49 protein-coding genes, 1 tRNA gene and 2 pseudogenes are annotated in these 47,020 nt (G+C 61.4%); 19 read left to right on the top strand and 33 right to left on the bottom strand.

The annotated features are described in order from the left end of the window. Both AADA04_RS03105 and AADA04_RS03100 read right to left on the bottom strand, forming a co-directional pair. Window positions 1-438: GFA family protein (locus AADA04_RS03105; RefSeq protein ID WP_340691771.1), on the bottom strand; the 438-nt coding region annotated here is incomplete at its 3' end. A 45-nt stretch (window positions 439-483) separates the two neighbouring features. After that, a complete protein-coding gene (locus AADA04_RS03100) occupies window positions 484-855 on the bottom strand; it encodes a group 1 truncated hemoglobin (protein ID WP_340691770.1) in 372 nt (123 codons plus the stop codon). Between the two features lie 167 nt (window positions 856-1,022). On the opposite strand from AADA04_RS03100, the gene AADA04_RS03095 reads away from it, so the two are divergent. Next, complete coding sequence (locus AADA04_RS03095) at window positions 1,023-1,895, top strand: LysR family transcriptional regulator (protein WP_340691769.1); 873 nt, start codon at window positions 1,023-1,025, stop codon at window positions 1,893-1,895. A gap of 46 nt (window positions 1,896-1,941) precedes the next feature. Further along, window positions 1,942-2,082, top strand: a complete 141-nt coding sequence (locus AADA04_RS03090) for a hypothetical protein (protein WP_340691768.1) — start codon at window positions 1,942-1,944, stop codon at window positions 2,080-2,082. Window positions 2,083-2,427: 345 nt separating this feature from the next. Here the strand turns inward: AADA04_RS03090 and AADA04_RS03085 are convergent, their stop codons facing one another. The 7 genes from AADA04_RS03085 to AADA04_RS03055 form a co-directional block, all read right to left on the bottom strand. Further along, on the bottom strand, window positions 2,428-2,964 hold the full coding sequence (locus AADA04_RS03085) for an ABC transporter substrate-binding protein (protein ID WP_340691767.1): 537 nt from the start codon (window positions 2,962-2,964) through the stop codon (window positions 2,428-2,430). Between the two features lie 195 nt (window positions 2,965-3,159). Further along, window positions 3,160-3,246: transfer RNA gene (locus tag AADA04_RS03080), tRNA-Leu, on the bottom strand. A gap of 53 nt (window positions 3,247-3,299) precedes the next feature. After that, window positions 3,300-4,511 (bottom strand): acetyl-CoA C-acetyltransferase, encoded by a 1,212-nt coding sequence (locus tag AADA04_RS03075; protein ID WP_340691766.1) that lies wholly within the window; start codon window positions 4,509-4,511, stop codon window positions 3,300-3,302. A 17-nt stretch (window positions 4,512-4,528) separates the two neighbouring features. Then, window positions 4,529-5,302, bottom strand: coding sequence for an enoyl-CoA hydratase (locus tag AADA04_RS03070; RefSeq protein WP_340691765.1), 774 nt, complete (start codon window positions 5,300-5,302; stop codon window positions 4,529-4,531). A gap of 47 nt (window positions 5,303-5,349) precedes the next feature. After that, the gene (locus AADA04_RS03065; protein ID WP_340691764.1) at window positions 5,350-5,838 is read right to left on the bottom strand and encodes a hypothetical protein; all 489 of its coding nucleotides are present in this window, start codon (window positions 5,836-5,838) and stop codon (window positions 5,350-5,352) included. After that, complete coding sequence (locus AADA04_RS03060) at window positions 5,835-6,608, bottom strand: molybdopterin-binding protein (protein ID WP_340691763.1); 774 nt, start codon at window positions 6,606-6,608, stop codon at window positions 5,835-5,837. The genes AADA04_RS03065 and AADA04_RS03060 overlap by 4 nt, the downstream gene beginning before the upstream one ends. 24 nt (window positions 6,609-6,632) lie before the next feature. Further along, window positions 6,633-7,958: a serine hydrolase domain-containing protein gene (locus tag AADA04_RS03055; protein ID WP_340691762.1), complete on the bottom strand. Its 1,326-nt coding sequence runs from the start codon at window positions 7,956-7,958 to the stop codon at window positions 6,633-6,635. Window positions 7,959-8,136: 178 nt separating this feature from the next. Between AADA04_RS03055 and map the strand changes: the two genes are divergently transcribed. The 7 genes from map (at window position 8,137) to rnhA (ending at window position 14,861) form a co-directional block, all read left to right on the top strand. Continuing rightward, window positions 8,137-8,958 (top strand): type I methionyl aminopeptidase, encoded by an 822-nt coding sequence (gene map / locus AADA04_RS03050; protein WP_340691761.1) that lies wholly within the window; start codon window positions 8,137-8,139, stop codon window positions 8,956-8,958. A gap of 3 nt (window positions 8,959-8,961) precedes the next feature. Further along, on the top strand, window positions 8,962-9,663 hold the full coding sequence (gene radC, locus AADA04_RS03045; RefSeq protein WP_340691760.1) for a DNA repair protein RadC: 702 nt from the start codon (window positions 8,962-8,964) through the stop codon (window positions 9,661-9,663). Window positions 9,664-9,767: 104 nt separating this feature from the next. Continuing rightward, complete coding sequence (locus tag AADA04_RS03040) at window positions 9,768-11,273, top strand: MFS transporter (RefSeq protein WP_340691759.1); 1,506 nt, start codon at window positions 9,768-9,770, stop codon at window positions 11,271-11,273. A 45-nt stretch (window positions 11,274-11,318) separates the two neighbouring features. Continuing rightward, window positions 11,319-12,800 (top strand): MFS transporter, encoded by a 1,482-nt coding sequence (locus tag AADA04_RS03035; protein WP_340691758.1) that lies wholly within the window; start codon window positions 11,319-11,321, stop codon window positions 12,798-12,800. Between the two features lie 9 nt (window positions 12,801-12,809). After that, window positions 12,810-13,796: a homoserine kinase gene (locus tag AADA04_RS03030; protein WP_340691757.1), complete on the top strand. Its 987-nt coding sequence runs from the start codon at window positions 12,810-12,812 to the stop codon at window positions 13,794-13,796. Window positions 13,797-13,815: 19 nt separating this feature from the next. After that, window positions 13,816-14,376 (top strand): hypothetical protein, encoded by a 561-nt coding sequence (locus AADA04_RS03025; RefSeq protein ID WP_340691756.1) that lies wholly within the window; start codon window positions 13,816-13,818, stop codon window positions 14,374-14,376. 41 nt (window positions 14,377-14,417) lie between these two features. Continuing rightward, window positions 14,418-14,861, top strand: a complete 444-nt coding sequence (gene rnhA / locus AADA04_RS03020) for a ribonuclease HI (protein WP_340691755.1) — start codon at window positions 14,418-14,420, stop codon at window positions 14,859-14,861. Here the strand turns inward: rnhA and mnmH are convergent. Continuing rightward, entirely contained in the window at window positions 14,858-15,910 is a 1,053-nt protein-coding gene (gene mnmH / locus AADA04_RS03015) for a tRNA 2-selenouridine(34) synthase MnmH (RefSeq protein ID WP_340691754.1), read from the bottom strand. The two genes, rnhA and mnmH, sit on opposite strands and share 4 nt — an antisense overlap. Before the next feature lie 78 nt (window positions 15,911-15,988). Between mnmH and selD the strand changes: the two genes are divergently transcribed. Then, window positions 15,989-17,041, top strand: coding sequence for a selenide, water dikinase SelD (gene selD, locus AADA04_RS03010; protein WP_340691753.1), 1,053 nt, complete (start codon window positions 15,989-15,991; stop codon window positions 17,039-17,041). 3 nt (window positions 17,042-17,044) lie between these two features. Here the strand turns inward: selD and AADA04_RS03005 are convergent, their stop codons facing one another. The 15 genes from AADA04_RS03005 to AADA04_RS02935 all read right to left on the bottom strand — a co-directional run bounded on the left by AADA04_RS03005 (window position 17,045) and on the right by AADA04_RS02935 (window position 27,732). Continuing rightward, window positions 17,045-18,286, bottom strand: coding sequence for a patatin-like phospholipase family protein (locus AADA04_RS03005; RefSeq protein WP_340691752.1), 1,242 nt, complete (start codon window positions 18,284-18,286; stop codon window positions 17,045-17,047). Window positions 18,287-18,477: 191 nt separating this feature from the next. Continuing rightward, window positions 18,478-19,188 (bottom strand): response regulator transcription factor, encoded by a 711-nt coding sequence (locus AADA04_RS03000; RefSeq protein WP_340691751.1) that lies wholly within the window; start codon window positions 19,186-19,188, stop codon window positions 18,478-18,480. Between the two features lie 135 nt (window positions 19,189-19,323). Continuing rightward, a complete protein-coding gene (locus AADA04_RS02995; RefSeq protein ID WP_340691750.1) occupies window positions 19,324-20,163 on the bottom strand; it encodes an AAA family ATPase in 840 nt (279 codons plus the stop codon). Between the two features lie 4 nt (window positions 20,164-20,167). Continuing rightward, window positions 20,168-21,178, bottom strand: a complete 1,011-nt coding sequence (locus AADA04_RS02990) for a flagellar biosynthesis protein FlhF-like protein (RefSeq protein ID WP_340691749.1) — start codon at window positions 21,176-21,178, stop codon at window positions 20,168-20,170. Between the two features lie 208 nt (window positions 21,179-21,386). After that, the gene (fliN, locus tag AADA04_RS02985; protein ID WP_340691748.1) at window positions 21,387-21,650 is read right to left on the bottom strand and encodes a flagellar motor switch protein FliN; all 264 of its coding nucleotides are present in this window, start codon (window positions 21,648-21,650) and stop codon (window positions 21,387-21,389) included. A gap of 62 nt (window positions 21,651-21,712) precedes the next feature. Continuing rightward, window positions 21,713-22,090, bottom strand: a complete 378-nt coding sequence (locus AADA04_RS02980; protein WP_340691747.1) for a hypothetical protein — start codon at window positions 22,088-22,090, stop codon at window positions 21,713-21,715. Beyond that, window positions 22,087-23,010, bottom strand: coding sequence for a FliG C-terminal domain-containing protein (locus tag AADA04_RS02975; protein WP_340691746.1), 924 nt, complete (start codon window positions 23,008-23,010; stop codon window positions 22,087-22,089). Before AADA04_RS02975 ends, AADA04_RS02980 begins: the two co-directional genes overlap by 4 nt. Then, window positions 23,007-23,681, bottom strand: a complete 675-nt coding sequence (locus AADA04_RS02970; protein WP_340691745.1) for a hypothetical protein — start codon at window positions 23,679-23,681, stop codon at window positions 23,007-23,009. The genes AADA04_RS02975 and AADA04_RS02970 overlap by 4 nt, the downstream gene beginning before the upstream one ends. Before the next feature lie 109 nt (window positions 23,682-23,790). Next, window positions 23,791-24,063 carry a DUF1153 domain-containing protein gene (locus AADA04_RS02965; protein ID WP_340691744.1) on the bottom strand — a complete coding sequence of 91 codons (273 nt, stop codon included), beginning with the start codon at window positions 24,061-24,063 and terminating at the stop codon, window positions 23,791-23,793. A gap of 206 nt (window positions 24,064-24,269) precedes the next feature. Beyond that, window positions 24,270-25,082: a phosphotransferase gene (locus AADA04_RS02960; RefSeq protein ID WP_340691743.1), complete on the bottom strand. Its 813-nt coding sequence runs from the start codon at window positions 25,080-25,082 to the stop codon at window positions 24,270-24,272. A 9-nt stretch (window positions 25,083-25,091) separates the two neighbouring features. Next, window positions 25,092-25,352: a hypothetical protein gene (locus AADA04_RS02955; protein WP_340691742.1), complete on the bottom strand. Its 261-nt coding sequence runs from the start codon at window positions 25,350-25,352 to the stop codon at window positions 25,092-25,094. 5 nt (window positions 25,353-25,357) lie between these two features. Then, window positions 25,358-26,002: a hypothetical protein gene (locus tag AADA04_RS02950; protein WP_340691741.1), complete on the bottom strand. Its 645-nt coding sequence runs from the start codon at window positions 26,000-26,002 to the stop codon at window positions 25,358-25,360. A 13-nt stretch (window positions 26,003-26,015) separates the two neighbouring features. Then, entirely contained in the window at window positions 26,016-26,822 is an 807-nt protein-coding gene (gene proC, locus AADA04_RS02945) for a pyrroline-5-carboxylate reductase (protein WP_340691740.1), read from the bottom strand. A gap of 25 nt (window positions 26,823-26,847) precedes the next feature. Further along, on the bottom strand, window positions 26,848-27,351 hold the full coding sequence (locus tag AADA04_RS02940; protein WP_340691739.1) for a YbjN domain-containing protein: 504 nt from the start codon (window positions 27,349-27,351) through the stop codon (window positions 26,848-26,850). 111 nt (window positions 27,352-27,462) lie between these two features. Next, entirely contained in the window at window positions 27,463-27,732 is a 270-nt protein-coding gene (locus tag AADA04_RS02935) for an accessory factor UbiK family protein (RefSeq protein ID WP_340691738.1), read from the bottom strand. An 89-nt stretch (window positions 27,733-27,821) separates the two neighbouring features. Here AADA04_RS02935 and lgt point away from each other — a divergent pair, with 89 nt between their 5' ends. After that, complete coding sequence (gene lgt / locus AADA04_RS02930) at window positions 27,822-28,781, top strand: prolipoprotein diacylglyceryl transferase (protein ID WP_340691737.1); 960 nt, start codon at window positions 27,822-27,824, stop codon at window positions 28,779-28,781. A gap of 6 nt (window positions 28,782-28,787) precedes the next feature. Beyond that, the gene (locus AADA04_RS02925; RefSeq protein WP_340691736.1) at window positions 28,788-29,843 is read left to right on the top strand and encodes an SAM-dependent methyltransferase; all 1,056 of its coding nucleotides are present in this window, start codon (window positions 28,788-28,790) and stop codon (window positions 29,841-29,843) included. Here the strand turns inward: AADA04_RS02925 and AADA04_RS02920 are convergent. Together AADA04_RS02920 and panD are read right to left on the bottom strand one after the other, a co-directional pair. Beyond that, a complete protein-coding gene (locus tag AADA04_RS02920) occupies window positions 29,840-31,798 on the bottom strand; it encodes a S9 family peptidase (RefSeq protein ID WP_340691735.1) in 1,959 nt (652 codons plus the stop codon). The genes AADA04_RS02925 and AADA04_RS02920 overlap by 4 nt on opposite strands. A gap of 97 nt (window positions 31,799-31,895) precedes the next feature. After that, window positions 31,896-32,252 carry an aspartate 1-decarboxylase gene (panD, locus tag AADA04_RS02915; protein ID WP_340691734.1) on the bottom strand — a complete coding sequence of 119 codons (357 nt, stop codon included), beginning with the start codon at window positions 32,250-32,252 and terminating at the stop codon, window positions 31,896-31,898. A gap of 274 nt (window positions 32,253-32,526) precedes the next feature. Between panD and AADA04_RS02910 the strand changes: the two genes are divergently transcribed. Continuing rightward, window positions 32,527-33,966 (top strand): hypothetical protein, encoded by a 1,440-nt coding sequence (locus tag AADA04_RS02910; protein WP_340691733.1) that lies wholly within the window; start codon window positions 32,527-32,529, stop codon window positions 33,964-33,966. A gap of 144 nt (window positions 33,967-34,110) precedes the next feature. Beyond that, on the top strand, window positions 34,111-34,653 hold the full coding sequence (locus AADA04_RS02905; RefSeq protein ID WP_340691732.1) for a GIY-YIG nuclease family protein: 543 nt from the start codon (window positions 34,111-34,113) through the stop codon (window positions 34,651-34,653). 167 nt (window positions 34,654-34,820) lie between these two features. On the opposite strand, the gene rpoD is transcribed toward AADA04_RS02905, so the two are convergent. From rpoD to AADA04_RS02885, 4 genes are all read right to left on the bottom strand, one after another. Then, window positions 34,821-36,785 carry an RNA polymerase sigma factor RpoD gene (gene rpoD / locus AADA04_RS02900; protein ID WP_340691731.1) on the bottom strand — a complete coding sequence of 655 codons (1,965 nt, stop codon included), beginning with the start codon at window positions 36,783-36,785 and terminating at the stop codon, window positions 34,821-34,823. A 67-nt stretch (window positions 36,786-36,852) separates the two neighbouring features. Continuing rightward, entirely contained in the window at window positions 36,853-38,715 is a 1,863-nt protein-coding gene (dnaG, locus tag AADA04_RS02895; protein ID WP_340691730.1) for a DNA primase, read from the bottom strand. A gap of 127 nt (window positions 38,716-38,842) precedes the next feature. Beyond that, window positions 38,843-39,604 (bottom strand): PRC-barrel domain-containing protein, encoded by a 762-nt coding sequence (locus AADA04_RS02890; RefSeq protein WP_340691729.1) that lies wholly within the window; start codon window positions 39,602-39,604, stop codon window positions 38,843-38,845. A 144-nt stretch (window positions 39,605-39,748) separates the two neighbouring features. Then, window positions 39,749-40,243, bottom strand: a complete 495-nt coding sequence (locus tag AADA04_RS02885; protein WP_340691728.1) for a GatB/YqeY domain-containing protein — start codon at window positions 40,241-40,243, stop codon at window positions 39,749-39,751. A 130-nt stretch (window positions 40,244-40,373) separates the two neighbouring features. On the opposite strand from AADA04_RS02885, the gene carA reads away from it, so the two are divergent. Beyond that, window positions 40,374-41,555, top strand: a complete 1,182-nt coding sequence (carA, locus tag AADA04_RS02880; RefSeq protein WP_340691727.1) for a glutamine-hydrolyzing carbamoyl-phosphate synthase small subunit — start codon at window positions 40,374-40,376, stop codon at window positions 41,553-41,555. Further along, window positions 41,552-42,259, top strand: a complete 708-nt coding sequence (locus AADA04_RS02875) for a 2OG-Fe(II) oxygenase (protein ID WP_340691726.1) — start codon at window positions 41,552-41,554, stop codon at window positions 42,257-42,259. The genes carA and AADA04_RS02875 overlap by 4 nt, the downstream gene beginning before the upstream one ends. Here AADA04_RS02875 and AADA04_RS02870 read toward each other — a convergent pair. After that, window positions 42,256-42,846 (bottom strand): TetR/AcrR family transcriptional regulator, encoded by a 591-nt coding sequence (locus AADA04_RS02870; protein ID WP_340691725.1) that lies wholly within the window; start codon window positions 42,844-42,846, stop codon window positions 42,256-42,258. The genes AADA04_RS02875 and AADA04_RS02870 overlap by 4 nt on opposite strands. A 237-nt stretch (window positions 42,847-43,083) precedes the next feature. After that, window positions 43,084-43,989: a M48 family metallopeptidase gene (locus tag AADA04_RS02865; RefSeq protein WP_340691724.1), complete on the bottom strand. Its 906-nt coding sequence runs from the start codon at window positions 43,987-43,989 to the stop codon at window positions 43,084-43,086. Between the two features lie 164 nt (window positions 43,990-44,153). Here AADA04_RS02865 and AADA04_RS02860 point away from each other — a divergent pair. The 3 genes and pseudogenes from AADA04_RS02860 to AADA04_RS02850 form a co-directional block, all read left to right on the top strand. Beyond that, window positions 44,154-44,888 (top strand): annotated as a pseudogene (locus AADA04_RS02860) (MBL fold metallo-hydrolase). Between the two features lie 103 nt (window positions 44,889-44,991). Next, window positions 44,992-45,330 carry a YMGG-like glycine zipper-containing protein gene (locus AADA04_RS02855; RefSeq protein ID WP_340691723.1) on the top strand — a complete coding sequence of 113 codons (339 nt, stop codon included), beginning with the start codon at window positions 44,992-44,994 and terminating at the stop codon, window positions 45,328-45,330. A gap of 155 nt (window positions 45,331-45,485) precedes the next feature. Next, window positions 45,486-47,020, top strand: a pseudogene (locus AADA04_RS02850) (carbamoyl phosphate synthase large subunit); the annotation flags it as partial.

Below are 47,020 nucleotides of genomic sequence, written 5' to 3'. Positions count from 1 at the left end.
TGCCTCATACTCATAGTAAATGTCGACGACGCGAGAACCTTCGGGAAGCTGCACCCATGGCTGTTTGGTCGTGGTAAAGATGTGCACATCGGGTGGCATAAGGTCAGGATTGTCCAGTGTTCCGACACGAATAAAGCGAATGCGCTCTCTCAAGCCCGACATGTTATAATGGCTCCACACAGCGACGCGGCACTCGGGGCAGCGGGCGATGATCTGCCCCTTTCCGCTTGGTGTATCGACGGTGAGTTCTTCGACATCGCCTCGCACCAGTCGCACACGGTCGGCCTCAATCAGCGCGTTCATCGCGAAGGCTGTCCCGGTCTGCCTCTGGCAATAGCGGCAATGACAGCAATGCACGACCAGGGGGGCCGACAATACCTGGTAGCGGACATGGCCGCATGTGCAGCCGCCCTCGCGCGTGTGAGATTCTTCGGTCATCGCCTGCCTTTCCATTTTGACGCGTCACCCTGAACAGTCTGGACATTAGCCTGCGGTAACGATGTCGCCCTTGAGGCCATCCAGGAATGCCAGAACTTCTGCGCCTTCCAATTCGCCGACGCCGAGTTCACCCGCGACCTGAATCACAATCTCGATGAACCGCGCCCAGTCAATGTCGGTAATGCCCATGCCGGCATGGGTCAGCGCCATGTCGCGCCCCGTATAGTACATTTGTCCGCCGGTCTCGCGGACGAGATAGTCGATCAGCATCTGTAAATCCCGGGCATTCCGGTCGTCGGCGCGATGGCCCCAGAAGCGGCCAAGCAGGCTGTCGGACTGGGCGCCGCTGATAAGTCTTCCGGCGAATTCCCCGATGGCATCATATCCACCCAGGCGATCATAAAGCGAAACAACCATTTCGAGGCCCCCGTTTTCTTTCAGTTTTCAACGCCTTCGGCCAATTCTGTCAGCGCAGCCAGCGTCGTCATTTGAGTTGCCATCTGGGTCGCATTCCCGCACGTTCTTGGGAATTTGGTAAAAATCGACACCGGTTTTGCAAAAATGCACGATGGAGGAGAGACCGGATGCAGTGGGATGATGCGCGGATGTTTCTGGCCTTCGCCCGCGCTGGCTCGTTCAGCGCCGCCGCCAAGCGGTTGGGCGTTCAGCACTCCACCATCTCGCGACGAATTCATGCGCTGGAAAAGGATCTGGCGACGCCCTTGCTGGAACGCAGCACGTCCGGCTACGTGCTGACCGATGCAGGCGAAGAGCTGAGGGAGTCAGCCGCCCGGATTGAACGGGAATTGCTGTCATTCGAGGCCACCAGTGCCGGCCAGAGCGATGACCCCTCGGGAGAGCTGCGTGTCACCGCAATCGCCAATATGGCCTCGTCAGTACTCATGCCCCTGTTTGCCCGGTTCGCTACCGCCTACCCCAATATCGATCTGCGTGTTGAGGTGACCAATGATTCTGTCCGTTTGGCGGAGCGTGACGCCGATGTTGCGCTCAGGCAGACAAATACGCCCGGCGAGACGCTCATCGGCACACGGCTGACAACCGTCGCCTCCGCCGTATACGGTTCAATTGACTATTGTGCTGCGCTTGCAGCCGGGCACGCCCCGGAAAAGTGGATTGGCGTCGACTGCTGCGACTACCACAGGACTTGGACCAAACAGGCCAGGCCGCAACTTGATCATTCGTTCTGTGTCGATGATACGGCGCTCACCGCTGCTGCCCTGAAGGAAGGGCTAGGGGTCGGATACCTGCCCTGTTTCATGGGTGACAGCGAGCCGGCACTCGTCCGGTTTCGTGAGCCTGAAAAGCAGCACGAATTGGGATTGTGGCTTCTCTATCATCGCGATTTGCGAAGTACGAAACGCGTGATCCTTTTCCGGCAGCATATGCAACGCGAGATCGAGAAAATCAGCACCCTGTTCGAAGGCACGGTGGCATAGGCACCTTCTTGTCCACCCCCTGCCGCAACAGACGTACAATGCGGCGATGTCACCCTTTTCCCTCCTCGTGCCCATGCCGGGCCTGCCCTGGTACCTGCTGCCGCTCTGGCCGCTGGTCTTCTGGCGCATCCAGCGCCTCAAGAAGTGGTTCCGCGCGGCTGGCGGTCCGGGCAGCGAAATGCTCTAGGGCGTGATGTGGAATGGCCGCGTCGTGATCATCCGGCTGTCGGATGATCTGTCCGGGCATCATCCGTGTACTTTTCGTGCACCCGTTTCGGGAAAGCTGAACAGCGCATTGATCGGGGAACTGCCCGCCTCCAATCCGTGTCCCCGGCGTATGCCGGGGCCTCAGGCCATCCTGTCCGGACGCGCCGCACGAGATCCCGGCCTTCGCCGGGAATTCGGAGTCAAGATTCCGGACACCTGAGCCAGACTTACAACCCCCAAAACCCATCCCCCGAACGCAAGCGCCCCCACAGGCGTCAAACCTGCAGGGGCGCTCGAATATGAAAGAAACAAACCTGGCTGAGAATCAGGAGATCAGCGCGGCGATGGCGTCATCAATCGTGGCGCGGGGCTTGTCGAGGATGGCGGCGATCTGCGCGCGCTGTTCGATGGCGAGCCAGAGGCCCAGCACTTCGACATCCACCACGCGCCATTCGCCATTCCGCTCCATCACGCGCCAGCGCACAATCGTCGGGTCTTCGCCCTTCTGCGTCACACGCGTTTCAACAACCGAGTCCTTCTCGTTCCGGTCCACAGAGCCGATCACGTCGACCTTCGCGTTTTTCAGCTTGTTCTTCTGGTTCTCGAACGTGCTGACAAGGAAAGCCTCGAAGGCGGCCGTAAAGCGCGCCTGTTCGTCGTCGCTCAAACGGCGCGAATGCTTGCCCAGCGTGAACCGGGCAATGGCCTGGATGTCCACGGCCTCTGTGAGCGGTCCCGCCCCAGTCTGGGTATTGGAAATCTGGGTGGCGGTTCCGGCGATCAGGGCCTCGGCTTCGGGGCTGGCCTGAGCGGAAAGCGCCATGATGGCGAAACTGGTCGATACGATAAGCGTGCGCAACATTGTGTCTTGTCCTTCAAGTCAGATTTTTCTGATCTGCCTTGTAGATATGGTTGGCCGCCCCCTTTTGTTCCCTCGGTCTTCATATAGGTGCCATTCCGGACTTGCATGAGGCCGCCATTAAGATTTTGGAAAGCATCCGCACGGAATCCGCAAAGTGTGACTTTTGCGCTACATTTTTCGCGATCTGGTGGAGAATGGTGCGGACGGCCGGGCTTGAACCGGCAAGGCCTTGCGGCCGACAGATTTTAAGTCTGCTGCGTTTACCAATTTCGCCACGCCCGCATTGGCTTGCCTGAGTATGCGCGCCCGCCTGCCTTGGCAAGCGGGCGCCCGGCTCAACTCACCCGTTCGAAGACAGCCGCCAGTCCCTGCCCGCCGCCGATGCACATGGTTTCAAGGCCATAGCGCGACTCCCGCCGCTCCATCTCGCGCAGCATCGTGGTCAGGATCCGCACGCCGGTCGCGCCGACCGGGTGGCCGAGCGAAATGCCCGAGCCATTGACGTTCAGCCGGTCCATATCGTCCTCGCCGAGGCCCAGCGCCTTGGTACAGGCGAGCACTTGCGAGGCGAACGCCTCATTGAGTTCGATCAGGTCGAGGTCCTTGAGTTCCAGCCCGGCCTTTTCCAGCGCCTTCTGGCTCGATGGCACCGGCCCGATACCCATGACCGACGGTCCGACACCCGCCACTGACCAGGAGACCAGCCGCCCCAGCGGCTTCAGGCCATATTTCTCCGCCATCTCGCGCGTACAGACGATACAGGCGGCGGCACCATCATTCTGGCCCGAGGCATTGCCCGCCGTGACCGTCGCTTCGGGGTCTGTCCGACCTTGGATAGCCCGCAGCGAGGACAGTTTCTCCAGCGTGGAATCCGCGCGGATATGCTCGTCTTCCGACACCACGGTGTCGCTCTTGCGGCCTTTCACTGTGAATGGGACGATCTCGTCGGCAAACTTGCCGCTTTTCTGGGCGGCGGCGGCTTTCATGTGGGAATTGAACGCAAATTCATCCTGCGCGGCCCGGCTGATCTGATAGTCGCGGCGCAGGTTTTCGGCGGTCTCGATCATGCCGCCGGGCACGGGATGGAACTTGCCGCCCGCCGTATAGCGACCGCGTGAGAGGCCATCATGCAGCATCAGGCCTTCGCCCTTGATATCCCAGCGCATATCGATGGAAAAGAAGGGCGCGTTCGACATGCTTTCGGCCCCGCCCGCGATGACCAGATCATTCGCGCCGGTTGCCACCTGCATCACGCCGTTGATCACGGCCTGAAGGCCGGAGCCGCAGCGCCGGTCAATCTGGTAGCCGCCGGTCGATGTTGTCAGGCCCGCGTCGAGCGCCACCATCCGGCCGAAAGCGGGAGCCTCCATGGTCGGATAGCATTGCGCGAAGATACAGTCCTCGACGACTTCCGCCGGCAATTTGGTGCGCGCCATCAATTCGCGAATGACATGGCTCGCCATATCGTGCGCATGGACCGTCTTGAACGCCCCGCCAAAGCCGCCGACTGCCGTGCGAAGCGGCTCACAGATTACAACATCTCTCATGGGATATCCCTCTTGGACTAGTTCAGGCCGCGGCCGCGTTCGGTGACTTGCTTGCGCGCCGCTTCCACGCTTTCGGCGGTGACATTTGCGGCGTGGGCGGCGGACCGGCGGATCTCTTCCTTCAACGCTTCGCCGAATGGCATGGCAAAGCCGTCATCGATCATCTTCTTGTAGCCGCGCAGAAGGACCGGATCGCAGCTGGTCATTTCGTGCGCCAGCTTGCGGGCGGCGGGCAGCAGGTCGTCGGCCTTGTAGACGCGATTGACGAGGCCCCAGCGTTCAGCGGTTTCCGCATCAAGGAAGTTGCCGCTGAACGAGAGTTCCTTGGCGCGGCTGATGCCGATCAGGCGCGAGAGTTTCTGCGACAGGCCCCAGCCAGGCATGATCCCGACGCGGGCATGCGTGTCGGCGAATTTGGCGTTCTCGGACGCCAGAAGCACATCGCACATCAGGGCCAGCTCGAAGCCGCCGGTGATCGCAAATCCGTTGATCGCGCCAATGACCGGCCACGGATAGGCATTGATCGCCTTGGCGATATCGATCTCGCCGCCGTCAGCGCCAAGGGCAAAGCCCGTCTCGCCAGCTTCCTTGAGGTCGACACCCGCCGTGAAGGCCCGGCCCGCGCCGGTCAGGACAACCGCGCGAATGTCCTTATCCGCCGCCAGCGCCGTGAACGTGCGCGAGATTTCTGCGCGCAGGGCCCGGCTCAGCGCATTCAGCGCGTCGGGCCGGTTCAGGGTGACAATCGCAACCGCTTCGTCGCGTTCAACAGTGATGATATTCTCGGCCATGCAGGCATTCCTTCCAGACTTCGTTTTGTGTGTGCAGCGGTGACCCGTCAGGCCTTCCGTTTGCGGAAAATATTCACGACGGCAATGACCAGCGCGATGAGGGCGATGGCCGCAGCCAGAAAAAACAGGCCGAACTTCAGCGGGGTCAACCAGTCCTTCGCGTCGAGTGCATCAGCGGCGCCAGACAATGCAAGCGCCTGGACCGTGTTCTCGGTCAGGTCGACTATCGCCGTCGTCAGCGCAGGCAGTGCCGCGATCCGTCCGTACTTGCCGAAGAAGCGCAGCGCCATTGCGGCGAAGAATCCGCCATAGGCCAGCGGATAGGCGGTATCGAGAAATACGGTCACCCACAAGTGCGCCGATCTTTGCGCCTCGCTCAGGCTCGCGACCAGCGAACGGCTGTGTTCTCCATTGGTAATCGTATCGAGATAGGTGCCCCCGACCGCTTCATTGAACAGGCCGAACCCGGCTCCGATCAGGATCGTGGCGATCAACAGGCCCCAGATGACAGGCGTTCGCGTCAGGAAAGCCGTCACTTGGTGTCCTCCAGGATGCGTTCGGGCTTGACCCCCGTAGCCGCGATGATGTCCTCAAGGCGCTGCGTCACCTCAGAAATCAGGTCTTCACGGATCGTGCTTGCGACGAGATGAACACCATTGTCGCCAACAGACCGGAACCAGGGATAGGAGCCGAAGGCCACTTCCGGAATTTCCTTCGCCAGTGCGCCGAGCGGCTCGGCGATATCGCCTTCGCGCAGGCCAAGCCCCCGGATCGTGACCTTGTGCACGACCGCGCCGGTGCGCAGGCGCGGGCCGATATCTTCCAGCATGGCCCGGGCCACCTGCGGCACACCGGCCAGCGTGAAGACATTCTCCATCTGGAAGCCGGGTGCGCCGGACACAGGATTGGCCACCAGGCTTGCGCCATGCGGAACACGCGCCATGCGGCGCCGCGCGGGCGTGAACTCGGTCTTCATCTCGGCATAGCGCTCTGCCAGCATGGCGATGACTTCGGGATGTTCGCCGATCCCGACGCCAAAGGCCGCTGCAATCGCGTCCGCCGTGATGTCATCATGCGTCGGGCCAATGCCGCCGGTCGTGAAGACGTAAGTATAGGCCGCGCGCAGCTCGTTCACGGCCTTCACGATGCTTGCCTGAACATCAGACACGGTGCGCGATTCATGCACCTGGATGCCCAAAGGCGCGAGATACTTCGCGATCTGCTGCAAGTTGATATCCCGGGTGCGCCCGGACAGGAGTTCATCGCCGATCAGCAGTACGGCAGCAGTGGGTGAAGGCAGGGTCATCTCACTCCCATCGCGCAGAGCAGTCTATTCCGCAAGCGCGTCATAAACCAGGCTCGCTGAATTCCGGCGAAAATCCACTTCCGGCCCGTTCCAGCTAAAGCGCTGGATCATTCCGATGAAGAAAAGATCGTTCTCCGGGTCGATCCAGAACCATGTGCCTGCTGCCCCGCCCCAGAAATATGAACCGGCGCCTTGCGCCATCTCAGATGCTTCAGGGTCGAGGACCAAACCGACATTGAGCCCAAACCCGAGACCATCGGTCTTGAGGTTTTGCTGGGCACCATCGGAGAACAGCTTGGCACCGTCTGGCAACATATTGGTGCGCATCAGATCCACCGTCTCGGGCTTCAGAATACGCACGCCGTCCAGTTCACCGCCGTTCAGCAGCATCTGGCAGAACCGCGTATAGTCATCCATCGTGCCGACGAGGCCGCCGCCGCCGGACTCCATCCCGATCGTTTCCTTGCGGAACTGCACCGTCGGCCGGTCATATTTCACGAGACCGAGTTCAGGTTTGTCCGGAACATAGCCGAAGGCATCGCTGAAGCGGTCAAGGTCGTCGGCCGGGACGTAAAAGCCCGTATCCGTCATGCCGAGCGGTGAAAGCAGGCGCGTGTCGAGGAACTCGCCGAACCGCATGCCCGAGATTCTCTGGATGACATAGCCCTGCACATCGACCGATGCGCTGTAGGACCATTTTGTTCCAGGCTGGAACAGCAGCGGCACGTCCGCCACCTTGTCGATGAACGTATCGAGATCCGGTGACTGCATGATCGCCTGGTCCCGGAACATGCTGTTCGCCACGTCGTCTCCGAACAGGCCATAGGCAAATCCGGCGGTATGCGTCATCACTTCCCGCATCGTGGGAATATGGTCCGGATCGGTCAGGAGCGGCGCGCCCGCGTCGTCGACACCGGTCATCACTTTCAGGTTGGTGAATTCAGGCACGAACTTCGTCACGGGATCGTCCAGCGTGAACGCGCCTTCCTCGTACAGCATCAACAGCGCGACGCCGGTAATCGGCTTCGACATGGAATAGATGCGATAGATCGTGTCCTCGGCGATGGGTGCACTGTCCTCGACGCGGCGCACGCCCGCCTGCATATCGCTGACGATTTCACCATGCTGCACAAGGCGCGTGGCAATGCCTTTGACATGGCCAAGCGTAACTTCATTCGCCATCGCGGCTTCCAGCGCAGCGATTCCTTCCGGTGTGAAACCGCTGGGTGCGGTCAGGGATGATGCGCTGGCGGGCTCGACCGCCGGTGCGCTGGTACAGGCCCCGAGACTGAGAAGCCCGGCAAAACCGAGGCTGAGCGCAGCCGATACAAAACGTGTTGCCAAGGTCATGACTTTCTCTCCCGCACTGATTTTGCGCGTATGGTTAGTGAGATGACGCCCGCCTGCAAGCCAAACCTCGGGTAAGGCTTCTCTGATTTGACCGCGATCAGACTGAAACCGCCATGAAAGGTGGAAATTTCGGTCACAATCTGCCACATAAGGAAACAGATATCTGAAAGCACGATCCATGAACGATACAACAGCTCTCCTGCCCATGCGCACTGGCGAAATCCGCATCCACGATGCGGAAGGTTTTGAAGGCATGCGCAAGGCGGGGCGTCTGGTGGCCGAATGCCTCGATATGCTGGTCGGCGAGGTCAAACCGGGCGTCACCACGAAGCATCTCGACGATCTCGTGCGCGAGTTCGTCCTCGATCACGGCGCCGAGTCGGCAACGATCGGCTATCGCGGCTACCGCCACGCCTCCTGCATCTCTGTGAACCATGTGATCTGCCACGGCATTCCTGGCGCGAAACCGCTGAAGGAAGGCGACATCGCCAATATCGATGTGACCTGCATTCTCGATGGCTGGCATGGTGACCATTCGCGCATGTATACCGCCGGCGGTGTGAAGCGGAAAGCCGAACGCCTGATGGACGTTACCTACGAAGCCATGATGGCTGGCATCAACGCCGTGAAGCCCGGCGCGCGTTTCGGCGACATTGGGGGTGCCATCTCCGAAATCGCCCATCTCAACCGGATGTCGGTCGTTGAGGATTTCTGCGGGCACGGCCTGGGCCGCCTTTTCCATGACGAGCCGAATGTTGTTCATTCGTCCGCCTATGGCACGGGCCCGGAACTGAAGCCCGGCATGTTCTTCACCGTCGAACCGATGCTGAATATCGGCCGCAAGGATGCGGCCATCCTGCCGGATGGCTGGACTGCCGTGACACGGGACCGTCAATTGTCGGCCCAGTTCGAGCACTCGATTGGCGTGACGGAGACCGGGTTCGAGATATTCACCCAGTCGCCCAAGGGCCTGCACACACCCCACACGGTCAAGCAATAGGCCATGCCGGGGGGCGACAGCCAGCCGGATCCCAAACCCCATTGGCAAGGCCATCGCGAACGCCTGCGAGGCAAATTGCTCAAACGCGGCGCCGGCGCGCTGGAAGATTATGAGGTGATGGAAGTCATCCTCATGGCCTTCATTCCCCGCCGAGACGTCAAGCCCATCGCCAAAGCGCTGATGACACGGTTCGGCAGCCTGTCGGGCGTGCTGGCCGCGCCATCAGCTGATCTCGTGAAAGTCGACGGCATCGGTGAAACGGTCGCCGCCTATCTCAAGGCAATTGCCGAATTGCAGTCGCGCGCATCCCGTGAGGAGATAAGGAAACGCCCCGCCATCTCATCCTGGTCGGCGCTCATGTCCTATGTCCGCACGGAATTGCAGCATGAAGGCCGGGAACAGTTCCGGGTCTTGTTCCTCGACCGCAAGAACCAACTCATCGCTGACGAAGTGCTGGGGCACGGCACGGTTGACCATGCGCCTGTCTATCCGCGCGAGATCGCTCGGCGCGCCCTTGAGCTCCAGGCATCCAGCCTGATCCTGGTCCACAATCATCCCTCCGGCGACACGACGCCCTCGCGCGCAGATATCGACATGACCCGCGAGATCATCAATGTACTCGACCCTTTGGAGATCACGGTTCACGACCATCTGATCGCCGGAACCGGCGGTGTGACGAGCTTCCGGACGGCGGGCCTGATCTGATGGTTACGTTGCGATAAGACTTGCGGATGGTCGGCAGGCCGCTACCGTGTCGAAATCGAAAACGCGCCGTCAGAGTGCGACACTTTCAGGGAGGCTGACAGCGCATGACCGACACCACTGCGGGTAACACCGTTGCGAACGGACAAATCACTGGTTTTGGGACCAAGGGCTACCGTTCGTACGTATTGATCGCGCTCATGCTGATCTACACGCTGAACTTCATCGACCGTACGCTCATTTCCGTCGTTGCCCAGCCGATCATCAACTCATTCAGCCTGACTGACACCCAATGGGGCCTCCTGTCGGGTCCGCCATTTGCCCTGTTCTACGCCCTGATGGGCATCCCGATCGCGATGTGGGCTGACCGCAGCAACCGCGTGATGGTGATCGCCGTCTGCGTTATCATCTGGTCGATCATGACCGCCCTTTGCGGCATGGCGACGGCCTTTGTCTGGCTCCTCATATTCCGGGTCGGTGTTGCGATTGGCGAGGCTGGCTGCACGCCGCCCGCCAACTCCATCATCACCGACTATTACCCACCCAAAAGCCGCGCCAATGCCATCGGCATCTATTCCATGGGCGTGACGCTCGGCGGCGTTCTGGCCCAGCTGTTCGGCGGCACGATTGCGTCGATCCAGGGCGCAGACTTTGGCGCATGGATCGATTCCATCGGTCTCGGATTCCTGTTCTCGGGCATGGACTGGACCACGGTCGAAGGCTGGCGCATCGCCTTTGTCGTCATCGGCGCACCGGGTGCCATCATCGCGCTGGTCCTCTGGCTCACCATCAAGGAACCCCCACGCGGCTATTCCGATCCGCCAGACGCTGATCCGACCCGCAAGTCACCCTTCTTCGAAGCGTTCAAGGAATTCGGGGTCAAGCCAACCTTTTGGTGGCTTGGCATGGGCGCCGCGCTGGTTGCATTCGTCGGGTATGGCCTGATCAGCTTCCAGGCCCCCTTCCTCCAGCGTGTGCACGGGATCGACGTGCGCGAAGCCGCCATCATGTACGGCGCACCGCTTGCGGCCTTCGCGGCCTTTGGGACGTTCATCGGCGGCTTCATGTCGGAGAAACTCTCCGGTCGGTTTCCAGCTGTTGTGGCCTGGCTGCCGGCAGTGGGACTGCTGCTCGCCATCCCGGCCTATATTCTTGCCTTCTTCAGCTCGTCACTCACCATAGTCTTCGTGCTCTGGGCAATCGCCGCCGTTGGCCACTATGCTTATCTCGGCGCGCAATACTCTGTCGGCACCGGCATTGTCAGCCCGCGTTCGCGCGCAACGACTATCGCTGTCCTTCTGCTGATCATCAGCCTGATCGGTAACGGCATCGGCCCCCTCTTTGTGGGTGCCATGAGCGACTTCTTCATGGCACGCGAAATCGGCCTGTCTGGTTACGGCGATCTTGCGGCAACCTTCGATCCGAAACTGTGTGGCGCCAAGGTGCTCGAACTCGGCGAGGCTGGCCCCGCCCTGTGCAAGGCCTATGGTGATGGCCTACGCCAGTCCATGGCCGCCACGGTCCTCGTGTTCTTCGCCGCTGCAGGTTGTTACTACATGGCGAGCCGGACCTACATGCGCGACCGGTACAATCCAACACAAGCCACGTCCTGAAGACCTCCGGACGTCGAACCAAATCGTATGAGAGAGTGACCCTGAATGAGCCATTCGCCCCCCGCCGCAAACATCGTCGCGCCCAATTCCGGCTATGGCACAAAGGGCTATCGCTCCTTCGTTCTTGGCGCGCTGCTGATCGTCTATGTTTTCAACTTCATCGACCGTACGATCATCAATATTCTGACCGAGCCGATCAAGGCATCGTTCGGCCTTGAAGACTGGCAGATGGGCCTTCTGGGCGGCCCGGCCTTCGCCGTCCTCTACACGTTCCTCGGCATTCCGATTGCGCGTTTCTCCGAGCGCCACAATCGCGTCTGGATCATTGCAGGCGCCGTGTTCCTTTGGAGCCTGATGACGGCGCTCTGTGGCTTTGCGACTTCGTTCCTAATGCTGTTCCTGTTCCGTGTCGGTGTCAGCATTGGTGAAGCCGGCTGCACACCGCCCGCCAATTCCCTGATCGCTGACTATTATGATCCTCGCAACCGCTCCACTGCCGTATCCATCTATGCGCTTGGCGTGCCACTCGGTGGCATGTTCGCCGCGATCTTTGGTGGCTTCATTGCGGGCAATATCACCGGCGACAATGCCGAGGCACTGTTCCGCGCATGGGGCTGGACCTTCGCGGTCAACGCCGTGGACTGGAGCCAGATCGAAGGCTGGCGCATCGCCTTTGTCATGGTCGGCCTTCCCGGCTTGCTGATTGCCCTGGTCGTCAAACTGGCGGTCAAGGAACCGGCGCGCGGCCATTCCGATCCGGTCGCCCTGCAAGGCATGGCGATGGCAGGTTTTACTGAGGCTTTCAAAGTTCTTCTGAGCAAGCCCACCTATTGGCACATCACGATCGGTGCGACGATCGCCTCCTTTGTCGGCTATGGTGTCGGCCAGTTCACCACATCCTTCCTGATCCGAACGCACGGCCTGACAATTCAACAGGCGGCCCTGTTGTTCGGCATTATTCTCGGACTGATGGCGGCCGTCGGCGTGTTCACCTCCGGCTTCCTGGCCGACAAGGTGGCCAAGCGTCACCCGACGGCATTGTCGTGGATTCCTGCGCTGGGCATGTTGTTCGCGGTGCCATTCTACCTGATCGGCTACTCGGTCGACAGCCTGTGGGTGGCCATGCCGCCGCTGATGATCGCCGCAATGATCCACTATTTCTACCTCGGCCCGATGTACGCCGTTGCCGGCGGTGTCGTCGACAGCCGGATGCGCGCGACATCCGTGGCGATCACGCTGTTCGTGGTCAACCTGCTCGGCTATGGCCTCGGCCCCCCCGTCATCGGCATCCTGTCGTCTTTCCTCAAGACGGTCGCCCTGTCCGGGGCGGATCTCGGCCTGACGCTGGATGCGTGCAAGGCGGTTGCGGAACTGAACGCCGAAGAACTGGCCGCCTGCTCCAGCGCCAACGCCAAAGGCCTGCAGTGGTCCATCCTGATCTTCAGCTGCGGCTATGCATGGGCAGCGCTTCACTACCTGCTGGCCGGCAAGACCTTGGTGCGTGACATGCTCGCCAAGGCCAGCTAATCCGGCCTCATGGCTGTTTATACGCAGGTTTCCGACGAGGCGCTGGCTGCGTTCCTCGCAGAGTACGATCTCGGCAAGCCCCTGGCGTTCAAGGGCATTGCCGAGGGCGTGGAGAACTCGAACTATTACCTCGAGACTACGACGGGCCGCTACATCCTGACCCTGTTCGAGAAGCGGGTGAAGGCAGACGACCTGCCCTATTTCATCGGCCTGAAACAGCACTTGGCCGCCAAGGGCTATCCCTGCCCCGAGCCGATCATGGGCAAGGACGCCACCGCCCTGCGCATGCTGGAAGGCCGACCGGCGGTCATCATTTCCTTTCTTGAGGGCTTGTCACCCCGTCGCCCCAATATCGTCCAGTGCCGCGGTCTAGGCGAAGGCCTCGGCCGAATGCACCTGGCCCTCTCCGACTTCCCGATGACGCGCGAAAATGCGCTGGGTCCGGCATCATGGCCGCGCCTCTGGACGGGCCGTGAGGCGGGCGCAGACGCGTTGCAGGACGGGCTGGCCGCGCTCATCGCCGCGGACCTTGAAGATATCGCGCAGGCGGATCCTGACGCCCTTCCGCTCCCCCGCGGGACCATCCATGCGGACCTGTTCCCGGACAATGCCTTCTTTCTGGGCGACGAATTTTCGGGTGCTATCGACTTCTATTTCGCCTGCACGGACGCGCTCGTCTACGACATCGCCGTCTGCCTCAATGCCTGGGCCTTCGAGGACGGCATGGCGACCGACTCCTCCGGCCTGCAATACAATTTCTCCAAAGGCGCGGCCCTCATCGCCGGTTATGAAAGCGTGCGTCCACTGGAAACCGCCGAACGCGACGCCCTGCCCGTTCTGGCGCGTGGCGCGGCCCTCCGCTTTTTCCTCACCCGCCTCGTCGACTGGACCGACACGCCCGAAAGCGCTCTCGTAAAGCCCAAGAATCCCCTCGAATATGCCGGACGCCTCGCCTTTCATCGCAAGGTGACCAGCGCCGCCGGATATGGTGCCTAAGAGCGAAGCAGGGCCGAGCATGACACAAGAGCCCACAGCCCCGATGACACCCGCCTATGCAGATCCCGTGCGGCGGACGCATATCAAGCGGATCAAGCTCGCCCTGTTCCTGAGCGCGCTCGCCGCCTGCCTTGGCGTCTCCCTGATCGGCGGGATCGGTCTTGCGCTCTTTTTTCTGGTACAAAGTTTCATCGGATTTGACCGGGTCAGCGTGTTTGATTCCAGTTTTGCGGGCGGCGTTATGACGGGCCTGCAATTGTCGGCCATGAACTTCTTCCTCTTCCTGATCACGGTGCCGGCGGCCTGGGCGGCGCTTGGCCTGTCGATCGGACGTATGCCGCATCGCGGAATCGCGGCGCGCCGCCCCTATCTGCGCTGGGGAGCGATTTGGGGTGCCATTCTGGTTGGTGTCACAACCGGCTTTTTTAGCTTCATGGGCGGCGGATTGGCGATGTGTCTGGGCGCGCTCCTGGCCGGGGCAAGTGTCGGCGCGCTGGCCGGCATCGGTTGTGGATTCCTGTTCTATGCGATCGTTCGTCCTGCCGAGCAGCTGCGCGATGTCGACATCAGCGTATTCTGACCTGTCTTGACGCATCCAGCGAAGCCTATCACCTGACACCCATGACTGATCTGATCGAAATCTGGACGGATGGCGCCTGCAGCGGCAATCCCGGGCCCGGCGGCTGGGGCGCGCTCCTCATCGCGGGTGACAATCGCAAGGAATTGTTCGGCGGCGACAAGCAGACGACCAATAACCGCATGGAAATGATGGCGGCCATCGAGGCCCTCAACGCAATCAAGCAGCCATCGAAAATCACGCTCCATGTCGACTCCACCTATGTGAAGGATGGCCTGACCAAATGGATCAAGGGCTGGAAGCGCAACGGCTGGAAGACCGCCGCCAAGAAGCCGGTCAAGAATCAGGACCTGTGGCAGGCACTCGACGAAGCCTGCCAGCGCCATGACATCACTTGGAAATGGGTCAAGGGACACGACGGCGACCCCGGTAACGAGCGCGCCGACGAACTCGCACGGATGGGCACGGACCAGGCGCGCGGGCGCTAGGCCCTTTCGAGAATGGCTTTCGCGGCGCCGGTAATGTCACCCGGCAACAATCCTTCAAGCGGGACCACCAGAACCGGCTTATCCTCGCGCCGCTTGCGGCTGCGCGCATACAGCGGGTCGTAGTGTTCCAGCATCAGGACCTCGGCGAGTTTGCGGTGGTCGCCCGCATCTGCCAGCGCCTGCCACTCGGCCAGCGTCTCTTTCGAATGGAACGGCTTGAGCAGGTCCAGCGACCGGGCAACACTGTCGCGATCACTGACGGCGTCGCCATAGGCCGACACGAGGAACGCGCTGCGAACCGACGCGGGCACGTGGATCTCAATGCGCGGCGCAGCCAGCATCTCGTGCCACAGTCGGCGGGGCACACGACGAACGCCCACACGCGCGGATTCGGCCTCGACATAGACCGAACGCGACAGGTCAAACTGGCGCAGCTGGTCCCATATCTGGGTCTCGAACAGGCGCTGGGCCGGCTGTGGCAGGTTATCAAATCCGCCAAAGGCCGAGCCGCGATGATTGGCAAGGCCTTCAAGGTCGATCACCTGCCCACCTTGCTCCGCGATCGCGTGCAGGATGGCGGTCTTGGCGCTGCCTGTCGGACCGTCGATCAGTACAATGGGCAAGGGGGCCGTGTCCAAGTCGAGCCCCTGAACCACTTCGCGCCGCCAGGTCTTGTAACCGCCTTTGACCAGACCGACCGGCCAGCCCACCGATGACAGGATCGTCGCCATCGCGTTCGACCGCATGCCACCGCGCCAGCAATACACCAGCGGTCGCCACCCACGCGGCATATCGGCCAGTGCGGTTTCGAGATGGCCGGCAATGTTTCGTGCGACGATGGCTCCGCCGACCCGATTGGCCCGAAACGGGCTCTCCTGCTTGTAGATCGTGCCGACTACCGCCCGTTCGGCATTGCTCAGTACGGGCAGGTTGATCGCACCCGGCATGTGGTCGTCCGCGAATTCTGCGGGCGAGCGCACGTCGATGATGGCATCGAAGCGCGACAGGGTTTCGGGGCCAAGGTCAATAACGGTCTCAAGGTAGGGCATTGCATGCACGCTTAGCAGGTTTTCATTGCCTCGCCAGAGGGGGGCGCGCTAAGCCCGTCAGGCAGACAAGGACACATCATGCCCCATACGAAGACAGAGCCGCCGCTGACCTCCCTCGCCCATGGTGGCGGATGCGGCTGCAAGCTCGCACCCAACGTGCTGGCCGACATCTTGAGCGAGATGCCTTTGGCGCTGGGAAGCGCAAACCTGATTGTCGATGCGGCGACCAGTGATGACGCTGCAGTCTACCGCGTGAATGATACAACGGCGCTGGTGGCGACGACGGATTTCTTCACGCCGATTGTTGATGACCCGCACACTTTCGGCCGCATCGCCGCGACGAATGCCCTGTCGGACGTGTTTGCAATGGGGGCGACACCCATCTTCTCGCTGGCCATTGTCGGCATGCCGATTGGCAAGATTTCGAACGAGACAATCCGGGCCATCCTCGCAGGCGGGCAATCTGTAGCGGAAGCGGCAGGCGCACCGATTGCAGGCGGACATTCAATAGATGCCGCTGAGCCGATCTACGGTCTTGTCGCGATGGGTCTGGTCCACCCGGACAAGCTGCTGCTCAACTCCGGCGCGAAGGCTGGTGACGTCTTGGTCCTGGGTAAACCACTCGGTGTTGGCATCTACAGCGCAGCGCTGAAGCGCGGGATCATCGAGGATTCCGACTATGCCGAGATGATCGCCTCGACCACGCGCCTCAACACGCCAGGCAGCGATCTGGCAGGTATGGAAGGCGTGCACGCGGCGACGGATGTGACGGGGTTCGGCTTGCTCGGACACCTGTCGGAGATGTGTCGAGGCGCCGGCGTGGGCGGTGTGATTGAAGCGGGACGGGTGCCCGTGTTCGCAGGCGCGCGGCGCCTGGCCGAGGCGGGAGTCAAAACCGGCGCTTCGGGCCGCAACTGGGACTCGGTGAAAGAGTCTGTCAGTCTCGAGCGGGCGCTGTCCGACGCTGAACTCGACATGCTCTGCGATCCGCAGACAAGCGGTGGGCTGCTGGTGTCGTGTGCCCCCGAGGCGGTTGAACGGGTGCTCGGCGTATTCGCAAGTCACGGACACGCCGGCGCTGCTGTGGTCGGACGCATGGAAGCTGCCAAAGCCGGTGTGCGCGTCGTCTGACGGCTATTCCGTCGCCATCTGAGACGCTGGCTCCAGGGGCAAGGCGCCATTACCGCAATCTGTTCCGGAACTGTCCATTCCGCTGGCCTGGGCGAGCGCGTCCTTGACGTCGAGCCACAGAAGGTCGTTGGCCGCGCAGGCCTGCGCAAAACTGAACAGGTTGCGCATGCTCGCGGTTTCAAAATCGAGCGATCCGGCAAAGCGCATCGCCACCGGAATACTCGCAAATTTGAGTTTCATGCCGTGCTGCGATGCAAAGGACGCGGTCAGCGCCAATTCGGTACGCGCCATGTGCATGAGCACCACGGAAAAGCCCCGCATCGTAATCGGAACCGTACTCACCGGCGTCGCCCGCGGCAGGGTTCCGAGCTGGCCATTAATAATGACGTAGATGTTCACATCCTTCAGCGCGGCCACTTTTTCATCGGTAACGAAAGCCGCATGAGGCGCGATAAAGAAAGGCACCGTCGTGCCGCCGTCCACGTGCATTTCCTGATAGGTGCCGCTGGCCGCGTCGACATCGAACATGACCGGCGGGAAAACCCCCGGCACGCTGGACGATGCGACGAGCACATTCACGAACAGTTTTCGCGCCGGTTCGCCGCCGCGACGGGCGATGGCACCAAGGTCCCAGATCACCGTCTCCTCGCTATCAAGATTGGTCGTTGCGACAAGCAGCATGCGCCCGTCTGTCGCTTCCTTCGCGACGGCATCGACAAGTTCCCTGGTGACGAAATGATCGATAAGATTGCGCAGTGATGCGTCGTCGAACACCCCGGCCCGGAACATGGTGCCGATACCGGGTCGGCCGATGATGCCGGCACTCATGCCGCCTGTATAGGCGTCGGTCAGTTCGTCGTCCCATTCCGGACCGAGAAAGGCGAAAGGCGCGATCAGGGCGCCCGTGCTGACACCCGTCACGATTTCGAACTCGGGCCGCTTGCCCGAATAGGTCAGGCCGACGATGGCGCCGGCACCGAATGCGCCACCGGCACCGCCGCCCGACAGCGCGAGAATGTCGATGGCATCATCACCGGGACGGGCTTGCAGGCGCTCTATCGTGCTCCCCGTGCGCGCCAGGAATTCCGCATTGTCCGAGCCGGACATGCGCACGTCCGGCGCAAACCCGGCGATATAGGCGTGTTGGGACAGATCCAGGACCGGAGCATCTCCGCGCACCAGCGTAACGCAGCCGCCAAGCGCGAGCGCGGCAATGAAGAGGGCACCAAGCTTGATGATCGTCATATCCTTACCCAGTCTGTAAAATCGCCAACTCCGGGAGCAGGTAATGGCGACGATTTCATATTGCGAGACACTGGGTGCCTTTACCTGCAATTTGAAATCTTTTCATGTGTTCCAGATCAAACCTCTGGGCCGGGCACAAAAAAACCCGGCCTTGAGGCCGGGTTTTTTAGAATTCAGTCAATCGCCGGGCTTTAAGCAGCTTCTTCGATCTCGGCCGTTTTCGAGCTCGGGCGCGGATCACGCAGCACGTAGCCACGGCCCCAGACCGTTTCGATATAATGGTTTCCGCAAGCCTGCTGCAGTTTCTTGCGCAACTTGCAGATAAACACGTCGATGATCTTCAGTTCAGGTTCGTCCATGCCGCCATAGAGATGGTTCAGGAACATTTCCTTGGTGAGCGTTGTGCCCTTGCGCAGGCTCAGCAGCTCGAACATCTGGTATTCCTTGCCGGTCAGGTGGACGCGTTCGTCCTCGACTTCGACCGTCTTGGCATCGAGATTGACCAGGATATCACCGGTACGGATCACGCTTTCCGCGTGACCCTTGGAACGACGGACGATGGCCGTAATACGGGCGATCAGTTCGTCCTTGTTGAATGGCTTGGTGAGATAGTCATCAGCGCCGTAGCCCAGTGTTTTCACCTTGGCTTCGATGTCAGGGTTGCCCGACAGGATCATCACAGGCGTGTTCACACGGCCCATGCGCAGCTGCTTGAGAACTTCATAACCGGAGATGTCTGGCAATGACAGGTCGAGCACGATCATGTCGTACTCGTAGACCTTGCCGAGATCGACGCCTTCTTCACCGAGATCGGTTGTATAGATGTTGAAGCCAGCGGCTTTCAGCATCAGTTCGATGGAACGCGCTACAGCGCTATCGTCTTCAATCAATAGGACGCGCATGGCTCGTCTCCCGAATCATTCTTGCGACCAACCTAGTCGCTTTGTTTAACCTTGTGAATCCTACAGGCTGTTTCTTTAACTAAGGTTAACGGCGAGTAGGCACTGCCTCAAATTATTCCAATTTATTCACACTGATTAATAGCCAAGCTCTGCCGCGTGGGCATTGCCTGTCAGCATCTGAGAGATGGCGATCACGTCCTGGATCGGCTGTGCTTGCTGGTCTGTGGAGATCAGCGTCTTCTGACACCGGATGGCATCCCGCACCTTCGGATCGCGCATGACGATGCCGGCAAGGTGTGGACGAAATCCGAGGAAAGTCTGGCAGGCGCGCGCAATTGCTTCATACGTGCGCTGGCCTGCAGCGCGCGTATCCGCCTGGTTGATACAAATCACGGGTTCAACGTTGGGTGCGTATCCGCGCAAGACCTTGATGAAGGCATAGGCGTCGGTCATCGACGTCGGTTCGTCGGTGATCACCATCAATGCCTTGTCGGCCGCACGGGCCAGCCGCATGCAATTGGCTTCGATACCGGCACCAAGGTCGAGCACGACCTGGTCATATTGCAGCGCAAGCGCGGAAAGTCCCGCAGCGAGACGCGCGACTTCTTCAGGTGGCAATTCCGCGAGCGCACCGGAACCGGAGCGTCCGGGAAGCACGTCAAAGCCGCCACCGCCTGCGCCGCCATCAACAGGCGTCACTGCGTCGTCAAGCTCGACCCAGCCCGCCACAACGGCCGCGAGATCCGTCTCCGGAGCAATGCCGAGCTGAACGTCGACATTGGCGAGGCCAAGATCACCATCGACCAGCAAGGTCCGTTTGCCAGCCTGGGCAAAGGCACTGGCGAGCGTGATCGCCATGAAGGTTTTTCCGACCCCGCCCTTGCCACTGGCAACAGCGATGACCGAAGCAGGGGCGACGCGCGGTGTTGGACGCGCTTGCGGACGATCCTGAGATTTTCGAAGCATGAAACTCATAGGGCTACGCGGCTCCTTTCATGGCGATAACATCGCCGGGGGCGTCTTCCATTAACAGGGCAGCCAAGCGCGACGGCGCGGCCGGAACGAGGCCGCCACCGATGAACGGTGTCACGGCCAGATGCGAGAAGGCGATGCCGGCGGAAGACAGCGCGGCAATCGCACCGCCACGACGCCGGACAACGTCCAGCTTGGTCAGAATGGCGCGTTTGACGCCGGCCCGCGCAAAAGACTTGGCGGCTTCGGCCTGGTCTTCGGGATGCCCTTCGGCCGACATGACGAGCACAGGCTCAGCACGGATCACGGCGATCAGGTCCTGCAGGCTGGCCATGTCATCATCGTCAAACGGGTTGATGGCGGGCAGGTCGATAACGCAGCGGCGGTTTTCACTGCGCAGTGCTCTCAGCGTACCGAACAAATCCTCCGGCGTCCGGGCAACGCGGATCTGGTCTTGCTCGAGTTCGAGATACGCGGCGAGCTGGTGTCCGCCAGCCGTGCCGTCAAGATCGGCGGCGACGGGCATGATTTCAGCACGCGCAACTGCGGCGCGACGGGTCAGCTTTGCAGCCGTTGCCGTGCGGCCATGCCCTGGCGGGCCAACGAGAACGATGTCGCGATCGAGGCGTGGAAGAATCGGATCGCAGGCGACGAGGCGCGAGACGCCTTCGGCGATCGCATCTTCCGGGTCGGTATGCTGGATGCCGGAGCGGCCAGCGCTCTCAGCGGCGACGCGGTCAGCGAATCGCTGCGGAGCGCCATGCCAGAGCAGCGCGTCGCGCACCCGGCTGAAGAGAGGGTTTTCGATGCCGCGACCATGATTGTTGCCGCGGGCCTCACGCAGGAACAGGGGCTCGTTCGGCACCATGCCTCCGCCCATCTTGTCGGTGGCCGCGCGCACTTCCACGCCGCCATCAATCTCACGTTCTGAAAGGATAACAGCATCTGAGCCCATTTCGGCGAATATCATCGCCTTGGCGGCCTCGAAGGACTCGGCTGCAAACATCTTCATGCGCATGTGGGCGGCATCCTCGTAAACATCTGGACCTTCCCGCGCAGCCCTCACCACGTGACAAGTCGGTTCATTTCGAAGATCAGTTAACACTCGAAAAGGTTAACAACTTCCTTTTTGACGTTAGGATTTAACTAATATGACAGCAGATTCATGAATGGCACCTGTGCATCCGGGATGCACACCGCCAAGCACCTGAATTTATTGGAAAAGCCTAGGCGGCCGCCCGTTCATCGACGATTTCGGACAGTGTGACACCCAACTGGCCGTCCGCAACGACAAGGCGTCCACGCGCCATCAGGCGGTCAGAAACGTAAATATCGATGGTTTCATTGGTGCGGCGCTCGAGTGCGACCACCTCACCGGGAGACAGCGCCATCAGTTCCTCAATCGGCATGCGCACCTCGCCCAGGACAATGTCCACACGCACAGGCACGTCCATCAGTGACTTTTGCAGGGCGGGGTTGGCTGGTTGCATGAACTGATCGATCCTGAATGCTGCCGCAGGCCTAGAGTGTAGCGACTGTGCGTGTCAAATCCTTAACGCTCGGCAAACAGGTCGCCCTGGCCGTCGACAATGCGCTGGGCGGTGGCGTTGATGAGGTCAAGCGCAACCGCGATATCGAGCCCTTCATAGGCACCCGCTTCAAGGTGCCGCGCGAGCGACACCAGGTCGGTGAGCGCGTCGTTAAGGCTGTGCGTCACGGCCTGGAGCCGCTCTTCAGCCTGCAGTGATTCGAGGCGGGCCGCTTCAGCAAGGCCCTCGGAGCGGGCTTCGGACAGGAGGCGCGCGAGCTCCGGGCCGGTCAGCGTCAACTGGCCTTCGGTAGGCAGAGCCGGTTGCTCGGGTTCTGGCGCGAGTGTGAAATCACTGCGGAATTCGAACGGCTGCAAGGATTTGACAGCGCGCTGCGTCATTCCACCAGGTCCTCGTCTTCGATCTGGTTGCCGACACGAATGTCGCCCTGTTCGATCAGCTTGCGGGCCAGCGAGACAAGCTCGTGGCGCGCCGCGTCCACTTCGCTGCGGCGGGTGCCGCCCTGGGCAGATATTTCTTCGCGCAGCAGCTCTCCGGCACGCCGTGTCATGTTGGCAAAGAAAGCCGCGGCCGTTTTTTCGGAGGCGCCTTTCAAGGCGGTAACCAACGTCGCGCGTGCACCTGCCGACAACAGCGTCTGCAGGCCGGCCGCATCAAGACGAGCAAGATCGTCAAACGTGAACATGAGGGCGCGGACTTTTTCGCCCGAGCCGGGTTCGGCGTTTTCGAGCGCTTCCAGGAAGACCTTTTCCGAACGGCTGTCGAGACCGTCAAAGATGCGAGCGACGCGCTCGTGGCCACTGCTGTTGCCGTCTCCGACCATGCTGTCGAGGCGTTTTGCTATGAGCGATTCTAGGCTTGCGCAGGCCGCCGGGTGAACCTGGTTGATGTGCAGGAGGCGGTGCATGGCGTCGATCGCCACCTGGGGATTGAGCGCGCGTAGCAGTCTCGCGGAGGCGTTGCCGCTCAGTTGCGACAGGATAAAGGCGATCGTCTGGGGATGTTCGTTGGCAAACAGCGCGGCGAGCGTTCCCGTGTCGATCGCCGACAGGCGCGACCAGACTGACCCGGTCGTGGCGGCAGCCGGACGCAGACGGCGGTGCGCTTCGACAAAACTGCGCGCCGCTTCCGATTCCCCGTCCATACTGTCGCCAAGGGCATCCATGGCGGCAGTGAGGGCGCGGGCTTCGTGTGGGTCGAGCTCGGCCCATATGCCAGCGGCCTCAGGCCCAAGGGCGCGCATCAGGCGCGCGGACCGCGCCAGGCCTTCACCTGCAGAGACAAGGGCGAGCGCGCTCATGCTGCGTCGGTCCTGTTGGTCATCCATCCGCGCAGGATGTCAGCCGCGCGGGCGGGATCCTTGCGGGCCAGTTCAACGGCATCGCTGGGTGGCAGCGCCGTCCTGACAGGATGAATGGGAGTCGGGGCAAGGGTGCGCTCGGGGGCGCCCGCAAGGGCGCGGAGCGGCGCCTCTTCAACGGTTTCGAAGACCATTTCAGCGCGTGGCACGAAAGCCAGCCAGCCGAGCAGGCCGGCGAGCAATGCGAGGAAGGACAGTTCGCCATAGGCCGCCGCGTCGGGACGCCCGGGCGCACCTTTCGCAAACACAGCTTGCTGCATCACGAACAGGTCGCCTGCCATGACATCGAGACGGGCCGCTGCAGTCACGAGACTTTCGATGGTCGAAGCCTGTTCGCCTGCTTCAGCGTCGAGCAGGACGAGCACGGTGCGTCCACCAGTCGCCGACGTGTTGACGCTAATGCGGGCATTGCCGGGGCCTGCGACGGGCTCGATGATGTTCATCAAGGAGGCCTCGAGCGGCGTCGCTGTCGCCGGAAGCGGATTGTCGGAGGTGAGCAGCGCGCTGCCGCGCCAGGCCAGAAGGCCAAGGGCGATTACAAACGCAGCCAGCGCGAGCGCCCTTGGTGAGGGCCCCGCGCCGGGATTGAGTTTGCTGGATCTGCCTGCCATCAACCGCTCCTGAATTCCCCGGCTATCCGGAGTCCAGTCATGGTGATAGCCGCCCGCCCGTAAATTTGTCTTTAACGGGCGGAGCTTCGATAATCAGGAGACCGAAAGCTTAGCGGCGGTATTTCTGGAGCCGCGTTGTCCGCAGGCCCTTCACGCCATGACGGGAATACAGCTTTTCCCAGCCTTCGAATTCCTCGTCCGTCAGGTTGTAACGGTCGCACGCGGCTGAGCGCGACAGCAGGCCACCTGAAACGGCTGCGACGACTTCTGCCTTGCGGCGCGTAACCCAGCGCGAAATGCCGGGCGATGGCAAGTCTGCCAGGGTGAGCATCTGCCCGTCAGGGCCTTTGACGCTCGTCAGTTTTGCGTTCTGCGTATCCATATCCACACACCATCTGCTTCGGTAATGCCACGACCCGACTTCTTCGGACCCTCTGGCAACAGGTGTACACGAGCGGATTTAAGCTCACGCATAAGCGGACGTGTGAGTTTCGCACCGCGCGTTAGGGGGATGTTCGCAAACCTGTCCCGCACCGGGACAAATCACCGATTCCACCCGAATTCGCTGCACATTGGATTAAAAAAAGTTCAGGTCAGAAGGACCAGCGCATCATTGTCGCGCGCCTGCGCGGCATGCCTGCGAAGCATGGTGAGGAACATCTCATCGCCGCGCTCAGTCTGCTTCACGAGCATGGCCGCGCCGAAGGCGACCGACATGCCATAGAAGGAATACCAGCGATAATGATCGTACAGGTCTTCGAAACTGTAGCTGGAGATGCCAGCCTCTGTGAGGCGCTCATGATAGTAACGCAGCAATGCCTGCTCATGCTTCGGGCGCTCCTCGCGCGTCAGCCCGGCCCCGATGAAATAGGCGACATCATTGGCCGGGGCGCCTTTGGCAGCTGTCTGCCAGTCCACCAGGGCAATCGGCTTCGGTGCGCCGGGCTTGCCGAACAGCATGTTGTCGAGCCGGAAATCATTGTGCGTCAGCGCGAACGGGCCAGGCCGCACTTCGCCCCAGCGCGGCAGCGCAGCCGAATAGGCATCGCCGACCTCGATCACGTCTGTCGTCAACTGCGCCGCATAACGCGCCTTGAACCCGGTCCACAGCCCGGCAACCTGTTCTGACGTCAATACGGGTGGCGGCGATGTTTCAGAGCCCTGAAGCCAGTCATGCTGATCAAGGCTCTCATCTCCCCAATATGCGGCGTGCAGGACCGCTGCCGAAGCCAAGGCCAACTCGGCTTCGGCGACCGAGCATCCCTTGAGCTGGTCACCCTGTTCCGAGGGCGCCATGTCTTCCATGATCAGGGCGAACCGGTTCGTCGCCGCGTCATAGTCTGTGTAATAAGCCGCCGGGGTGATCTTGCCTGCCACTTTCGGAAAGGTGCGGTAGAACATGACTTCGCGCTAGTAATGGCCAAGCATGGCAGCCGTCGCGAGACTGGCCTCGCTCCCAGACGGAAACTTGCCGACCAGCGTGTCCGGCGCATCGTCACCCTTGCGGGAATAATCAAACACGAAGCGGACATTCTCGCCGATCTGGCCGGTGCCAATCGCCTTGGCCGTCAGGCCTTTGACGTCGGCATCGATACCGATGGTTTCAAACAGGTTGTTGAACCACGCTGGCGTCAGTTCCAGCGGGTTACCGTCGAGTCCCGGACGGGCCATATATACTACTCCCCTGTGGCACCGTTTTCCGGTGCATCATTTTCTTGTTCTGGTTCTTGTTGTTGCGTGGCGGACTTTCCCGTGAAGCGGGACACCCAGCCCATGCGCTCCTCGGCCGCGCGCAGCGACTTGTCGAGCGCGGCCATGGTCAGCGCGAAGTCGCCGCTGGTTTCCTTGCGCCAGGCGCGCTCGGTGCGGGCGATCACGAACGCGATGCCCAGCACTTTCAGGCCGAGCGGTGCGCCGCTGTCATCATCTAGACCCGCGGACGCGAGCGCCCAGCGCGCCGACGCAGCGCGAGTCGCTGGCAGGCGCAACAGGATCGACGGCTGGGTTTCACGATAGCGCAGGAGCGACTTCAGTCCGTCGCGATAATCTTCCATCGCCTCGAAGCGCAGCATGATGACTTCAAACAGGCGTTCGCGTGGCAGGTCATCTGTTGCAATGGCCTCGGCGGACATGGCCCGGTCGAAATGCGCGTCGACCGCACCGGCCAGCGTGTCGCGCGTTGCGACGCCATGAAAATCATTGAGGGTGAGCCCGGCCTTTGCCGCAATCTCGCCAAGCGTGAGTTCGGACCAAGGCTTCGTGGCGGCGAGATCGAGCGCGGCGAGCAGTCCCTGCTCGATGATACTTGTCGTTCGCGCCATGACCTCTCCTGCGTCAGTCCTTTTGGCGAGAGAGGTCCTTTTCGCGGTTGGCAGCGGCGCACAGGGCCTTTCTCATCAGGACCGGCATCCCACCTTCATCCATGAGGATGTCAAGGGCGGCCTGGGTGACTCCGTTGGGTGAAGTCACTGCTTTACGTAGGGCGTCCGGGGCCTCTCCGGTGGCTTCCATTAGGGCAGCCGCGCCGATGACCGTCTTGCGGGCAAGGCGGGCCGACAGGTCGGCCGGCAGGCCTTCAGCTTCGCCTGCCATCGCCATGACTTCGGCCAGCAGGAAGACATAGGCCGGGCCGCAACCCGATACGCCCGCAGCCGCCGAGATAAGCTTCTCGTCTATCGGGCCTTCCACGCCACCCAGTGGCAGGAGCAACTCGGTTGCCAAATCGATGTCGGCAGGATCAGCGCCCGGCGGCGCGGTAATCACGGTAACGCCCTGCCCGATGGCGCCTGGCGTATTCGGCATGGCCCGCACCACGCGCGTCGACTCGAAGCTTGCCGCCAATTGCTTGAGCAGGACCCCGGCCATGACGGACACGACGAGCGTATCTGGCCCGATAAAGGGCGACGTTTCTGCGATGGTGGTCGCGAAGACTTGCGGTTTCACCGACAGGACCACGATATCAGCCGGCGCAGATTCCGGATTGAGCGTGACCTTGCCGTCTGCGGCCCAGCCCGACACTTCATCCGATGGCCTCGGTGTGACGATGATGATCTCGGATTTGGTCCCGGCGGCCAGCCAGCCTCGCACGAGGGCAGCGCCCATACGTCCGGCGCCGATCAGGGCAATGGTCGGTGCAGGCATTCTCCAATTCTCCGTGGAGGCAGTATCAGGCTTCGCCGTGGGTTTCGAACATCACGGCTTCGATCGCTTCGCGCGGTGACTTGCCAGCCCAGATCAGGAAATTGAAAGCAGGCACGAACCGGTCCGCCGCGCTGATAGATGCCGCAATCGCGGCGCGCGCTTCGCCCGGCGAGACTTCATCGCGGTCGAGCATCGAGAATGTGTAGCGGAAAATGATGACGCCTTCGTCGGCCCAGTAATCAAAATGGCCGAGCCAGAGGCGTTCATTCGCCATCATGATGAGTTCGGCAATCGCCGCGCGGCGCGCAGGCACCGGTTTCACATCAAGCGTCATCGAATAATGGATAGCCGACGGATCAGGGCGATAGGCAAACAGAGCGCCCATGTCGCCCCACTTGGTTTCCGCCACGGCCTGGATCGTGCCGTCCTCGTCGCGGTCGTACTGCCATCCAGCCGTTTCGAGGGCTTCTTCGACCCGCTCAAGCGGATCAGGCAGATCGATCTCAGCGCGGGAGAGATCAAGGCTCATACGGTTCCCCTTTCGGTCGCTCGTGCACGGTGCAGGATTCGCACGAGGAGGCCAAGGGCCACTAAGCAAGTGAGCGGACGCGCGTCCACCCGGTTCTGCAGGCTTTACGGACTATTCCTCAGCTTTCGCCCTTTTCGGCTTCGCCGCTGCTTCCAGTTTTTCGATGCGCGATTCGAGCGATTCGACGCGCTCAAGCGCGGCTGTGGCGAGGGCTTTCAGGGCCTCGACTTCATCGCGTCCGGCCAGGTCCATATCGGCGATCAGGGCCCGCACTCGCGACTGGGCGGCGGTCTTGGCCTCCTCGCCGGCGGCGCGGGCAGCGCCCATCGCGCCAGTCATCAGACCGGCAATGTCATCGAGCAGTGGATTTGTGTTCGCCATGAGGCTACTCCTTCGCGCGGGGGCGGCTGGGCCATGATTGGCAGCTGCCTAACAGATAGGACGCGTTCCAGACAGGGAAAAGACGCCGCATGACAGACCTCCTGACCCTGATCGCCCTGCCCATGGCAGCCGGCGGCCTGCCTTTTCCGGAATTCAGCCCGGCGCTGGTCTCGATCGACTTCGGTTTTGTCGGCCTCGGCACCTTTCATCTGCGCTGGTACGCCCTCGCCTATATCGCCGGCATCATGCTGGCCTGGCAGTACGCAACGGCGCTGATCAACCGCCCGGCCATGTTCGGCGGCAAGAGCCCTGCAACCAAGGACGATCTCGACGACATCATGTTCTGGATCATCCTCGGAATCATCCTCGGCGGACGGTTCGGCTACGTCCTTTTCTACATGGTCCCCTACCAGCAGGACGTAATCGCGGCGAACCCGCTGAGCGTGCTGAAGATATGGGATGGCGGCATGTCGTTTCATGGCGGCCTGATCGGCGTGACACTGGCCATCGTGATGATCGCGCGCCGGCGGAAGCTGAACCTCCTGCCGCTCGGCGACATTGCCGGCGTCGTGGCGCCGATCGGGATCATGTTCGGGCGGTTGGCGAATTTCATCAATGCCGAGCTCTATGGCCGCAAGACCGACAGCGCGCTCGGCGTGATCTTCCCCGAGGGCTATGTCCCCGGCTCGACGCCGTCGGCCTATGACTGGGTTGCGAAGCAATGGGTCTATACGGGCCACGAATTCGCTCGTCATCCGAGCCAGCTCTATGAAGCCGTACTGGAAGGCCTGCTGCCGGTGGTTGTGGCATCGCTGCTGATCTGGAAATTCGGTGCATTGAAAAAGCCCGGCCTGATCGCGGGCCTGTTCCTGCTGATGTATGGCACGGGCCGCTCCATCGTCGAGAACTTCCGCTTGCCGGACTCTTTTGCCAGCGACCTGCCCTTCGGCCTGACCATGGGCATGATCCTGTCGGCACCGATGTGGATCGGCGGCGCGTGGCTGGTCTGGAATGCCCTCAAACCAAAGCCCCTGCACTCACCCGACTAGACTGACATGACCCTAAAAGAACGCCTTATCCGCCTGATCGAAACCGGCGGCCCGATCCCGGTTTCGACCTATATGCAGCTCGCCTTGCACGACCGGCAGGACGGCTATTATGCGACGCGCCCCGGCCTTGGACGCGACTTCATCACCGCGCCGGAAACGAGCCAGGTATTCGGCGAATTGCTGGGCCTTTGGGCGGTGCATGAATGGCAGGCAATGGGGTCGCCAGACGCCTTCTGCCTGGTCGAGATCGGCCCCGGTCGCGGCGTGCTGATGCAGGACGCGCTGCGCATGGCCTTCGTCGCCGGCGGCAAGCCGTTTGCCGATGCGATGCAACTGGTACTGGTAGAAGCGAGCCCGGCCCTGCGCGACGTGCAGGTGGAACGGCTCGCGATTTATGAACCGCAATTTGCCGAGCAGGCGTCCGAAGTGCCGGACCTGCCGACCATTATCCTCGCCAACGAATATCTCGACTGCCTGCCCGCCCGCCAGTTCCGGCGCGACGGGGAGGAATGGCACGAATGTGTCGTGGGCCTCGATACAGACGGCGCGCTGGCCTTCGGCCTCGCAGCTGACGGTCGCGCAGCGCCCGAAGGCGCGGCAAAGTCAGCGCCCTGCGTGGAAGTGCAGACGGGCCTCGACATTCTCATCGCCGAACTTGCGACGCGGGCGGCGAATGGCGCGCCCGTGCACGCGCTGTTCATCGACTATGGTCCGGCCGATGCAGCGCCGGGGGATTCCCTGCGCGCTTTCAAGGACGGCGTGCAGGTCTCGCCGCTTCACGCACCGGGCGAGACGGACCTCACCGTGGACGTGGATTTCGGGCGGCTGAAACGGCTGGCCGAAAGTGCGGGTCTCGATGTGACCGGACCCGTGCCGCAGGGCATGTTCCTGCTCGGACTCGGCGCGCAGGCGCGGCTCAACCAGCTCGTAAAAGCAAACGAGGACGATGGAGACGTGATCTTCAGCGCCGCCCAGCGCCTGATCGACCCGAAAGACATGGGCGAGCGCTTCAAGGCGATCTGTATTTCCAGCAAGGGCCTGCCGAAACCTGCGGGTTTCTAGTCAGCGCCGATATGCGCCTCGACAAAGTCCGACATCGCGCGAAGCGTTTCGATCCGCGTGTCGCCATCCGACAGCCAGTGATCCTCGCCATCCAATGTTACGAACGCCACGGACTTGCCTTCCTTGATGAGCGCCTTCTCCATCACTTCGCTCTGGCTGATCGGAACAATCGTGTCGTCCTTGCCATGGATGAGCAGGACAGGTGCTGCGAAAGTTGCAGCGCTGTTGACGGGTGAAATATCTTCCAGTTTCACCTTCTCGGCCTTCGGGTCGCCGATGATTTCTTTCCAGTAATCGACCGCCCAATGCCGATGCCCGCGCCGTTTGCTGACGTCCCGGATCATGCGCGGCAGGTCGCTGACCGGCGCGACCGCAACGACGCATTTGTAAAGGTCCGGCGTATAGGCACCGCCCGCGAGGGCGGAATAGCCGCCATAGCTCGCGCCAACAATGCAGATGCGTCCAGGATCGACAAAACCACCTTCGGTCAGGATCGAGACGCCATCTGACACATCATCCTGCATCTTGCGGCCCCACTCGCCATCCCCGGCATGCAGGAACTCAGCACCGTACCCGGAAGACCCCCGGAAATTCGGCTGGAGAACCACATAGCCACGATTGGCAAAATACTGCGCCATCCAGTCAAACCCGATGGCATCATAGGCGGCGGGCCCGCCATGTGGCATTACAACGAGCGGCAGGTTCTTGCGATCTTCCGCTGGCACCCCTGCGGGCCATGTCAGGACAGCCGGAATTGTCAGCCCGTCCCGCGCGGGATAACTGACGCCAACGATTTCACCGATGGCCTCTGCCGGAATATCGTCGCGCTGCATCACAAGCCCTGTGATTTTTCCGGTTGCCCGGTCTTGCAGGATATATTTGCCGGGCGTGTCGCTGCTGTAGACTAGATAGACGATCTGCTTCCAGCCGTCGCTGTTCGAAACGATATGCACAGCCGAGTTGCTGAACGTTTCGACAAGCGACTGAACAGCGGCATCAACCTCGGGATCATAGAAATGATAGCTCGGCAGGGCGCCGGAATATTTCACGCCTTCGACAAACCGGTTATGATCGGAATAGATTCCATCGATGTCCACACCCGCCCGCTCCAGCACCTGCGCGGAAACATTGCCCTCGAAATCCATTTCATAGATCGCATCGAAACCATCATTGTCCTCTGACGTGTCGACGAGGATCAGAGCCGATCGGTCGGGCTTAATGCCGAGAAGTGAAAACGGGACCCGCGAAGCGTCGGTCTCGTAGATCTTACGGGACTTACCAGAGACTTCGGTGAAGATGCGATACACGTCCTGCTTGTTGTCATAGTCTTCGCGCGCGAGAACCGTTCCTGCTTCATCCACGAACCAGTCGATCGTGTTGGATGTGCCCTTCCTGAAAACCTTGCCGCGTCCGGTATCGAGGTTCACCTTGAGCAGATCCATACGCGGCGGCGAAGAAATGGAACTCACCGACATGTAAGCTGGCATAAGAACATCACCCGGCTTCTTGTACTTGCCGACAATGCGCCCAAGTCCAGACTGGGCCGGAAACAGGTCTCTGGTATCTTTCAGCAATGTGGCGAGCTCATTCTTGCGAATGTTCACCGAAAAGGCCGCCGAATACTCGAAGTCTCCGCGAAAACCCATGAGGTGGGTCGCATCCGACGCGATGAATACGACATGGTCATTGTCAGCGAACCAGAGATCGCGCGTTGCGATCTCGTCGATGACCATCCGCGGCTCGACCGTATTGGTCGCGACATCAAGCGTGGTGATCACGTCCTTGCCGCCGACGCGGGACACGAAGGCAACAGTTGTCCCGTCGGGCGAAATCGCCATGCTCCGGACCATCGCAAGCTCACCATAGGCTTCCAGTGGCGGGTGAGGCACCTGCACCTGCGCCTGCGCGGCGGCGCCTGTCACAAACACGCATAGCGCCGCCAGTAATGCCCGCATAACCAATCTCCCCGACCTCTTTTCCGGGAAGGCTAGTCAACCATGCCGCCAATGGCAATCAGCAACCATTGCGTGTGCGCGCGTGTGAAAAAGCGGATCAGGCTGGCAGCTTGATCGCGTTGGCATCGTCCAGCAACACGACGGTCGGGGCATGCTGGCGGGCCTTTTCGGCCTCAATGCTGGCGAAGGCCGCAATGATCACCTTGTCGCCCACAGCGAAGTGGCGTGCAGCCGCGCCGTTGACGCCGATCGTGCGCGAGCCGCGCGGCGCTTCGAGCGCATAGGTCTGGATGCGCGCGCCATTGGTGACATTCCAGATGTCCACGCGTTCGTGCGGCAGGATGCCGGACGCGTCCAGCAGGTCCTGATCGATGGAAACGGAGCCTTCATAATGCAGGTCACACTGGGTGACGGTGGCAGAATGAAGTTTGGCTTTCAGCATGTTGAGCAACAAGAAGTGCCCTCCTGGCGATTGGACAGCGTGGCAAATATGCTCACAATGAGTATATGGGGTTCTGCTGCCCCGTCGGCAATGGGTTTATTGCATTGCAGCATGCGCCCGGTAAAGCGCAATCTGCAATGGGCCGAACATCGGCGCTGCAGTATTCAATGCAATATTGACGATGAATACACGCGATACACGAATATTCGGAAAATGGCTCGCCTTGACCGTCCAACCCTATTACCGTTCTGTTAACCACGCGACGAACACCAGGGGGACGACGGCGATGAAGTACGGACAGATCAGCATTCTAGCACTCACACTTGCTCTGGCAGGCTGTGCCTCGCAACAGGTTGAACCGGGCGGTTCCGCGCCGCAATCCGAAGTTCCACCACCTCCTCCTCCGCCGCCGCCAATCTATGAAGAGGAAGAAGCCGCAGAATATCCGCCGCCGCCCATGGTCGGTTCGGGCGGGCCCAGCCGCGGATTGCCAGGCGACGACGACGATTTCGATATCAACGATCTGCCACCCACCGCCGCTGGCTCACCATCCCCCACGCCGCGCCGGTCCACCGGACGCGCCGTCAGCAACGCCAAGCCGGCCAAGGACTATCTGCCTTTCATCGATGTGGCGATAGACGAGAACGCCCTTTACTCAGAATACGGATTGATGCTGCAGGACCGCTATACGCGCATCCAGATCGTCACCCTCAAGCCGGACGCCTATGATATTGAAGGCGTTTCCTCCGGCACTCGCAAGGAACCGGTCGACACGCGCAACTATAACAAGGAAAGCCGCAACTGGCTGTCACGCATGATGGGCTCGCGCAATGTCACGCGCACGCTGATCGCCGAGTTCGATGTGACCAAGCCGGACATCAAGGCGACCAAGGCGCTGTTCTCGGCGACCTTCTCCTCCGACAGCAGGGAAGGCGAAGCCTGGACAACCAATGAAAGCATCGCCCTCTATGCAACGCCCTATTTCAAGGTCGGTCCCAACACGACGATCGAAGGCCGGTTCCGCCTTCAGCTCTCGGATGAGCGTCAGGGCAGTGCCGGGGCCAACGTGATGGGCGCGCTGACGACTGCGGCCAACCTTATCGCGCCGACCTCGACATTGGTGACATATTTCAACCAGCCGCTCATGCTTGAAGCATCAAACTTCCTGAACACGTCCTCGACCACGCTGTTCGGTCAGTCGATCACCGAGCAGTCGACCAGCGCCTTCTCGGTCAAGTCGTGGAGCGATACACCGATCCTCGTCGTTTCGGCCGAGCTGCCGGAAGCGAGCAATATCAAGCAGACCAAGGGTAAGGGCGCTATCGGTCAGTGGGCAGTCTATCTCGACCAACCGATTCCCTCGATCTTCACCGCAGCCACGTCAGATTATGACGGCCAGATGCCGGACTATACCGGCATCCCGTCCGGCGACATCCTGGCCTTTGAAGTGGGAGAGGACCTGACCGTCTATGACTATATCTTCTCGCGGCTCGACCTGGCCGACCGGATCGCCAGCCTCAACGACACAGCCGACGCCGACACAGCCCGCCTGATCTGCAGCCGGATCGAACGTGGCATGTCGGAAATCGGGTTCACGAGTTTTGATGCGGCCGCCGCCGTCTGGGCCGCCTCCGCCAGCGACCAGTTCAACTATGCCGCCCAGACTGCCCTGCAACAGGAAGGCATCTGCGAGGGCATGGACCGGTGGCACGCAATGGGCGGCTGAGCGCGCCCGTTGGGCCGGAACTGAATCGCACACGCATAATCGCCCTGACCGTGCACGCGCGAATACTTCGCTTTTTATTTACCACGGCGCTAGACAGAAAGATTAACTAAAAGTAAACGTCGCCATTGGGACGGGGGACGAAACGTGCAGATACAGGATGTTCAGGACGCGCTGTTTGCGCTGCGCACTGGGTGGACCGCACCGCGCCATGCCGCGCGATGCGTCTATGGCGTGTATCTCGCCGCGGGCCATAACCTGCCCGGAATCGCCGTGTCAGACAGCGGACTGCTCTACATCGGCAAGACCGAAACCGGCACCGCGCCGCAAGATCATTTCGACCCACCCGGCAGAGACAGTGGCACCAGCACCGACCGCCGGACCCTCGGCGCCCTGCTCAGGGAAGACCTGGGCCTGACAGCGCAACCTGGATCGTTCGGCATCAACTGCGGGAACGTGTCGAGCTATTGTTTCTCCCTATCAGGCGAGGCGCGCCTGTCTGACTGGATCCGGGCATCGCTGCTCGTGTCGCGCCTCCCGTTCTCCGGCGACGTGGCATCGGCACAATCCCTGCTGGTCCGCCATTTGGAACCACCGCTGAATATCACCAACTGGCAAAATCCACAGCGCGACCACATCATGAACATGCGCCGCATCTGCGCCGAAGAGGCGCTTCTCTGCCTGGACTGACGGGACGCTCCTGTCGCCAAAGGCGGCCAACACAGCCCCATTCCCATGTTCAATTCGGGCGCCACTTGCCACGCAGGAATGCACGGACGCGACAGGCTATTCCCTCGAGAGCGCGCTTGCTTGGCCTGAATCAATAAGGGCGACCCACGGGCCGCCCTTTGAAAGTGTTATGTATCCAAGAAGCTGCGCAGCTTGCGGCTGCGGCTCGGGTGCTTGAGTTTCCTCAGCGCCTTGGCTTCGATCTGGCGAATACGTTCACGCGTCACACTGAACTGCTGGCCGACTTCTTCCAGCGTGTGATCGGTGTTCATGCCGATGCCGAAACGCATGCGCAGCACACGTTCCTCACGCGGCGTGAGCGAGGCGAGCACGCGGGTCGTGGTCTCGCGCAGGTTCGACTGGATCGCGGCGTCGACGGGCAAGAGTGCCATCTTGTCCTCGATGAAGTCGCCGAGATTCGAATCCTCGTCGTCGCCGATCGGTGTTTCGAGACTGATCGGCTCCTTGGCGATTTTCAGCACCTTGCGGATTTTCTCCAGCGGCAGGCCCAGCTTTTCGGCCAGTTCTTCCGGGGTCGGCTCGCGGCCGATTTCGTGCAGCATCTGGCGTTGGGTGCGGATGATCTTGTTGATCGTCTCGATCATGTGCACCGGGATACGGATCGTGCGGGCCTGGTCCGCAATCGACCGTGTGATCGCCTGACGGATCCACCAGGTGGCATAGGTCGAGAACTTGTAGCCTCGACGGTATTCGAATTTGTCGACAGCCTTCATCAGGCCGATATTGCCTTCCTGGATGAGATCCAGGAATTGCAGGCCGCGATTGGTGTATTTCTTGGCAATCGAGATCACGAGGCGGAGGTTGGCTTCGACCATTTCCTTTTTGGCAATGCGCGCTTCGCGCTCACCCTTCTGGACGGTCTGGACCAGCACACGGTAATTATCGATCGGAATGCCGATTTCCTGGGCAATCTCCGAAATCTCGCCGCGCACGCCTTCGATGTCTTCCGTCTTGCCATCGACGAAGCGTTTCCACTTTGCCGACAGGGCCCTGACGCGGTCGCTCCACTCCGGCTCCAGTTCGTGGCCGAAATAGTTCTCGAGGAATTCCTTGCGCGGCACGCCATGGGCATCGGCCATACGCATCAGCTTGCCTTCAAGGCCCATCAGCTTCTTGTTGATCGCGTAAAGCTGCTCAACCAGCGCCTCGATACGGGCATTGTTGATATGGATCGTCTTCAGGCTCTCGACGATATTGTTTGAGAGTTCGTCATATTCGGCCTGTGCCTTGGGCGTCAGGTCCTTGCCTTCGAGACGACGGTGGACGAGCTTGTCCTGAAGCTTGCGGTAGCGTCCGAACCCGTCTGCGATCTCGTCGAGCTTGGCCAGCACGCCGTCACGCAGTTCAGCTTCCATGGCCGACATGGACATCGCCGCAGCATCATCCTCGTCGTCGTCTTCGTCGTCGTTGGTTTCGCCGTCCGCGCCTTCGGCCTTCGCCTTGGCTTCGTCCTCGTCTTCTTCTTCCTTGGGCTTGGGTTCCGGCGGCGGGTTTTCCGCGCCATAGGTGGCCTCAAGGTCGATCAGGTCGCGCAACAGGATGCGCTCGTTTATCAGCTCGTCGCGCCACACCATCATGGCTTCGAATGTCAGCGGGCTTTCGCACAGGCCCCGGATCATCGCATCGCGGCCGGCCTCGATACGCTTGGCAATCGCGATCTCGCCTTCACGCGAGAGCAGTTCCACGGCGCCCATTTCGCGCAAGTACATGCGCACGGGGTCGTCGGTACGGTCAGAGCCGCGTGCATTGCCCTTCTTGGTGACAACTTTCTTGTCTTCGATCTTGGTGAGCGCCTTGCCTTCAGCTTCGGCCTCTTCCTCGCTCTCGACCACCGCGATCCCCATTTCGGAGATCTGGCTCATCACGTCCTCGATCTGGTCAGACGTGATTTCGTCGGCCGGAAGCATGGCGTTGACTTCATCATGCGTGATGAAACCGCGCTTCTGGGCCTTCTTCAGGACTTTTTTGACGTCGGTCGCGTTGAAATCGACAAGGGTGACGTCGCCGTCCTTCTCGTCTTCGCCTTCACCATCGCCTGCGGTGTTCTTTTTCTTCTTGGTGGCTGTTGCCATTCAAATATCTCCCATGGGAATATCCGCCGCTGCCCTGGTGGATTGCCCAAAAAAACTGACCTGCGCCTTAGCTTTCGCCGACTTTTCCTGCTGCCTCGTTCATGCGGGCCCTCAGGGCCCGGCGTTCTGCGACAAGCTGGTGACGCCGGCGCCACGCAGATGGCGACGCCGTTGACTCCCCGCTCGCAGCATCCATGCCAGAGCCGGGTTCCTGCCCGTCGGAACTTCTCACCGCCATGTATTGCTCGAGGGCTATCAGCCATTCCCGTGCCTCGGGCCCATCGGCCGCTATCTGAGGCGTATCAGGATAATCTTTGAGCAATCTGGAAGCGCGCATGTTCCCTGCTTCGAGTAAATGGGCGCTCAGGGCCTTGCGGTCAATAGGTTTCCCTGCGTTCACAAAGTCGAGGATGCAGTCCCGTATCTGGCTGACGTCCGGATCGGGAAAGACCGACACGGCCAGCGTTTCGGCGCCGAAGTCGAGCAGGTACGGGCTGTCGACCGCGCGTACGATCGCGCCAAGTCCGCGCAGCTTGGCTGGCGCGCCACCCTTCAGCGCCGCCTGTCCGGACTCTCCTGACGCGGGATTGTGTCCCGTTCCGGGGCGTTTCTTGCTGTTATTGCTGCGATTTGCCTGGCGCACCTGCCAGAAGTGATCGCGCATGCGCGCCTTGAGATCACGCTCATAGGCTGCACGCACACCGGGGTGCTTCACCTGGGCCGCCGCCGTCGCAAGGCGCGCCTCGAGACCGGCCTGGCGTTCGGGCGTATCGAGCGGTTCGGCGTCTCGTTCGCGGCGCCAGAGCAGCTCTGACAGAGCAAGCCGGTTATCCAGCGCTTCGGCCATCGCGGCGGGTCCGCGCTCGCGAATCAGGTCGTCCGGGTCCATGCCGTCGGGCAGCAGCACGAAATACAGCGACCGACCGGGTTCGACATGCGGCAAGGCCCGGTCGAGCGCCCGGAAGGCGGCGCCCAGGCCGGCCCGGTCGCCGTCAAAGCAGAGCACCGGCTCCGGCCCGGCGCGCCAGAGCAGCGCGATCTGGTCTTCGGTCAGCGCCGTGCCCAGCGGCGCCACGGCATGGCCAAACCCCGCTTCGGTCAGGGCGATGGCATCCATATAGCCTTCGCAAACGATCAGTCCGCCGCCTTCGCCATGCCCCAACGCCTCGCGCGCCGCCTTGTAGCGATACAGCACGCGGGATTTGTGGAAGAGCGGCGTATCGCCGGAATTCAGGTATTTCGGCTTGGCGTCAGGCGTCAGGCCCCGGCCGCCGAAGGCGATGATGCCGCCCCGCGAATCCGGGATCGGGAACATCAGCCGCCCGCGGAAGGCGTCATAGGGTTCACCGCCCTTGTCGCTTTCCTTGGCGAGGCCCGCTTCGAGGATTTCCGCGATCGAGAAGCCTTGGGATTTGAGGTGCTCGGTCGTCTTGCGCCAATCGTCCGGCGCAAAGCCGAGCCGGTGGCGCCGCCAGGCGGCCGGCAACAGGCCGCGCCCTTCAAGATAGATCCGCGCCGCCGCGCCCTCGGAGGCTTGCAGGCAGTCTTCGAAATAGGTCGCCGCCGCCTCGCACGCCGCCTGCAGCCGCTTGCGGTGATCATATTCCTCGACCGCTTCCGGGCTCGCTTTCGGCAGGCTCATGCCTGCTTCCTCGGCCAGTTTCTCGACCGCCTCCATGAAGGAGAGCCGCTCGGTCTCCATCACGAAGCTGATGACGTCGCCGCCCATGCCGGATGAGAAGCATTTGAAGATGCGCTTCTGGTCGTTGACATAGAAGCTGGGTGTCTTCTCGGCGGTGAAAGGCGAGAGACCGACCCATTCCTTGCCCTTCTTGACCAGCTTCACCTTGCGGCCGATCACGTCCGAAGGCCGGATTCGGGCCTTCAGTTCATCGACGAAGCCATCAGGGATGCGGACAGTCTGGGACATTCGGGCGAGTGTAGCGCGTCAGGCCGGATTCGGGAACGCACAGAATACCGGAGGGACACGGGCAAAAGAGTGGCCCCGCCGTCTGGCAGGGCCACGCCTTGAGTGCGGAAGCGACTTAAACGGCGCCTTAGGCGTCGTTCAGGACCGGCGCGGTTTTCAGCTGTTCCGGCGTCATGTTGACCATCACTTCACCATTGCTGTCGCCCTGGACGACCGTGATCGCATCAAAGGCAATCACGAGGCGGTCCGCCGAAGCGACACCGGACATGCCATCGGTCACGACGGCATGCTTCACTGACCCGTCAGAGCTGATGATAAGGTCGGTGATGCGCGTGTAGGTGTCGGTGACGGCGAGTTCGGCATTGGTGCCGATCAGTTCAGACGCCAGGCGGTAATCATCGGCACCGTCCTGCTCGAATTCGGCGACGCCTTCGAGCGATTCATCGACGAGCGCGGCAAAAATGGTCGGCTCACCATCAGCGTCCAGTTTCACTTGTACGGCGCTGAAGGGCAGCGTGCCGAGGTCACCGGCAACACCGAGGATGCCGCCATCACGGAACACGATCTGGCTCGGACTCATGTCCTTGCCGATCAGCACGTCCGCCACTGTGGCGATGGTCTCGCCATTTGCGCCGACGATATTATCGCCGATCAGGTCGGAGGCTTTGAATTCGCCAGCCGCCATGACGTAGGCTGGGCGCGCCATGACCGTTTCAGTCAGGGCCGTATTGTCGACGGTTCCGTCCGCCATCACGCGGTCGGCATCCGCCGATTCAGTATAGGCAGAGCTGTGCGAGTCAGCTGTTTCAACAGGGGTGTCGGCACCGGAGCATGCAGCCAGGGCGGCCATCAGGGCAGCGGCGCTAACGGGGGCAATGAGATATTTCATAGGATGTTCCTTTCCTTGCGAGAACACCCATCAAACGCGAGGGGCGTGCGCAAGGTTCCGGAAAGCACCTGCAATTTTGAGCATGAATAATCGCGCGGCACCTTGCACGCGCAGTATTTTCAAAAGAAGCAACGGGTTGCCGCGTCAGGACCGTGTCAGGGCGTCGCGGACAGCTTTGCCGGCAGTGCCGGATTCGACCATGCCCGGGAATTTGTCCTTGAGCGCCGACATGCAGCGGCCGACATCTTTCAGCTTGGATGCGCCAAGATCCTCGACAATATCCTGCACGGCCGCGTCCAGCTTGGCGCCGCTGAGCGGGACTGGAAGGAATTTCTCGATGACCTCGATTTCCTCGCGTTCGCGGATCGCGTCCTCGATTCGGCCGGCTTCATCGTGTTCGCGCGCCGAGACCTCGCGTTGCGCCACCATGGTTTCGAGCACGGCGCGGACATCGGCGTCCGGACAGCCTTCGCCCACACCCCGGCCGCGTGCGCAGACGTCGCGGTCACGCACGGCACACTCGATCAGGCGCAGCGTGGCAAGTTCCACGTCGCTCGCGCCTTTTTCAGTTTCGGATTTGAGTGCCTGAACGATGCGCGCCTTCAGCGACATCGTCTCACTTGTATCCTCTCGGCCCATGCCGCTATTGCCTTTCACATACCGCGAACGCCAGTTTGCTTGACGATGCGTAGACTCAGCCCCATTAACCGGACGAAACCTCGGTCACTTGGGTTAACGACCGGAAAACGGTCCGGAAGCGAAATGAGATATGACTAAAGACACGAAAATTCAAGCGGGCTCGCCTGCAACGGGAGCAGTCGCCCTTGCGGATGGCACAGTCTTCCTTGGATTCGGCGCAGGCGCTGCAGGCACGAATGTCGGAGAAATCTGCTTCAACACCAGCATCACCGGCTATGAGGAGATTCTGACCGACCCCTCTTATGCGTCACAGATTATCCTTTTTACGTTCCCGCATATCGGCAATGTCGGTGCAAACTTGGACGATCAGGAAGAATCCTCGCCTGCCGCGGCCCACGCGGCGCGGGGTGCGATATTTCGCGAACCCATCACTGCGCCCTCCAGCTGGCGTTCGACCCACCATTTCGATGACTGGCTGAAAGCGCGCGGTATTATTGGCCTGTCTGGCGTCGATACCAGGGCCATGACTCGCCTGATACGCGAACGCGGCATGCAGAAGGCCGCCATCTGCCACCAGCCGGAAGGCGGCATCGACACCGATGCGCTGATCGCGCAGGCGCGTGCATGGAAAGGCCTCGACGATGCCGATCTCGCCGCCGATGTCGACAGCGACGCCAATTATCACAACACCCAGCAGCTCTGGCAGGCGGGCAGCGGCTATGGCGCGCTCCAGGACGCAAAGTTCCACGTCGTCGTCGTCGATTTCGGCGTGAAGAAGAACATCCTGCGCAATCTTGCCAGTGTCGGCGCCCGTACGACGGTTGTGAATGGCGATGCAACGGCCGCACAAATTGCGGCGCTCAAGCCGGACGGCGTGGTCTTCTCGAATGGCCCGGGCGACCCGGCCGCCACGATCCTGCGTTCAGGCGCCATGATCCGCGATGTGATTGCCAGCGGCACGCCAATTCTCGGTATCTGCCTCGGCCACCAGCTGCTCGCCCTCGCCCTCGGTGCAAAGACGATGAAAATGGCGCAGGGCCACCATGGCGCCAACCATCCCGTGAAGGACATCGCGACCGGCAAGGTCGAGATCGTCTCGATGAACCATGGCTTCACCGTTGATCCGGCCACGCTGCCGGCGGGCGTCGAAGAGAGCCATCGCTCGCTGTTCGACGGCACGAATTCCGGCCTCAGCGTCGCAGGCAAGCCGATCATATCGGTCCAGCACCACCCCGAAGCCTCTCCTGGCCCGCAGGACAGTTTCTACCTGTTTGCGCGGTTCGCCGACCTCATGGAGGGTCATCGCGGGTGACGCCTCCGGTACGCACCGGCCTGCCCGGTGCGCCAGACCCCTTCTATACCCCCATCCCTGTTCCCGAGGACAATCGCCTTGGCACCATTGCCGGGGACATCGCGGCACAAGGCTGGAGCTGGCAACCTGGCTTCCTGCCTGACGACCTGACAGCCGCCCTGAGAGCCGAGATTTTCGCCCGCGATGCAGAGCAGGATCTCGCAATGGCAGGGATCGGACGGGAGGATGCTTTCCAGCTTGATCGCTCGGTGCGCCTCACCCGCATTTCCTGGATGGACGGTTCGAGCCCCGCACAGCGGGCGTTCTTCGACTGGGCCGAACCGCTCCGGAAAAGCCTCAACCGCGCCTTGATGATCGGTCTGTTCGACTTCGAGTCCTGCTATGCGGTGTATCCGGAGGGCGGCTTCTATGACCGCCACCTCGACAGTTTCGAGGGCGCCCGTAACCGGGTCTTGTCGCTGGTCGTCTATCTCAATGACGACTGGACGGACGACAAGGGCGGCGCTCTGGTCATCTGGCCGGAACGCGCCAGCGAGACAGATGCGCCATCGGCCCGCCTGTTGCCCCACGGCGCCGGAGTGGCGTTCATGCTGTCAGAAACCGTGCCCCACGCCGTCGAAGTCACACACGCGCGGCGGTATGCGATTGCGGGCTGGTGGCGCGTCAACCAGTCCGGCGACACCCGCGTCGATCCGATCAGCTAGCGCAGGCCACGCAACAATTTCTCGAAAGCATCGAACAGCGTATCCTCTGTGATACCCGGGTCCTTGCGCGTCAGGGCAAAGCCAGCGCCATTCAGGGCATTCAGCAATATGACCGACAGGGGCACCACACCGTCTTCACTGATCAGCCCTTTCCGGGCCAGGTAGCGCACGCCCTGTTCGACATTGTTGCGGCCAAGCCGGTCATCATTTTCCTGCCAGCGCGCAAGGCCCATGACGGCGCGCCCGTCGATCAGGACGATCTGCTGGTAGGCTGGCGTTGCGGCCCATTTGAAATAAGCGCGGGTGCCGGCGAGAAAGGCAGCGTAGGGATCGTCCTTTGATCGCATTGCCGCCGCAGCGGTGCGCGTATCCGCATCCATCTCCAGCTGCAATGATTTCCAGACTTCCAGAAACAAGGCTTCCTTGCTGGCAAAATGATGAAACAGGGCACCTTTCGTGGTGCCAGCTGCTGCGACGATGCTTGCGATGGAGGCGCCGGAATACCCTTCGGTTTCAAACAGCTGTCGCGCCGCATCGAAAATGGCACGACGCGTTTCTTCAGCTTGCTCCGAGGTTCTTTTGGCCATGGCGAATTCTTGTATTGAAGATTTATCATACCAATGGTATGTAAAACTTACAAACGGGTGCGCCTCATCCGTTGAATTTGAATAAAAACAAAGCAGGCTGGGTGGGGACCCGTACAGGCTTGCTGATGGTGGACGAGATGGCCGCCCCGATTCCTTCTTTAGGATGCCGGGCGGCCATTTTCGTTGCGTCCCGGCGGAGTCGCATCAACGCGGCTCAAGACCCTTATCCGGCGACGGCTATTTCAGCGGACCACAACGACTTTCGTATTGCGCAATCGCGTCGGGCATCCATTGCCGGAAATTTTCCACGCGTGTGGACGAGGCCGGGTGGGTCGACATCCATTCTGGCGGGCTCTGGCCCTCGTTCAGCTTGCCCATGCGCTCCCACAATTCGGGCGCCTCGCGCGGGTCGTAACAGGCGCGCACCAGCAGATCGAGACCGATCTTGTCGGCTTCCGTTTCGTGCGCCCGTGAAAAACTCAGCACAGTCCCCTGCGCCGCAACGCCGAACGCCTGCATGATCGCACGCTGCTGGCTGACATCCATGTCGCCGAGGCCCACACCGACAGCCATCTGGCCCATCTGCATGACTTTCTGCTGGCTCATCCGTTCGGCGCCATGATGGGCCAGCGCATGGCCGATCTCGTGGCCCATCACGACGGCCAGCTTGTCGGGATCGCTGACATCGTCGAGCGTCACCTGCCCGTCGCCATTGCCCGTTATATCGAGAATGCCGGTATAGACCGCCACATAACCGCCCGGCAGGCAAAACGCATTCGGCGTCGCGGAATCCACCACATAATAGGTCCAGTCGAACTGCTCGGCGACCGGTGTGAAAGCATAGCCCTGCGCCTCAAGCTCGGCTTCCAGCTCGATCGCAGCGGCCTGCAGCCGCTTGCCGATCGTCCGCACGTCTTCCGTCAACTCCAGTTCGGCGCCCTGGCACCCGCCTTCAGACGCACACAACACCTGGTGGCCCTGTTCCTGCTCCTGGTTGAGGATCTGGACATAGGATTGCTGTCCGAGCTTGACCTCGTCCTGCAGCGACATCGTGTTCAGCTGCTTGCGGCCGGAGAATGGCACTTCGGTCTGGTTCATCTGCCAATAGATGAACAGGCCGACCAGGCCGATAATGATGATCATGAACCGGCCGCCCAGCAGTCCGCCGCCTCGCCGTCTTTGTGGCATACGCATGGTGTGGGCCTCTCCGGAAAACATCGTTGCGGCGAGTATTAACCGAGCCTTCCCCGACGCGAAAGCGCCTGAGGTGCTTCACGAACAGTTCCTCCGTCGCTATCTCTAGGAACATGACCGAACAAACAAGCAAGCCAAAGCTGGAAATCCGGATCATTCCGGTGACTCCCCTGCAACAGAACACGTCCATGATCTGGTCGACCGAGACCATGGAAGGCGTGTTCATCGATCCGGGTGGAGAAGTCGACCGGCTGATGGACGCGGCCAAACAGTTCGGCGTCAAGATTGTCGCCGTCTGGCTGACCCATGGCCACCTCGACCATGCCGGCGCTGCGACCGCCGTGTCCGAGCGCACCGGTTGCCCGATCATCGGGCCGCACGAGGAGGATCAGTGGCTGCTCGACGAGTAGGAAGCCCAGGGTGCCAAATACGGCATTACCGACGGCCGGAATGTGAAGCCCGACCGCTACCTGCACGATGGCGACGAACTGGAACTGGCCGGCCTGAAATTCGGCGTTGCCCACTGCCCCGGCCACACACCCGGTCATGTCGTGATCTACAACAAGGAAGGCGCCCTCGCCTTTGTCGGCGATGTCCTGTTCCAGGGTTCGATAGGCCGCACGGACTTTCCACGTGGCAACCACCAGCAGCTGATCGACTCGATCACGGAAAAGCTCTGGCCTCTCGGCAACGAGATGCGGTTCGTGCCGGGTCACGGCCCGATCTCGACCTTTGGCCATGAACGCCAGTCCAACCCTTTCGTCGGCGACGCTGTTACCGGCTACCAGGGCGCGGCCCAGGAAGGCCCTGACGCGATCAGCCAGAAACTGGCCAAGCGCTGGACCTGACGGCGCGTAGAAGCCGGCTTTCCTCACAGCCTTGTCATGCACCTGCCGGAACCGCTCCGGTAGCGGGGAGTTTGCAACCCGTGATCAAGACAAGGAGCACACAATGAAAACCTCTATGAAGCTCTTCGCCGCCGGCGCCAGCGCACTCGTCCTGGCCGCCTGCACCTCCAGCGGCGTCACGGAACGTAACGCCGCCTATGGCGCTGCGGCAGGCGCAGTCGCCGGCGCGGTTATCGGCAACAATGTCGGCGACGGCGATGCCGGTCGCGGCGCTGCTATCGGCGCAGTGCTGGGCGGTTCTGCCGGCGCAGCCAAAGGCTGTACCGAAGCCGAAGACTGCGACATGCCCGGCGTCAAGGACCAGGAAGACGAGCGCGACGCTGATGGCGACGGCTATGCCAACGCCTATGACCGCTACCCTTACGACTCGCGTCGCTGGTAGACCCTCGCCTCCGGGCAGGCAGTCATCCTCCTCTTGAAGCCCCGTATCCTTTCACGGATGCGGGGCTTTTCGCATGTCATAGGCCTGATTATCCTTGCTTATGCCTGCGACTCCCAGCTATCAGGCACCCGTTTGACCGGGAGCAGGAAACGACCATGCCGAAGCGCACCGACATATCTTCGATCCTGGTAATTGGTGCCGGCCCGATCATCATCGGACAGGCCTGCGAATTCGACTATTCCGGCGTCCAGGCGGTCAAGGCGCTGAAGGCCGAAGGCTACCGCGTCATCCTCGTCAATTCGAACCCCGCCACGATCATGACCGACCCTGACCTGGCCGACGCGACCTATATCGAGCCGATCACGCCCGAAATCGTCGAGAAGATCATCGAAGTCGAGAAGCCGGACGCCCTGCTTCCCACAATGGGCGGCCAGACCGCGCTCAACTGCGCCCTCGACCTGCATTATGCCGGCGTCCTCGAAAAACACGGCGTCGAACTGATCGGTGCCAAGGCCGAAGCCATCGAGATGGCCGAAGATCGCAAGCTGTTCCGCGAAGCCATGGACCGGATCGGCCTCGAAAACCCCCGCGCCGCGATCATCGCCTCGCCGGAAATCCGCGGCGAGAACGGCAAGATCAAGGGGTATGACCGCCTCACCGGCCTCAAGGCCGCGATGGACGCGCTGGAAACCGTCGGCCTGCCCGCCATCATCCGCCCCGCCTACACGCTTGGCGGCACCGGCGGTGGCATTGCCTACAATGTCGAGGAATACGAGATGGAAGTCGTCCGCGACACGGCGGACAATTGCATCATCATCTGCTCGATCGAGAATATCGACCCGATGGGCGTGCATACCGGCGACTCGATCACCGTCGCTCCGGCCCTGACGCTGACCGACAAGGAATACCAGGTCATGCGCAACGCCTCGATTGCGGTGCTGCGCGAGATCGGTGTCGAAACCGGCGGCTCGAACGTGCAGTTCGCCGTGAACCCGAAAGACGGCCGTTTGATCGTCATCGAGATGAACCCGCGCGTGTCGCGCTCCTCGGCACTGGCCTCCAAGGCAACCGGCTTCCCGATCGCCAAGATCGCCGCCAAGCTCGCCGTCGGCTACACGCTCGACGAACTCGACAATGACATTACCGGCGTCACGCCCGCTTCGTTCGAACCCACAATTGATTACGTCGTCACCAAGATCCCGCGCTTCGCCTTCGAGAAGTACAAGGGCGCCGATCCCGTGCTCACCACGGCGATGAAATCCGTCGGCGAAGCCATGGCCATCGGCCGGAGCTTTCAGGAAAGCCTCCAGAAAGCGCTCTGCTCGCTCGAGACAGGCCTTTGCGGCCTTGATGACCTGCCCTTTGAAACCGACGCCGCGCTGCGTCAGGCCCTTGCCCTGCCGACCCCAGACCGCCTGCGCGTTGTCGCCCAGGCTTTCCGGACAGGCATGAGTGTCGCGGAAGTGCATGGCGTGACCTCCATCGACCCATGGTTCCTCCAGCAGATCAAGGAGATCACCGAGGTTGAGGCCAAGGTCCGCGCCGAAGGTCTGCCCGACGATGCCAATTCTCTCATCGAGCTCAAGTCCATGGGCTTCTCCGACAAGCGCCTCGGCCAGCTGGTCGACAAGACTGAAGCGTGGATACGCGGCTATCGCCACACGCTGAACGTGCGCCCCGTCTACAAGCG

Origin of the sequence: Hyphomonas sp., assembly GCF_037969335.1 — a bacterium.
Taxonomy (GTDB): Bacteria; Pseudomonadota; Alphaproteobacteria; order Caulobacterales; family Hyphomonadaceae; genus Hyphomonas.
This window is presented reverse-complemented; position numbering and strand designations above follow the sequence as displayed.

Bases quoted from the DNA above. Each gene is read 5' to 3' on its own strand.
- AADA04_RS02920 (WP_340691735.1), bottom strand. From the start codon at position 31,798: ATGCGGGCATTACTGGCGGCGCTATGCGTGTTTGTGACAGGCGCCGCC.
- AADA04_RS03085 (WP_340691767.1), bottom strand. From the start codon at position 2,964: ATGTTGCGCACGCTTATCGTATCGACCAGTTTCGCCATCATGGCGCTT.
- AADA04_RS03040 (WP_340691759.1), top strand. From the start codon at position 9,768: ATGACCGACACCACTGCGGGTAACACCGTTGCGAACGGACAAATCACT.
- mnmH (WP_340691754.1), bottom strand. From the start codon at position 15,910: ATGCCCTACCTTGAGACCGTTATTGACCTTGGCCCCGAAACCCTGTCG.
- AADA04_RS03000 (WP_340691751.1), bottom strand. From the start codon at position 19,188: ATGCGCGTCCTATTGATTGAAGACGATAGCGCTGTAGCGCGTTCCATC.
- AADA04_RS02990 (WP_340691749.1), bottom strand. From the start codon at position 21,178: ATGCGCATGAAGATGTTTGCAGCCGAGTCCTTCGAGGCCGCCAAGGCG.
- map (WP_340691761.1), top strand. From the start codon at position 8,137: ATGAACGATACAACAGCTCTCCTGCCCATGCGCACTGGCGAAATCCGC.
- AADA04_RS02855 (WP_340691723.1), top strand. From the start codon at position 44,992: ATGAAAACCTCTATGAAGCTCTTCGCCGCCGGCGCCAGCGCACTCGTC.
- AADA04_RS02925 (WP_340691736.1), top strand. From the start codon at position 28,788: ATGACCCTAAAAGAACGCCTTATCCGCCTGATCGAAACCGGCGGCCCG.
- AADA04_RS03095 (WP_340691769.1), top strand. From the start codon at position 1,023: ATGCAGTGGGATGATGCGCGGATGTTTCTGGCCTTCGCCCGCGCTGGC.
- AADA04_RS02940 (WP_340691739.1), bottom strand. From the start codon at position 27,351: ATGAGCCTTGATCTCTCCCGCGCTGAGATCGATCTGCCTGATCCGCTT.
- radC (WP_340691760.1), top strand. From the start codon at position 8,962: ATGCCGGGGGGCGACAGCCAGCCGGATCCCAAACCCCATTGGCAAGGC.
- AADA04_RS03030 (WP_340691757.1), top strand. From the start codon at position 12,810: ATGGCTGTTTATACGCAGGTTTCCGACGAGGCGCTGGCTGCGTTCCTC.
- AADA04_RS03070 (WP_340691765.1), bottom strand. From the start codon at position 5,302: ATGGCCGAGAATATCATCACTGTTGAACGCGACGAAGCGGTTGCGATT.
- AADA04_RS02865 (WP_340691724.1), bottom strand. From the start codon at position 43,989: ATGATCATCATTATCGGCCTGGTCGGCCTGTTCATCTATTGGCAGATG.
- rpoD (WP_340691731.1), bottom strand. From the start codon at position 36,785: ATGGCAACAGCCACCAAGAAGAAAAAGAACACCGCAGGCGATGGTGAA.
- rnhA (WP_340691755.1), top strand. From the start codon at position 14,418: ATGACTGATCTGATCGAAATCTGGACGGATGGCGCCTGCAGCGGCAAT.
- AADA04_RS03035 (WP_340691758.1), top strand. From the start codon at position 11,319: ATGAGCCATTCGCCCCCCGCCGCAAACATCGTCGCGCCCAATTCCGGC.
- proC (WP_340691740.1), bottom strand. From the start codon at position 26,822: ATGCCTGCACCGACCATTGCCCTGATCGGCGCCGGACGTATGGGCGCT.
- AADA04_RS02950 (WP_340691741.1), bottom strand. From the start codon at position 26,002: ATGGCGCGAACGACAAGTATCATCGAGCAGGGACTGCTCGCCGCGCTC.
- AADA04_RS02885 (WP_340691728.1), bottom strand. From the start codon at position 40,243: ATGGGCCGAGAGGATACAAGTGAGACGATGTCGCTGAAGGCGCGCATC.
- AADA04_RS02955 (WP_340691742.1), bottom strand. From the start codon at position 25,352: ATGGCCCGTCCGGGACTCGACGGTAACCCGCTGGAACTGACGCCAGCG.
- AADA04_RS02995 (WP_340691750.1), bottom strand. From the start codon at position 20,163: ATGAGTTTCATGCTTCGAAAATCTCAGGATCGTCCGCAAGCGCGTCCA.
- selD (WP_340691753.1), top strand. From the start codon at position 15,989: ATGCCCCATACGAAGACAGAGCCGCCGCTGACCTCCCTCGCCCATGGT.
- AADA04_RS02935 (WP_340691738.1), bottom strand. From the start codon at position 27,732: ATGGCGAACACAAATCCACTGCTCGATGACATTGCCGGTCTGATGACT.
- AADA04_RS02965 (WP_340691744.1), bottom strand. From the start codon at position 24,063: ATGGATACGCAGAACGCAAAACTGACGAGCGTCAAAGGCCCTGACGGG.
- carA (WP_340691727.1), top strand. From the start codon at position 40,374: ATGACTAAAGACACGAAAATTCAAGCGGGCTCGCCTGCAACGGGAGCA.
- AADA04_RS03055 (WP_340691762.1), bottom strand. From the start codon at position 7,958: ATGACCTTGGCAACACGTTTTGTATCGGCTGCGCTCAGCCTCGGTTTT.
- AADA04_RS02980 (WP_340691747.1), bottom strand. From the start codon at position 22,090: ATGACGCAGCGCGCTGTCAAATCCTTGCAGCCGTTCGAATTCCGCAGT.
- AADA04_RS02890 (WP_340691729.1), bottom strand. From the start codon at position 39,604: ATGAAATATCTCATTGCCCCCGTTAGCGCCGCTGCCCTGATGGCCGCC.
- AADA04_RS02960 (WP_340691743.1), bottom strand. From the start codon at position 25,082: ATGTTCTACCGCACCTTTCCGAAAGTGGCAGGCAAGATCACCCCGGCG.
- AADA04_RS03005 (WP_340691752.1), bottom strand. From the start codon at position 18,286: ATGACGATCATCAAGCTTGGTGCCCTCTTCATTGCCGCGCTCGCGCTT.
- AADA04_RS03100 (WP_340691770.1), bottom strand. From the start codon at position 855: ATGGTTGTTTCGCTTTATGATCGCCTGGGTGGATATGATGCCATCGGG.
- lgt (WP_340691737.1), top strand. From the start codon at position 27,822: ATGACAGACCTCCTGACCCTGATCGCCCTGCCCATGGCAGCCGGCGGC.
- AADA04_RS03075 (WP_340691766.1), bottom strand. From the start codon at position 4,511: ATGAGAGATGTTGTAATCTGTGAGCCGCTTCGCACGGCAGTCGGCGGC.
- AADA04_RS02975 (WP_340691746.1), bottom strand. From the start codon at position 23,010: ATGAGCGCGCTCGCCCTTGTCTCTGCAGGTGAAGGCCTGGCGCGGTCC.
- AADA04_RS02970 (WP_340691745.1), bottom strand. From the start codon at position 23,681: ATGGCAGGCAGATCCAGCAAACTCAATCCCGGCGCGGGGCCCTCACCA.
- fliN (WP_340691748.1), bottom strand. From the start codon at position 21,650: ATGCAACCAGCCAACCCCGCCCTGCAAAAGTCACTGATGGACGTGCCT.
- AADA04_RS03060 (WP_340691763.1), bottom strand. From the start codon at position 6,608: ATGACCCTGCCTTCACCCACTGCTGCCGTACTGCTGATCGGCGATGAA.
- AADA04_RS02870 (WP_340691725.1), bottom strand. From the start codon at position 42,846: ATGGCCAAAAGAACCTCGGAGCAAGCTGAAGAAACGCGTCGTGCCATT.
- dnaG (WP_340691730.1), bottom strand. From the start codon at position 38,715: ATGTCCCAGACTGTCCGCATCCCTGATGGCTTCGTCGATGAACTGAAG.
- AADA04_RS03025 (WP_340691756.1), top strand. From the start codon at position 13,816: ATGACACAAGAGCCCACAGCCCCGATGACACCCGCCTATGCAGATCCC.
- AADA04_RS03090 (WP_340691768.1), top strand. From the start codon at position 1,942: ATGTCACCCTTTTCCCTCCTCGTGCCCATGCCGGGCCTGCCCTGGTAC.
- AADA04_RS02910 (WP_340691733.1), top strand. From the start codon at position 32,527: ATGAAGTACGGACAGATCAGCATTCTAGCACTCACACTTGCTCTGGCA.